Genomic DNA, 48,473 nt, shown 5'->3' on the forward strand with positions numbered 1-48,473 from the left:
CGCATAAGTCACCGCTTCAACCAAGACCCATCCCACGCCGCTTCGCGCCGCGGGATGCTGCCGCGTATCTGGTCACGGTCGATTTTCGAGTTAGCGACCGGCGCCTCGACCTCACGGAGGGGACTGTGCCACGAACGGTGTTTCTGGCCCGATTCGCCGGATTTTGGTTCGGCGGGATGGGCACTGTGAGTAATGACCGCAGAGATCGTGAACCCACCGAAGAAGGTTGCCGCCAAGGGCCGTTCACTGTCGCCTGAACAGGCCGCGGTAGCAGCGATGATGGCGCAGGCCCGAGAGCGTGGCCTGGAGCTGACCGGCCCGAATGGGTTGTTGAAACTCTTCACCAAGAACGTCCTCGAGGCGGCGTTGAACGAGGAGATGACCGAGCACCTGGGTCATGAAAAGAATCAGGCCGAAGAAGGCCGCGGGTCGACGAATGTGCGTAACGGCGCACGATCAAAGACCGTGGTGTCGGACGCAGCCGGCGAAGTGGCGATCGATGTTCCCCGCGATCGTGAGGGAACGTTCGAGCCGAAGATCGTGAAGAAACGGCAGCGCCGGCTCGGCGAGGTCGACGAAATGGTCCTGTCGTTGTACGCGAAGGGATTGACTACCGGGGAGATCTCGGCGCATTTCGCGGAGATCTACGGCGCGTCGATTTCCAAGGAGACGATTTCGCGGATCACCGACAAAGTGGTGGCAGAAATGACCGAATGGTCGTCGCGGCCACTCGATGCCGTGTACGCCGCCGTGTTCATCGACGCCATCGTCGTCAAGGTGCGCGACGGTCAAGTGGCGAACCGGCCCGTCTACGCGGCCATCGGAGTCACCGTGGACGGCTGCAAGGACGTCCTGGGGCTGTGGGCCGGCGTTGGTGGTGAGGGTGCCAAGTTCTGGATGAGCGTCCTGGTCGACCTGAAGAACCGTGGGGTTCGCGACGTGCTGTTCCTCGTCTGCGACGGGCTGAAAGGACTGCCCGGCGTCGGCGAGAGCGTATGGCCGCTGACAATTGTTCAGACCTGCATCATTCATCTGATCCGTAACACGTTCCGGCTGACCTCCCGCGCGGACAGCGACGCGATCAAACGAGACATCAAACTGATTTACACCGCGCCGAACGCTGACGCCGCGTTGGCCGCGCTCGACGAACTGGAGGAAAAATGGGGAAGTAAATACCGGGCGATGATCCGGTTGTGGCGGAACGCGTGGAACGAGTTCATTCCGTTCCTCGACTACGACGTCGAAATCCGCCGGGTCATCTGCTCCACGAACGCCATCGAATCGCTGAACGCCCGATACCGCCGGGCGATCCGGGCCCGCGGACATTTCCCAACCGAACAAGCCGCCATGAAATGCCTGTACCTTGTGACCTGCAGCCTGGACCCGACCGGGACCGGCCGCACCCGATGGACGATGCGCTGGAAGCCCGTGCTGAATGCCTTCGCCATCACGTTCGGTGACCGCTGGCCGGCCGCCGAGAACTACTGACCAATGCCAGAAACACCGTTCGCGTTACGGACCCTCACGGAGCGGTGGAGTCCGGACCTCACGAATAAGGCCAGTCTCTCGTCGTGCGTATTGTCGGGTTCTCATCGGGGGGCCCCGGTGTGAGGGGCGTCTACGGCGAGTGGGTGGGGTTGGCCAGTCAGGGCGGCGAGGGCGGTGGCGACTTCGGTGAGGTCGGCTTTGATGTAGGTGGTGGTGGCGGGGCCGGTGGTGTCGGTGTGTCCGGCGTAGGCGCGGGCGGTGGCGTAGCCGTAGTGGCGTTCGACCCAGGTCAGGGTGGTGTGGCGTAGCCAGTGGGTGGAGATGCACTGAGCGGTGACCCAGGGCAGATGCCGACCGATACGGGCCCAGAGTTGGTCGTAGCGGCGTCCGGTCAGCGGACGCCCGTCGCGGTGGCGTAGCAACTGGTCCTGGGGTTTGGTGGCGCCGCGGGTGCGGGCGTGGTGCAGCAGGTGCGCGGCCAGCTCGAGCGTGACGGGTTGCCATCGCATGGTTCCGCCTTTCTCGTGTAGGAGCACGAGGCCGCGGTCGGGGTCGACGTCGGTGGCGCGGAGGGCGAGGGCGCCGCCGCGGCGGCAGGCGGTTTCGGTGTGCAGTCGTAGCAGCAGGGCGTCGAGTGCGGGGTCGTGGCCGGTGGTGCGGGCGATGGTGTTGATGGCGGCGAGTTCGCCGGGTGTCAGGGCACGCCGGGTGCTGGGGAGTCGTCGGGGTTTGCTGATGCGGTGGGCGGGGCTCGCGTCGGGGGTGATGTATCCGTCGGCGATGGCCCGGGTGAACAGGGCGCGGGCGGCGGTGATCAGGTGGACGCCGGCGTAGCGGCCGCTGCGTCCGTTGCGGCGGGGCACGGCGTTTGCTGCGGCGTGGCGGCGCAGGGCTTCGACGTCGGTGGCGCGGATGTCGTCGAGGCGGCGTTCGCCCCACGCGTGAGCCATGTGTTTCCAGTAGCTGCCGTAGGTGCGGCGGGCGGCGGGCCCGGCGGCGGCTTCGATCTGGGGCAGGTACTGCGCGACGGTGGGCACGCTGCGGGTGGCGCCGGGCTGTAGGTCGGCGAGGGCGGCCTGCAGTTGGTGGACGGCCTGGTCGAGGCGGTCGGGGCCGGCGGTCATCGCCCGCCTCCGGGTGGCCGGTGGTAGTGGGCGGTGAGCAGCCGGGCGAGCAGGGCGACCGGGTGCACGGTCAGGGTGTCCCGGTCGATCGCGGCGACGAGGGCGACGGTCGGGTCGCGGTCGAGACCGGCCATGGTGCGGACGGGGGCGGGTATGGCGATCTCGCCGCGGGAGCCCACGATCACGGTGCCGGACCCGTCGGGGGTCAGCACGACGGCGTCGTCGCCAACGTGCAAGACCAGCGCGTCGGCGGGGGACCAGCCCAGGGCGCGCAGCAGGGGGCGGCTGGTGAACCGGCCGGAGGCGTCGAGGCGGGCGATGTCCAGCTGTAACGGCGGGTGGGGCCGGGGTGGTGGGGTGAGCGCGGCGATGTCCAGCGGTGCGGGCAGTGACCGGGGGAGGGCCGGCGGGATGAGGGCGGCGATCGGCTCGTCGAGCCGGCCGTGGTCATCGGAGGAGGGCGGCGGCCGTCGGGCGCGGCTCATCGCATGCCCCGAAGAGGACGTTGCAGCTCAGGGCTACTGCGCCGACCGTCCAGCCGTCGGCCGGGCGCCAGCCGGGAACCATGAGTGCGCCAGAGGCCGGTCTGGCCCGCCCGAGCAGATCTTGGTGGGACTCCACCGACAGTTGTGTCCGGAGGGGGAGTTGAGCCCCCACCAGCCGCATCCGTGCCACAGGCACGTGCTCATGCGTCCACAATAGCTGGTCAGCGGGCTGGACGTCCAGTTTGTCTTCTGGCACAGGCCTTTTGACCGTGTCTGATCGTACGCCGGACCGAGAAGGTCGTCGGTGCCTGAAGGCAGAATTGATTCGCACCGCGGGGCCGCGAAGCGACCAGGGTGAGTGCCGGCTCAGCCCATGCGGACGATGGGCGGTTCGGGGTAGCGGGTGCAGCAGAGCGGCCAGCCACGCCCGGGCCGCGGGAGCGAACTGGACCCGGTCACCACCGAGCTGCCGTTCGAGGACCATGATCTGGTGGCGCAAGGCCAGGATCTCGGCGTCCTTGTCCCGGTCACTCATCGGCAGCAGCCGCAACAGTGCCAGCGCGTTGGTCACACGGAGATACGCCAGTCGCAGCAACACAACCGATCATGCTCGTGTAGCAGCAAGCATCGAGCATCACCGAGGTCCGGTCACTGAACCAACCCGGGTTCGGGCTGCGCACATCGGCCGCTGAGATGGCTGTGAACAGGGCGGATGAGTTTTCGGCACCCGCAGCGCCGAGATCGGCGAGGCGCTGGCCACCACCGCGCCGAGCTTGTTACCTGAACGTAACTTGACCGCAACTTCTGTCGCGCGTTAGCTTCGACGGCGAAGGCAACTAACGCGCGACAGAAGCAGGTCAGCGATGCCAGATCGCCCCGTTATCATGAGTGATGTCGCGCGAGCGCTCGGCTTGTCCCGAGCGGCTGTGTCCTTCGCGTTCAACAACGAAACCCAGGTGTCGGCGGAGACGCGCAAGCGTGTGTTCGAGAAGGCTGCGGAGCTCGGTTATCGCCCCAATGCCGGCGCGCGTGCCCTTGCCGGCCAGCGGACCGACCTGTTCGGTTTGCTCACGGACATCGTCTCGACCCCCTTCGGCGGGGACCTGATTGCCGGTGCCCAGGATTCGTTCTGGCGCAACGACAAATCCCTGATCATCGCGGGCGCGTCCCGCATCGACCGACCGCACACCCGGTCGATCGAGATGATGTTGGAGCATCGGGTCGGCGGAATCATCGTCGCCACGACCTGGAACCGCGCTATCGAGCTGCCGCCCGCGTTGGACGGCGTACCGGTCGTGCTGGTTCACTGCTTCGATACCCACGGTCGCCACTCCACGGTTCTGCCCGATGAGGAGCAGGGCGGATACGCGGGAACCCGGATGCTGCTGGCGGCCGGCCGCCGGCGCGTCGCGTTCGTCAACCTGCCGAGCGACCTGGTGGCGGCAGGTGGTCGCGAACGGGGCTACCGCCGGGCGCTGGGCGAGGCCGGCATCCCTTTCGATCCTGCACTCGTCGTGTCTTCGGGTCCCGACGCCCAGGATGCGTACGGCGTAGTGCTCGCCCTCCTGGGTGGCAATGCGGTCGACGGTCTGTTCTGCGCCAACGACCGCATCGCCATGGGCGCGTTCGAGGCCGCGCGTGAGCTGAACCTGCGGATTCCGGAAGACCTCTCCGTCGTCGGTTTCGACAACATGGAGATCATCGCCAAGTCGCTCCGGCCCGCACTGTCGACGGTCGCGCTGCCCTTTCGTGAGATGGGGGAGCGCGGCGCAGAACTCCTGATGGACATCGCCGACGGGGCGCCGCCCGCGCATCTGGTGCTGTCCTGTCCTCCGGTCCCCAGGGATTCGGTACTGCCCTCCTGACCGGCATCCCCCTTCTTATTCGGCGAAAGCCTCGAACAGCTTCTATTCAACGATGAGAGGAAATCATGAGTGGTTCTCGTTCACGTCGTTTCTGTCGCGCGTTAGTAAGCCTGACCTCGGTTTTCGTCTCCGCCGCCCTCGTCCTCACGGGCTGCTCCCGCGGGCCGTCGAGCTCATCCTCGGAACATATTCTTCGGATCGCTGCCATCGGCAACGCGTCGTTCGTGCAGAACTTCAACCCGTTCTCGCCGTCCGCGATGAAAATCACCAACCGTGCCGTCTACGAGTCGCTGATCATCACCAATCTCGCCAAGGGTGAGGTCGTGCCATGGTTGGCGAAGGAGTACCACTGGAGCAAGAACGGCAAGTCGCTCACCTTCACGCTGAACGACAACCTCACCTGGTCGGACGGTCAGCCGCTGACCGCCGCCGACGTCGTCTACACCTTCGACCTGGTTCGAAAGGTCCTGGGCGATGCCACGTACGACTACGTCGACTCGGTAACCGCGTCCGGCACGGGCACCGTGACGTTCGCGTTCAACCGTCCGTACACGCCCGGCCTGTACGAGCTCGGTACACAGGTGATCGTCCCGGAGCATGTCTGGAAGGGCGTCACCGACCCGGCGAAGTTCCAGAATCCCAAGCCCGTCGGGTCGGGCCCGTTCACCGAGGTCACCAACTTCTCGGCCCAGTCGTTCGACCTTCGGCGCAACCCCCACTACTGGCAGAAGGACAAGGCGAACTACCCCGCCATCCGCGTCATCGCTTACGGCGCCAACGATGCGGCCAACATCGCGGCCATCAACGGTGACATCGACTTCGGCCTCGGGTTCATCCAGGACGTTCAGAAGACGTACGTCGACGTGGATCCGCAGCACCGCGGCTACTGGTTCCCGACGGTGGGGAACACGATCTCGCTCACGTTGAACACCCAACAGGCGCCGTACAACGACGTGAATCTCCGCAAGGCGATCAGCACGGGCATCGACCGTGAGGCTCTCGTCAAGAAGGGGATGAGCGGATATACGCATCCCGCGGACTGCACCGGCCTGAGCGACGCCTACGACTCCTGGCGGGACAAGGACGTCGTGTCGCAGTGCGATTGGACCACGTTCAACGTCGACGCCGCGAACAAGCTGCTGGACGCGTCCGGGTATGCGCGGGGCGCCGGCGGGATGCGTACTGCTCCGGGCGGGAAGCCATTGACGTTCAGCATCGGTGTGGGGTCGGCGTCCACGGACTGGATCGCCGTGGCCCAGGTGATTTCCGACGACATGAAGGCGCTCGGCATCAACGCGCCCCTGAAAGTGCAGGACTGGTCGCAGATCAATCAGGCGCTCTTCGGCGGTACCTTCCAGGGCAACATCGCCTGGAGCGCCAGCGGGCTCACCCCGTTCGAGTACTACCGCAGCGCCATGTCCTGCCGAACGGTCAAGCCCGTCGGTCAGGAGGCCACCCAGAACTTCCAGCGGTTCTGCAGCAGGGAGGCCGACCAACTCCTGGACCAGTTCGCGGCCACCACCACAGAGGACGAGCAGCACAAGGTCGTCGACCAGCTGCAGGCTCTCTACTCGAAGCTTGCCCCGACCATTCCGCTGTTCCCCGGGCCGGAGTGGGGCGCGTACAACAGCAAGGTGTTCGTGGGTTGGCCGACCAAGGACAACCCCTACGCCACGCTCTCCCCGGAGGCGTCGAGCACGGTCCTGGTCTTGACGACGATCCACCCCCGCTGATCGCTCCGGTGCCGGTGGGGATGCGGACTGATGCCCCCACCGGCGCCTCTCCCGGAGAGGGAATGCCCGTGATGCGCCGCTTCTTCAAACCCGACCACGCGCGGGTGGGTGACACGATCCCGTTCTACTGGGACGGGGTCTACCACATCTTCTACCTGAAACGATTCGCGGACGACACGCACGACCGGATCGAGACCGACTGGTGGCACCTCACGAGTACCGATCTGGTCACCTTCACCGAAGTCGGTGTCGCGGTCGAACGGGGCGGGACGAAGGATCCCGATCATTCGGCGGCGACGGGCAGCATCGTCCGCGTCGGCGAGCAGTTCCACCTCTACTACACCGGCTTCAGCGCCTGGCAGCGGGCGAACGGCGGACGACATCAGACGATCCTCCGCGCACGCAGCACCGACCTGAACTCGTGGACCAAGGACCCGGACTTCTCCCTCGTCGCCGACGAGGAAAACTACGATCGGCACGAATGGCGGGACCCGTTCGTGGTCTGGGACGACGAGGCGGGCGTCTTCCGCATGCTCATCGCCGGCCAGAAGAACGACGGACCCGCCCTGCGGCGCGGCGCCACCATCCAGGCAACCTCCGCGGACGGCGAGGACTGGACCATCCGGGACCCGCTGTGGGCGCCGGGGCTGTTCTCGATGCATGAATGCCCCGACCTGTTCCACATGGGCGACTGGTGGTATCTGGTGTACTCGACACTCACGGATCGCACCGTCACGCGGTATCGCATGGCACGCTCTCTCGACGGCCCCTGGACGGCGCCCGCCGACGACGAGATCGACGGCCTGGGCCTCTACGCCGCGAAGACCATCTACGACGGCGACCGCCGGTACATCGTCGGGTGGTGTCCGAACTACACCGCCGGCCAGGACGGCGCGTCGTGGTTGTGGGGCGGCAATCTCATCGTCCACGAGCTCTTCCAAGCGCCGGACGGGCGCCTGCTGGTGCGTGGCGTAGGGCGAGCTCGCGAGGAGTTCGCACGACTGGCCGTTCCCGTCGCGTTCGGGGCGCGGCGAGTCGAGTCCGCGTCGGGATATGCGACGAGCAGGCTCGGCGTCATGCCGCACGTCGGCTGTATCGACGTGACGCTCGACCCCGAGCCCGGCACGAAGGTCTTCGGCCTCGAGCTGCGGACCGACGACGAACGCCGGCACGGGTATTCACTGTCGGTCGAGCCGGCTCTGCATCGCCTGAGGATCGACCGATTGAACCGGTTCGGGGCGGATGCGCCCTTCGACGTACGCCCGTTCGAGCCGCACGGCGGGACCGTCTCGCTGTCGATCGAGTTCGACGGCGAGGTGGCCGTCATCTACGTCGACGACGAGAAGGCGATCACCTTCCGTGGCTACGACCTCGACGGCGATCAGCTCGCCGTCTTCGTGGAGGAAGGGGCGGTCGAGATCGGCTCCGGCAGCATTTTCTCCCTGCAAACCCGACCCGAGGAGGACCGATGACCGCGTGGCTGGAGCAGGCCCGGTACGCCCTGGAGCGAGGGGACCGGTCACGGTCGTTCACCGCCGAGAATCCGACGGCAGCGCCCGGTGATGGCGGGCGCGCCTCCTCCATCCTCGGCGCAGGCCGTAAGGGCGCGCCGTGTATCACCATTCCCGCGGGCGGGACCGTCACCCTTGCCGAGGCCGCGGGAGCGGGCGAGATCCGGCACATCTGGTGCACTGTCACCCATCACACCGAAGCGGTCGGCTTCGTGCTGCGGGATCTCGTCCTTCGCGCCTACTGGGACGGATCCGACACGCCTTCGGCGGAGGTGCCTCTGGGGGACTTGTTCTGCAACGGCAACGGCCAGCGCAGTCTGGTCACCTCCTCCCAGGTGGTGGTCGCCCCGACCAGCGGGATGAACGCCTACTTCCGGATGCCGTTCCGGGACGGCGCCCGCATCACCATCGAGAATCAGCATCCCGTCGACGTCGAGGGATTCTTCTACCAGATCGACTGGATTGAGATCCCCGACCCCGCGACGGTGTCGCCGTTGCGGTTCCACGCGGAGTTCCGCCGAGAGAATCCGACCCGCCTCGCCCACGACTACGCTCTCGTCGACGACATCGTCGGCCGCGGTGTCTTCCTCGGCTCGTACCTGACCATCGTCGCTCTGGAGCGGTACTGGTGGGGCGAGGGCGAGATGAAGTTCTTCATCGACGGCGACACCGATCATCCGACGATCTGCGGCACCGGCACCGAGGACTACTACGGCGGTGCCTGGGCCTTCCAGGACCGGCTCTCTTCCGAGACCGAGCCGGAGGTGCTCACCTTCAGCGCTCCCTACGTCGGGTATCCGATGTACGTCACCCGCGACCAGTCGCACCAGGCCGTCTACGCGACGGCGATGGCGCCCGCACACGGCATGTACCGGTGGCACGAACCGGATCCGATCTACTTCCACCATGACCTGCGGGTAACTCTGCAGCAGATCGGCCAGGTCGGACCCGATCTGGTGGAGCGCGCCGATGACGTCTCCTCGGTCGCGTACTGGTACCAGGAGTCGGTGGGCAACACCGGTCATCCGTTCCCGAGCCGCGACCAGCGGCGCCCTCGCTAGGAGCAGCGCGATGGCCTACATCCTCCGCCGACTCGGCTACTATCTCGTCGCCTTCTGGGCATCCCTCAGCATCAACTTCATGCTGCCGAGACTCATGCCGGGCGATCCGGTGGGTCGCTTGCTCGGCCAGATGCAGGGAACCCTCACCGACGCGCAGGTAGAGCAGTTCCGGCACCTGTTCGGACTGGACGACAGACCGATCTGGTTGCAATACATCGAGTACATCCACGATGTGTTCACCGGCAGATTGGGCATCTCGACCTCCCAGTTCCCCGTCCCCGTGGTAAATGTCATCGGCGCACAACTCGGGTGGACGATCCTCCTCGGCGGCACCGCACTGATCATCGCAGTGGTACTGGGCAACCTCTTGGGGATAGTGGCGGCCTGGCGCCGCGGCGGAATCCTCGACCGGGTGTTCCCGCCCCTACTGGTGTTCGTCGGCTCGTTCCCGTACTTCTTCATCGCGATGATCGCCCTCTACCTGTTCGGAGTGAACCTGAAGTGGTTCCCGATCGGGCAGGCGTTCACTCTCGGAGCCGCACCCTCGTTCAGCGGGCAGTTCATCGGGGACGTCATCTGGCACCTGGTGGTGCCGGCCGGGACGATTGTCGCTGTCTCGCTCGGCGGCTGGATGCTGGGCATGCGCAATACGATGATCGGTACAGCCGCCGAGGACTACATCACCATGGCCCGCGCGAAGGGACTGCGCGAAGGCCGGATCATGTATCGCTACGCGGCACGCAACGCGATGCTGCCCTCGGTGACCGCGTTCGGGATGTCCATCGGCTTCGTCGTCGGCGGCGCGCTGCTCACCGAAGTGGTCTTCGCCTACCCCGGTATCGGCTACCAGCTGCTGAGGGCCGTGCAGTCACTGGACTACCCCTTGATGCAGGGCATCTTCCTCACCCTGACCGCCGCCGTCCTGGCCGCCAACTTTCTGATCGACATCGTCTATGTGCGGCTCGACCCGCGCGTTCGTGTGAGGTAGCGCATGTCCGTCCAGAACTCCGGCTCCAGCATGCTCACGACCGCAGCCACGTCGCAACCGGCCGCCCCGGCGAAGGCGCCGAGATACCGTGACCACCTGGCCCTGCGCATCCTCCGCGACAAGCGGGCGCTGACCGGGGTGATCATCCTCGTGATCTTCGTGGTGGTCGCCCTCGCGGCTCCGCTTCTCGAACCCGGCGACCCACGCGCATCCGTCGCGACCGGCTCCGAATCCCCGTCGTTCGCTCACCTTCTCGGCACCACGACCAAGGGCGAGGACGTTCTCGCACTTCTCATCTGGGGAGCTCGCAGCTCGCTCGGGATCGGCTTCACCGTCGGAGCGCTCGCCACCCTCGTCGGTCTGCTGATCGGCCTGACATCCGCCTACTTCGGCCGGGTGATCGACGACATCCTGTCCGTCGTCACGAACATCTTCCTGCTGATCCCCGGACTGCCGCTGCTGATCATCCTGGCCGCGTTTCTCCCTCCCGGGCCCGGGACGATCGTCATCGTCCTGGTGATCACGGGTTGGGCGGGCTCGGCCCGCGTCGTGCGAGCTCAAGCTCTCTCCCTGCGCGGGAAGGACTACATCGACGCCGCCGTCGTCACGGGCGAACGTCCCCTGACGATCATGATCCGCGAAATGCTGCCCAACATGGCCTCGATCGTCATGAGCACGTTCCTCGCGTGCGTCATCTTCGGCATCGGGGCACAGGCCGGACTCGAGTTTCTCGGTCTCGGGGACGTGTCCGCCGTCAGCTGGGGAACGAACCTGTTCTGGGCCAGCAACGAAGGGTCCCTCATCCGTGGCACGTGGTGGACGTTCGTGCCGTCCGGCGCGGCGATCGCTCTGATCGCTTTCTCCCTCGCGCTGATCAACTACGCGATCGACGAGGTCACCAACCCCCGACTCGCGGGCCGGACCAAGCGGAAGGACCGCCGGCGATGACAACACTTCCCGCAACCGATCCGGCTACCCGTCCCGGCGATGCCGACGTGGTCCTGGACGTGCGAAACCTCACCATCGAGTACGACGTGAACGGTCGCTCCGTCACCGCCGTCGATGACGTGTCCTTCACCATCCGGCGCGGCGAGACCTTCGGGCTCGCCGGCGAGTCCGGAAGCGGCAAGAGCACGATTGCGAACGCCATCCTCAAGCTTCTCGGCGGGAACGGTCGCGTCGTGTCCGGATCCATCCGGTGCGGCGACGTAGAGATCGGTGCTCTCGACGGCGAGGAACTCCGTGCGTTCCGCTGGAACCGCGTCTCGATGGTGTTCCAGAGCGCGATGAACTCGCTGAACCCGGTGATGACCGTCGGTGACCAGATCATCGACGTCTTCACCACTCACCGCCGGATGAAGCGTGCCGAGGCGGCGCGCCGAGCGCGCATGCTGCTCGAGCTCGTCGGTATCGACCCGAAGCGGACGGCTGCCTACCCACACCAACTCTCGGGCGGGATGCGTCAGCGAGCGGTGATCGCGATCGCGCTGGCCCTCGAACCGGATCTGCTGATCATGGACGAACCGACCACCGCGCTGGACGTAGTGGTGCAGCAGGAGATCATCAACGAGATCAAGGAGCTGCAGGCTCGGCTCGGGTTCGCCATCCTCTTCATCACCCACGACCTCTCGCTGATGGTCGAGATCAGCCAGCGGCTCGGTGTGATGCGCCATGGCGCTCTTCTGGAGATGGGTAGCTCGGCGGAGGTTTATGCGAACCCGAGGCATGCCTACACCCGGCAGCTGATCGAGGCCTTCCCGCCGGTGCGCCCGGACCGCTCGGAGATCGCGCAGCCACAGACCTCCGGCGAGGAGGCAGCCGCTCCGCGCGCAGACGTGGTGGTCTCGCTGCAGGACGTCACCAAGGACTTCGCCTCCGGGTCGATGTTCTCCCGTCGCACTAACCGTGCCGTGAACAGGACGACTTTCGAGATCTACGCCGGCGAGATCATGGCCCTGGTCGGCGAGTCAGGCAGCGGTAAGAGCACGATCGCGCGGATCCTTGCTCGATTGGAGCAGCCGACCTCTGGGCGCATCGTCGTCGGAGGAATCGACGTGCTTCGTGACGAACGCCGCCGCGCGTCCCGCCGGTACCGCAAGTACGTGCAGATGGTGTTCCAAGACCCGTTCGGATCTCTGAACCCGACCAAGCGGGTCCGTCACTTCCTCGAGCGGCCCCTGGCCCTCCACGCGGACCTTGACGCCTCGCAACGCCGCGAGCGAGCCACCGACTTGATGCGGTCGGTCGAGCTGGATCCCGCGCTCCTGGACCGGCACCCGCATGAACTGTCCGGCGGGCAGCGTCAACGAGTGGCGGTAGCGCGGGCCCTCGCGGCCGACCCGACGGTGATCCTTGCCGACGAACCGACCTCGATGCTCGACGTGTCGGTGCGGATGGGAGTGCTGCAGCTGCTGAGGCGGCTGCGCGACGAACGCGGAATCTCGATCCTCTACATCACCCACGACCTGGTTTCCGCACGGTTCGTGGCCGACACGACCATCGTCATGCACCGCGGCGTGCTGGTTGAAGGGGGCACCAGCAGCGAGGTGATGGATACCCCGCAGCATCCGTACACCCGCCTCCTCGTCTCGGCGGCACCCGACCCCTTGCGCCGTACGCCGTTCGACCGAGAAGAACGCGCCCGAACCCGTGCGGAGATCCAGGCGATCGCTGACGGCCGGACAACGGCCGGCGAGAAGCCCCGGCACGTCTTCATCTCACCCACCCACTGGATCCGCGACGACAGCGTGCAATAGCGCGACGCCTGACGCCATCTCGCCGCATATCGCGACCCGACTTCTGAATTGAGCAACATGACGACACCGACGACCTTGTCGCCTGGCCGCCCCCAAGTCCACTTTGCGCCGGCTCGCAACTGGATGAACGACCCGAACGGGCTCATCCGCCACAATGGTGTGTTCCACCTGTACTTCCAGCACAACCCCGAAGGACCGAACTGGGGGAACATGAGCTGGGGCCATGCCACCAGCACGGATCTCCTGACATGGCAGGAGCACGCGGTAGCACTGTGGTTCGACGACGATGAAGAAGTCTTCTCCGGCTCCGTCGTCTTCGACGAGGCCAACTCGTCCGGGCTCGGCACCGCCGGGAACCCGCCACTGATCGCCCTGTACACCTCAGCCTCCGCTCGTGGTCAGGCGCAAGCGCTCGCGTACAGCACCGACGGCGGCTACACCTGGGAGAAGCACGGGATCGTCCTGGACAGAGGAACCACCGACTTTCGCGACCCCCGAGTGTTTCGACACCAGAACCGCTGGATCATGGTTGCCGTGGAGGCCGTCGACCGGCAAGTCCACCTCTTCCACTCCACTGACCTGCGAGAGTGGGCGCCGCTGAGCGTGTTCGGCCCGTACGGAGCGCCCGGGGGAGTGTGGGAATGCCCTGACCTGTTCCCGATCGGCGACCGATGGGTCCTGACGCTCTCCGTCAATCCCGGTCACCCGACCGGCGGCTCCGGCATGCAGTACATCGTCGGCGACTTCGACGGCGTCAGGTTCGTCCCGGCCCGGTGGGGCTGGCTCGACCATGGCCATGACTATTACGCGGGAATCACCTTCAGCGGAATGCCGGAACCCATCATGCTCGCCTGGCTGAGCAATTGGATGTACGCCCGCGACGTCCCCACCCACCCCTGGCGGGGAAGCACTGCACTCCCGCGACGGCTCACCCTTCGTGGTGACACGCTCTTCCAGACGCCCGCCGTACGAGTCGACCGACCCCGGGTTTACGAGGCGTCCGACATCACGCTTCCGCCGGGCGGGTTCGACCTCCCCGCCGAAGCGCACGGAGCGGCCCTGCGTATCCAGGCGCGCGTCCGGCCGGGCTCAGCCGCGCTCGAGCTGCGCGTACGCGGCGCAGCCAACGAGGGATCCGCGGTCTGCATTCGCTACGCGGCCGGCCGGCTGTCGGTCGACCGATCCTCGCTCGCCAGCTCCGACATCTTGCCGTCGGCCGGAGCAGACGCCGCGGCGATCGTCCCGCTGAGGGACGGCGTGCTGGAACTCGACGTCTGGGTTGACACCACCTCCGTCGAGGTCTTCGCCGACGGCGGTGCCGTCACGGTCAGCGAGGCCGTCTTCACCTCCGAGGACCACGTCGGCGTCGGCATGAGCAGCGACCAGCCGGGCGTCGTCGTCGAGCACATGACGGTGACCGCCCTGAGCCGGACGGACCAGGCTTCGCGATGACCTCCCGAACTATGCCGCCCACCGATGTCCTGGTCATCGGGGAGGCGCTGGGCGACATCGTCGACGACGGATCGGTCACCGAACACGTCGGGGGCAGCCCCGCCAACGTCGCACTCGGTCTCGGCCGCCGCGGGTTGGACGTCGCTCTCCTCACACAGATCGGCCGCGACACGCGCGGCAGCCGGATCGCTCGCCACCTCGAACGCTCCGGCGTCCGACTGCTGGACGAGTCCTTCTCCGATCACGCGACCTCCACCGCTACGGCTACGGTGGCTGCCGACGGCTCCGCGGACTACCGGTTCGACGTGCAATGGCGACTCTCACCCGCGCCCCTCCCGGTGTCCCCGACGGTCGTGCACACCGGGTCGATCGCCGCGTTCCTCGAACCCGGTCGCCACTCCGTACTCGCCCACATCGATCGGCTCCGCCCACCGGTCGTCACGTTCGACCCGAACATCCGAGCCGATCTGCTCGGCAGCCATCCGGAAGCCCTGAACTGCTTCCGGGAAAGCGCTGCCCGCGCCGACCTCGTCAAGATGAGCGACGAGGACGCGGCCTGGATCTACCCGAGCATGGCACCCGATGAGGTGGCGCGCGCAGTCGGGAATCTCGGCCCCCGGCTGGTCGTCATCACGCGGGGCGCGCGTGGCGCAACCCTCACGACTGCGACGTCGGAGGTACATCTCCCCTCGGTGAAGACGCCGGTCGCTGACACGATCGGTGCGGGCGACACGTACATGGCTTCGTTGATCCTCGACTTGCTCACCCTGCGCGGTCACCCCTTGGATGTCGACACCGTCGCTCGGATGGGCGAGCGAGCCGCCCAGGCGGCCGCCATCACGGTGTCCCGCCCCGGCGCCGATCTGCCCTGGGCCCACGAACTCGCCGGGCCCGAAGTGTCGCCACCATCCCCCGAGGATCTCGACCTCGGCCTGCGATACCTGCCAGGGCAGCGCCGGTAGCTCAGATGCGCGAAGGCATCTCGATTCGTCAACCGGCAGCGTCGAAGCTGTCCGACAAGGAAGGCGACTCATGGAGAACTCACCTGCGGTCTCTCGCCGCGCACTGCTCAGCGCTGCGGGCGCGGTGGGCATCGGCGGATCTCTCGCCCCGTCGTGGACCACGGCCGGACTCGCGGCCCCGGCCCCGGCCGGCGGGCCACACCGACGGGGTGACTCACCCTCGAAAGGACTGTCGCGTATGCGGCCCAGCTATCACTTCAGCGTTCCCGACAACTGGAAGAACGACCCGCAACGCCCGATATATCTCGATGGTGAGTACCACTACTACTACCTGTACAACGCCGACTACCTCCAGGGCGGCGGCGGCACCGCGTGGAGACGCGCAACGACCCGAGACCACGTGTCGTTCAACGACTGCGGTGTGGCCATTCCCAAGTTCAGCAACGGCAACGGTAGCTGCTGGTCGGGATCCCTCGTCGTCGACGAGCACAACACCGCCGGGTACGGCGACAACGCGGTGATCGCCATTGTCACGCAGGCCCCGAACGGCGTTCAGGCGCAGTACCTCTGGTACTCCACCGATCGAGGAAGCTCGTTCCGGCCCGTCGGGCAGGCTCCGGTACTGCCGAATCCCGGTGTGCCTGACTTTCGCGACCCGAAAGTCGTGTGGGACGGCGACCGCGGCCGCTGGTTCATGGCCAACGCCGAAGGACAGAGGCTCGGTTTCTACACCTCATCGGATCTGAGGTCATGGCAGCACGTCGGCCAGTTCGAGCGCACCGACCTCGGCCTTCTGGAGTGCCCTGACATCTTCCGCATGACCGCCGACGACGGCACCCGGCACTGGGTCCTGGCTACGAGCGCCAACGGCAAGAGCCGAGGGTTGCCCGCGACCTACGCGTACTGGACCGGGGCCTTCGACGGCAGCTCCTTCACTCCCGACCACCCGGAACCGGAATGGCTCGACTACGGTTTCGACTTCTACGGCGCAGTCACGTACCCCGATCACACCGCATCCGGAGCGGAGAACGATGCCCTCCGCCACGCGATCGGCTGGGCCAACTTCTGGGACTACCCCCACAACACCCCGACCCTTGCCACCGACCAGTACAACGGCGACGACATGATCGTGCGCGACATCCGGCTCAAGCACGTCGGCGGAACCTACTACCTCGCTTCCGCCCCGACCGCTGCCCTCGAAAAGTACGCCCAGCACTCCCATCAGCTCGGCGACGTGCAGGTCACGGACGTCCTCGACCTGGACATCGCCGCGCCGGCGTACGACCTGACGTGCGAGCTCGTGTGGGACCCCGCCACCCTCCCGTCCAATGTGGGGTTCGAGATCTGCCGGGCGCTCGGCGGTGGCCGTCACGTGGCCGCCGGTCTCTACATGAAGGGGCCCTTCGCCTACGTCAACCGACGCCCCACGATCAACCCGACCGGAGGCGAGAGCCAAACGCCGATCGACCCCTCGGTCGGCAGGCTCTCCATCCGGATCCTGGTGGACCGCACCAGCGTGGAGATGTTTCTGGGAGACGGACGTGTCGTGCACTCGCACCGGGTCTTCCCTCTGGAAGGCGACAACCACATCCGCCTGTACGCTCACGAGGGCGCTGCCACCTTCGGAAACCTGACCATCCGCGAAATCGTGTAGCACACGTTCGAGCCGCGATCGAGGGCGGAACCTCTGAGTCAGGCCGCCAGGCGTGGCTGTCATCGGCTGCGCCTGACGCCTCGGTCTGTCAGCTGGTTCGGATGCCGGCGAGGATGGTGGCCACGAGTCGTTGCAGCTCGGTGAGGCGCACCAATCGGGCGACCGCCACGTAGACGGCGGTGCCAACGACGCCTGCCGCGGCGGGCTCGATCGCAAGACCGGCTGGACGCTTGCCGAGCAGGCCAGAGACCTGTCCCCGGACGGGATGCAATGTCTGCTGCGGTGGGCCGATTGGGACATCGACGCCGTGCGGGACGAGGTCCGCGACTATGTGATCGAGCATCTCGGTGACCCGCAGGGCGTATTGATCATAGACGACAACGGTTTCCTGAAGAAGGGCGTGAAGCCCGCGGGCGTGGCCCGGCAGTACTCCGGGACAGCCGGCCGGGTCGGAGGCTGCCAGATCGGTGTGTTCCTGGCCTACCGCTCGAGCCGTGGTCACGCGCTGATCGACCGACAGTTGTATTGGCCTGCGGCTTGGACCGACGATCGTGATCGCTGCCGGGCCGCGGGTGTCCCGGACGAGGTCGGTTTCGCGACGAAGGTCGAGACGGCCCGGCAGATGCTGGCCCGGGCGTTCGTGGCTGGGTGCCTGGCGGCGTGGGTGGCGATGGATGAGGCCTTTGGGCAGTCGAAATCGTTGCGGGTCTGGCTGGAGGGAACACGACCAGCCGCAGGTGGTGGCGACCCGCTGCCGCGAACTGGACGACGTCGGACTCGGGCGGCGTGGTGGCGGGCACGCGGCTAACCGCGTGCTTCGACCGGCCGACGGCGTGATCGCGATGGCGAGCAGGCGAGGTGTCGTCGGCCTCGACAGTCGGTTACGCCGGACGGTCCGGAAGATCTTACGAACCTATTGCGCCTTCATCCCCGGCTGTGTGTGCCGCGTACCCCTGGGTGGCAAGACGTGACGATGGTCCATTCGGGCTCGTTGCGGCGACACGCGGGATGTCTTGGAGGCTGGCATGCGGGGAATCGGTTCGATCGGGTGGCGCCGGCTGTGCGGCATCGCGGTCTGCTCAGTCAGCCTGCTCCTGGCCAGTCCGGTGCCTGCGCGCGCCGAGCCCAACGTCCCGGTGCCTCCCAACGAGCTGATCTCCGACGACGGCGAAGGTCGCCTCTCGGCCGCCGACAGGGATCTCGTCGTCAAGGTGCGTCTCGCTGGGCTGTGGGAGATCCCCGCTGGTCAGATGGCGCAACAGAAGTCGCAGGATCCGCGGATCCGGGAGATTGGCCGGGAGATCGCGGCGCAGCATCAGGTGCTTGACGCACTCGATCGCGCTGCCGCGAAGAAGCTGCGGATCGTTGTGCCGAAGACGCCGAACAGCAATCAGCAGGGCTGGCTTGCCGAGATGCGCGACGCCGAAGGTGCCGAGTTCGACGAGATCTACATCGACCGGCTTCGCGCGGCGCACGGAAAGATCTTTCCGGCGATCGGGACCGTACGGGCGACCACCCGCAACGACACCGTCCGCAAATTGGCGCAGCAGGCGAACCAGTTCGTGGTGACGCACATGACGCTGCTGGAGAGCAGCGGCATCGTCGACTTCGCCGCGCTGCCGACCGCGCCGAACCCCGCGGCGGCCCCCTCGAGCGCGGCGGCGACTGCCGCACGGCAGTTAGCTGGGGCCAACCAGACCGCGACGTCGACGACGAACCTGCCCGTCGTGCTGCTCGCGCTCGCCACCGGCCTGGGTATGGGCGTGTTCGCGACGCTGCGCATGGCCGGCAAACGCCGTCGGCCGCATTACGGACGCCGGTGAGTTCGCCGATCGGCGGCCGGGCGCAGCGGGGTGGCGAGCAGGCTACCGGCGGCCAAGATCCCTGCGGCGTACGAGCGGCCAGCTAAGGGAAACGTGCTGGTGGATACCGCGAGGACGGTGGAAGCCTTCTTGCAGGGTGCGCACGCCGACTCCCTGCTGCGTGGGCGAGGTCGCGGGCAGTCAGGGCCCGGGCGGGGTTGGCCTGCATGAGGTCGATTGCTCGCTTGATGTGGCGCGGGTGGCTCGGCGGGGCCTTGCCGGCGAGTTCGGCGCGGTACTGGTGCCCGGTCGAGAAGAGCACAGCGGCCCGCCTTGGTCCTGTTCCAGGCGAGGGCTTATCCCGGCCCGGTGACCGGCCATCAGGTCCATGCGCCAACAGTCTTGTGCGGACAGTAGTTGTGCGGTCTGCAGTGCGGTGACCTCGAGCCGGTCCAGGGCACGTTGAGGGTGCGGCGGCAGTTGGTGGTGAGGATCCGGGTAGCTGGGTTCGGCTGAAGCCGCCGAAGTCGCAAAACGGGGAGCGCACGCTGGTGCTCGACCCCGCGAGCAGCACGATGTCGTGTGCGGCGCCGCGGGCCACGGTGGCGGCCGGTTGATCGTCCAGGACGAGACCGCTCCCGGGACCGGCGCCGCCGCCAATCGCGGCGGACTGACCGGCTGGGCGATACCACGGCCCAGCCCTTTGGCTCCTTCGACGGCGAAACGGTGCTGCGGCCAGTGGCTCGCCCACTTGGTCAGCTGCGCGAGGGTTCCGGCGTTGACGACGTGTCGTCTCGTGGCGAGCTTTTGGCCGGTCGGGTCGACCGCGACGGCGGTCAAGGAGGACTTATGCGGGCTTACTCCCTGATTCTTACGGCCCCGCTACGGGATGGGGACAGGGTCATTGGGTTGTCGGGTAACTGCTGGTCACGCCGGTGATCAGGTCGTGTGAGCGGCGGTTCTCTTGGCGGTAGCGCGGGCGATATCAGTCGGCCTGTGGTGTGGTGCCAACCGATCGCGGTGTTACGCAGCGTCGCGATGGCGGCGGGCCCGTTGCCGGGTCAGGCTTGGTGCAGGTCTTCACGGAAAGTGACGTCGCGGACGTGGTGGAGACGGCTTTCGATGTGCCAGTGTCGGCGGATCCAGGTCTGCAGCTCGGCCGGCAGCGCCTGGCCGCGACATGGTTAGGTAGGCGGTCTCACGGCTGGTTTACCAGCGATGATGCGTGTGCGTGTGATCCGGACGGCCTGCTGCGCGTGGGAAAGGCGATGCCGCCCGGGGTGGCGACGGTGACGGATTTGACAGTGCGGGTCTCACGACGGCCGTGACCACGCTCGCGAGTCCGGTTACCGACCGGGATCTGGCGCCAGGGAAGCCGTTTCAGCTGCTTGAACAGGGTGGGCTGGTTGCCTCTCGCCTGTACGAGCAGGTGCGCTTGGCGGGCGGTGACCTTTGTCGGCGCGCACGGTCTGGGCGTGCAGGGCGTCGGCGGTGAACAGCACCCCGTCGAGGGTGCCGAGCGCGGCTTCGACGGCGTCGAGTAACGAGGCGAACGAGGTGATCTCGTTCGACCTCGTGTCGACGGTGACCTGGGCGATCACGATCCCGGTGATGGTATCCAAGGCGGACAGCAGATGGACCTGACGGCCGTCACCCGGGCGGGCGCCGCGCAGGGTCTTTGCCGTCTACCGCGATCACCCTGCGATAACTGCGCGGCAACGGGGCCGGCCGGGTTCGGGTGTGAAGCCAGCCGGCAAGAACAGTGGCCAGCACGGTCGGATCGAGACGGACCAGCAGCCGCCACATCGTCGTGCCGGTGGGTGGCGTTAGTCGTAGGATCGGGCCCCGGATGGGCGCCTTTTTTGGACCCAAGGACTGAGCGTTCACCATGATCAATGCGCGTGAGTTTGGGCCCCACCCGGTCTTCATGACATGTGAGTGATCTGAGCTCTCGATCATGCGAGCGTAGGCTTTCAGGGATGCGGATCGGCGAGTTGTCCAAGCGCACGGGCGTGAGTCCGCGTTCCCTGCGGTACTACGAGGATCAGGGCTTGCTGGCCAGTGCGCGCTCCGATGCCGGGCAGCGGCACTATTCCGATGCCGACGTCGAGCGCGTGGCGCTGATCCGGCAGCTGTTCGACGCGGGCATGTCCAGCCGGGTGATCGCGTCGGTGTTGCCATGTGTGGATACTCCGACTGACCCGGCGATCACCGAGTCGGCGTTCGTCACGATGACGCGCGAGCGCGAGCGGATCGACGCCGACATCGCGCACCTGTTCCAGACCCGGGATGCGCTCGACGTCCTGATCGGGATCAACCGCAAGTACTGGGTGGAGCTGACCTCGGCCCCGGTCCCGGGGTGACACCGCAGGCCCGACGTTGTGACTCGCGCCTCAGCCGGTTGCCCTTCACACCGATGTAAGCGGTGAGCATGGCTGTGGAGCCCGGAACGACCGGGCCGGTCATGCAGAAGGCGGCAGAACATGGGGCGGGCGTGGGGTTTCGGCAGGTTTGGCGGGCCTGAGGTGCAGGAGTTCTTTGATCGTCCCGACCCGGTCCCCGGTCACGGCGAGGTGCTGATCCGGGTCGACGTCGCCGGCGTGAATCCGATGGACCACGTTCTGCGCTCGGCTCTGATTCCCGGGCTCGACAGCGGGCGTCCGTTTCCCCGGGTGCTGGGAATGGAGGCAGCCGGAACCGTTCTCGCCCTCGGCGAGGGCGTCGACGGGCTCGCGGTGGGTGACCCGGTCTTCGGCTTCGCGCTCACCGGTGGCGGCACCTACGCCGAGACGACGGTGCTGTCTGCACTGAACACCGCTCGCATCCCGGTGGGCCTATCCGCGATGGTGGCGGCAACGTTGCCGGTGGCTGGGACGACCGCGGTGGACGCGCTCGACCAGCTCGGCCTCCCGGCCGGCGCCACTGTCATGGTCAACGGGGTCGGTGGTGGGGTGGGGCTCTTGGTCGCCCGGCTGGCCGTCCAGCGTGAGCTGCGTGTGATCGGCACCGGGAGTAGCACCAAGCGCGAGTCCGCCGAGGCCATCGGGGTGCGGTTCATCGACTACACCACCGGGGACGTGGCCGCCGCGGCCCGCGAGCTGGTTCCGGAGGGCTTCGACGGGATCGTCGACCTGGTCGGAGGCTCCTCGCTGCGGACGATCGCCCCACTGGCCAAGAAACCCCGCAACGTCATCGCCGTGAGTGATATGTCGGTGTCCGACATCGGTGGGCGTTTCGTCGAACGTCGCCTCGACCGCGAGAGTCTGGAACGGTCTGCCCGGCTGGCCCTCGACGGAGTCCTCACACCCACGATCACTGCTATTTATTCACTCGCCGACGCCTCGGCCGCCGTCGCCGCCATTGAGAACGGTCACATTTCAGGCAAGGCTGTCATCAAGGTGGCATGAGCCGCGTTCGTCCGCCGACGCCGAAACCATAGGTAGCGGACAGGCGAGAGTCCGTGGTCCTATCCACCCGCGGGCAGGGCGGGGCCCAAGTCCACGCCCAGCGAAATCCGCGAGCAGACACTGGGACCCAAACTCCCGCCCGAACGGGACCCCTACTCACGCTCAAAACCAGGTGGGCACGCCATCACCGAAGCAGAGCCAGATCCGGGCGTGTTCATCGAGGTCATGCGGCCAGGCCGGTGATCGCCGCGAACGATGATGCACCCGCCATGACCGCGCAGACCGCGACGGTCAGCACCGCGGACAACGGGTAACGGATCCCGCGTGGGCCACGCGGATCGGGGACCCGTCGCCCACGTCGAGGCCGGTACGGCGCAGCGCGGCGACGCCGAACCTTGATGGCCTTCAGCCTCTGTGGTGGGCTCTCGCCAAGATGCTGCTACCGGCCGCGAGCACTGCTTCTTCCTTGGGTCTCGGCGTCCAGCCAAGCAGTTGCATCGCTTTGGCGCTGGTGGCCCGATGGGGGTGACCGATCAGGGGTAAGGCCTGCCGGGCGTTGTTATCGAACTTTGCCGCCAATCGGACGATCCTGGCGGCGACGGTATCGAGCGGCCAGTCGCCCCAGACGGCGGCCATCCGGGTCCAGTAGGTGCCGTAGGTGCGGCACGACGACGGCGTCGCCGCCGCCATCACGCGGGGCAGATATTCGGCGACCGTCGGCATCCGCCGGGTGTGGTCCGGTGTGGCTTGCAGGTCGGCGACGGTCACCCCGAGCTGGGCGAGCAGGGTGTGGGCCGCGGCGACCCGGCTCGGATCAGCGGTCACGGTGCTGCTCCTGCGTCAGGTCGGCGTAGTGCTCGAGCAGCAGCCGCGTCACCACGGCAGGCGCGTGCACCACCAGCACGCCGTGGTCGGGCGCGGCGGCCAGCACGACGTGGCCGTCATCGGCGATGCCGGCCAGGGCCCGGGCCGCAGCGGGCACCGCGAGCTCGCCGCGGCTGCCCACACTTTGCAGGCCAGTCGGTGAGCTTCGGATGAGCACCGCGTCATCCACCACGACGGCGTCGACGCGGTGCCCGGATGGCCAGTCGAGCGCTCGCAGTAGCCGGCGGGCGGAGAACCGGCCGGACGCGTCGAGGCGGCCCATGTCCAGCAGCATGGACTCGGCGTCGGCGCCGGTCGGTAACCGAAGACGGGGCGGCAGGGTGAGAACCAGCGGCGCTGCCGGGGGAGGGCGCTGGATGACGGGTGGGATCAGCGCCCCGATCAGCTGCTCGGGACGATCTCCGGGTGGCCCGGCCGGCGAACCCACGCCATCCATCGTCAGCACATCTCAGCGCGCGATGGTCGGGAAACGCGAAAGGTCAGGCCGTGAGCCACGGCCTGACCTTTGACAATTCGGCGCACCGTATGCGGCGAGGTTCCAGTCGGTGAAAACTCACCGTTGCGGTGAAATCCCACCGATACTGGTGTCCGGAGAGGGATGAACCCCCACGATCCGCACCGGTGCGCAATCTGAGTGCGCATACGGCGATCTTAGACAGCGGATCGGCCAACGCCGAACTGATCGTCTGCGGTGTTGCTCGTCCCTGTGGAGCCGAGCAACCGGCCGACTCGCCCGCCGGAGCTGCCGTCAAGACAACGTTGCCGCATCCTCGATGCCAGCACCGCTCCGGACAGGAGCACGCCCAAGCAGAACGAGCGCCGGGACCTGCGCGGCCACGGCATTGCTGACGTTCGGCCGACCGCGTCCGTGTCCAGTGCCGACCGGGGTGGTGATCCGCCAAGCCGCGACGCGTCCGCAGGGTGTGGCGGTGATGTCCGGCTTCAGGCGTCCGTACGCTCGCGAGGCGGATCAGGATCGGGTGACGGCCGTGGTTGAAGAACGATGGAACCATCGACGACCAGCGCTGGACGTGCTCGCTTCTTGCGGGCGCCGGCTGGAGCGGGCGGTGCCCGAGATCGCCGGATACGAGGCGAGCTACTGCCGGAGGCTGCTGGACCTGACGATGCTCATCCTGCAGGCATAGCTGCGCCGGTCAGACGGCCGGTGGTCGTGCGGTGTCGTACATGTCCCAGTCGGACTTCCAGAAGGCTTCGAGTCCGTGCTTGGAGATGAACTGCTGCTCGGTGGCGTGGATCGGGTACATGCCGATGAGGTGGATGATGTCGTTTCCGTCGTGGCCCGGAGCGCTGACGTCAACCTGGGAGTCGTCGGGTTCCAGGATTGAGGGGGCGAAGGCCATGAAGGTGGTCATGGTCGATTCCGGTGTCACCGGTTGCCCGAAGCCGATGGTGTTGCCGTAGGAGAAGGGGCAGGAGCCGCGGAGTCGCTCGGCCAGGAGCCCCACCGCGAGTCCCCAGCGGTCGTCGTCGGATTGGACGCTGATGCACAACTCTGGCCGGCCGTAAATCCAGTTCGGGTGCTCGGCCAGCGAGAGGCCGTAGGTGAACGCTGTGCTGAGCCCGTCGGAGAGGTTCTCGTAGGAGATCACGGTGACTCCTTTGAGCCCGTCGTGCGTCGAGTCCACTGGGAGGAACCGTGGCTCCACCCCGTCGTTGAGCTGATCCAGGTAGTCCAGATACCTTTCGAACCGCGAACCCATCCCTGCATTGTCATCAAGGAGCCGACCACATCTCGAGCCCTGCGGCAGCTTGGGCATCATGCGTCGAAGGCACGCCCCGACGGATGTCGCTGATTGACCCAGGCGCGGGACCGATAGCGGCGAGCCGCCGTCGCTGCGCCCGGCGAATCGCACGACAGTAAAGACTACTTATTGACTTACATCGATGGATAGGCTGAAGTGGGCCCATGCGCGTGCTCCCGCCGCTAACCGCGGCCGTCCTCGTCGCGACGCTGGCGCCCACCCCGCCCGCGTCCGCGGCGCCCGCACGGGCCGTCGAGGCGATCACGCTGATCACCGGCGACCGGGTCACGGTCGCCCCCGACCGGCCGGTCCGGCTGGATCCGGGGCCGGGCCGCCGGAACGTCGCCTACCGGACCACTGTGGAGGACGGGCACACGTTCGTCGTCCCGGCCGACCAGGAGCCCACCATCGCGTCGGGGCGGGTCGACCGGCGGCTGTTCGACGTCACCGCGCTCGAGGAGTTCGGGTACCGCGGGAACACCCCGGTCCTGGTCCAGAACGGACGGTCGGTCTCGCCGGTCGGGAACGGCGCTGCGGCGCTCGCGGCGGCGAAGGCGGGCACGAGGATCTGGCTCGACGGCAAGCGGGCCGTGAGCCTCGACCGTAGCGTGCCGCAGATCGGCGCGCCGGTCGCGTGGGCCGCCGGCTACACCGGCGCCGGGGTGAAGGTCGCGGTCCTGGACAGCGGCGTCGACGCCACCCACCCGGACCTGGCCGGCCGGATCGCCGAGTCGGCCGACCTCACCGGCGGGTCGGACGCCGACGACAAGGTCGGGCACGGCACCCACGTCGCGTCCACGATCGCGAGCGACGGCGCCACCTACCGGGGTGTCGCTCCGGACGCGCGGCTTCTGATCGGCAAGGTCTGCCCGGACCGGTACTGCCCGGACTCGGCGATCCTGGCGGGCGTCGACTGGGCCGCCACCCGTGGCGCGAAGATCGTCAACCTGAGCCTGGGTGGTGCCGACTCTCCCGGCCTCGACCCGCTGGAGCAGGCCGTTGAGCGCTACTCGGCGGAGAAGGGGATGCTGTTCGTCGTCGCGGCGGGCAACGACGGACCGTACGAGTCGACGGTGTCCAGCCCGGCCTCCGCCGACGCGGCCCTGGCCGTCGCGGCCGTCGACCGCGACGGCCAGCCGGCCGCGTTCTCCAGCCGTGGCCCCCGCGCCGACGGTGGCGCGATCAAACCGGAGATCTCCGCGCCGGGTGTGGGCATCGCCGCCGCGAAGGCCGCGCACGGCACCCTCGGCACGCCCGTCGACGACACCCACGTCGCGATGTCCGGCACCTCGATGGCCACCCCGCACGCCGCGGGCGCGGCCGCGCTCCTCGCGCAGCAGCATCCGGACTGGACCGGCGAGCGCATCAAGGCGGCGCTGATGGCCTCGGCCGAGCCCACGGCCGGCGTGCCGGTCCTGACCCAGGGCGCTGGCCGGGTCGATCTCGCCCGGGCGATCCACACGCGGGTCGTGGCCTCGCCGGTCGGCCTCTCCTTCGGGACGCAGCGCTGGCCGCACACCGACGACAAGCCGATCGAGCGTACGGTGACCTATGCCAACGCCGGCCCGGACGCGGTCACCCTCGACCTGACGATCGACAGCCCCGCCCCGGCCGGCGCCTTCACCGTCACACCGTCGCGGGTCACGATCGAGCCCGGCGCCACGGCCGGGGTCCGGGTCGAGGCTGACACGGGCGCTCTCGGCGCGACGTACGGTCGGGTCGACGGGGCCGTGGTCGCCGCCTCCGGTGACACCCGGGTGCGGACACCCTTCGAGATTCTCAACGAGGCCGAGGCGTACGACCTGAGCGTGCAGATCCTGGACACCGACGGCGCGCCCGCGCGGTCGCTGTTCACGAGCTTCGCCCGCAAGGACGCGTACCAGTACCAGACACACCCCCGCCCCGACGAGAACGGCGTCGTCCAGCTGCGCCTGCCGCGGGGCCGGTACGCGATGGTCGCCTCCGTCTTCGGCGCGGACAGCAGCGCGGACCTGTGGCTTCCCGAGATCAACGCCGACCACGACCAGGAGCTCACGCTGGACGCCCGCGAGGCGAGCCCGATCGACGTGCGCCCGGTCGGCGACGACGGCGTGACCGAGGCGCTGGGCGGCTACTCAGTGGAGAACCGCAGCGCGCAGGGCTGGGGCATGAGCTACTCGTTCAGCGCCTGCTGCGGCGGGTTCACCACGTTCGCGCACCGGGTGGGCGTGGCCGGGCCGCCGCCGGCCAAGGGTGAGCTGTGGGGCTACCTGATGAGCACCTGGACCACCGCCCCCGGCGCGGCCGACGCCCGCGTCTACCCACTGGGCTCGTACTTCACGGATCGGCTGCCGACCGGCTGGACCCGCCACGTCGACGTGACGACGCTGGCCGAGTCCGAGGTCACGCCGCCCGCGGTCGAGCCCGGCAACGCGTACCTCCAATGGGCGTTCGTGTACTCGGCCCGTCGCCGGGAGCAGGGCGCCGGCCAGGGGGTCGAGCTCACCGGCGCCACACGGGTCCGGACGTTCTTCCCGGCCCGGGCCGACGGTCTCCTCGGGGCCTACCGGTTCGACGAGCGCACGCCCACCTACGCGAACAGGTGGACCGCGGCCTCCCCGCCGATCGGCCGTCGCCTCGGGACCGTCGAGCGGCTCGCGCCGTGGCGGCCGGTGTACGGCCCGGCTCTCACCGCGGTCGGGGAGGGTGCCGACCTGGCTCGGTACGCCGACGACACGGTGGCCGCGCCGGCCCGGTACGCGCTGTTCGGCGACAGCGCGGGCAACGTCGGCTGGATCCCGGCCGGTTCGTACGCAACGACGATGAGCCGCCTCGACGTTCCCGGCGAGATCGCCGCCGACGCGAACGGCCGCTTCCCGCTGCCGCCCGAGCCGGGGCGCTACCGCCTCGCGATGACCGGCACGGCCCCGGCCGGCTTCACCTCGAGCACCCGTGTCGAGGCGACCTGGGAGTTCACCTCCGCGCACAGCGACGCGGCCCGCACGCTGCTGCCGCTCTCGGCGCCGCACTTCGAGCCCCGGCTGGACGCGGGTGGCGGCGCGCCGGGCGGGCAGCGGTTCACCGTGCCGGTGAGCGTCCGCTCCTACCCGGGCGCCGGGGAGACACGCCGCATCGCCGCGGAGATCTCCTACGACGACGGCGCCACCTGGACCGCCGCGCCGGTCAAGGGCCGTCGCATCACGCTGCGGCACCCGGCCGGCCCGGGGCACGTCTCCCTGCGCGCGACCGTGACCGACTCGCACGGCAACACCGGAACGGTGACCATCCTCCGCGCCTACGACCTGAACGGGTGAGCCGCATGCGCGTCCTTCCCTCGATCGCCGTCCTCCTCACCGCCGCCGCGCTGGTCCCGGCGCTGCCGGCGTCCGCCTCGGCGTCCACGCCCGCGACCGGGATGCCGGTGAAGGACGAGGTCACGCTGATCACCGGCGACCGCGTCACGCTCTTCGACGGCGGCGCCGTCACCGTGGCCGAGGGGCCCGGCCGCAGCCGCGTGACCTTCCAGCTGACCCGCGAGGACGGCCACCTGTACGTCGTGCCCAGTGACCAGCGCGGCGGCATCACCAGCGGGCGGCTGGACAAGCGGCTGTTCGACGTCACCTCGCTGACGGAGTTCGGCTACCGGAGCCGTACCCCGGTCCTGGTCCAGAACGGACGGTCGACCACCGGCGCGGCCGACGGTGCCGTGGCGCTCAGGAGCGCCGCCCCGAGGGCGAAGATCTGGCTCGACGGCAAGCGGAGGATCAGCCTCGACCGGAGCGTGGCGCAGATCGGCGCGCCGGCCGCCTGGGCCGCCGGGTACACCGGAGCCGGCGTGACCGTCGCGGTGCTCGACACCGGCGTCGACGACACCCACGCCGACCTGCGGGGCCGGATCGCCGGGACGCGCAACTTCACCGCGGACCCGAGCACCGACGACACGGTCGGCCACGGCACCCACGTCGCCGCCACGATCGCGAGCCACGATCTGAGGTACCGCGGCGTGGCACCGGACGCGCGGCTGCTCATCGGCAAGGTCTGCGAGGGCCGGTACTGCACCGACTCGGCGATCCTGGCCGGCATCGAGTGGGCCGGCGACAGCGGCGCCCGGATCGTCAACATGAGCCTCGGCGGCGGTCCCACCCCCGGCATCGATCCGCTGGAGGAGGCGATCAACCGGATCTCCGCCGAGAAGGGGACGTTGTTCGTCACGGCGGCCGGCAACGAGGGCCCGGGGGAGTCGACGCTGGGCAGCCCGGGCACCGCGGAGGCCGCGCTCTCGGTGGCCGCGGTGGACCGCGAGGACCGGACCGCGCCGTTCTCCAGCCGCGGCCCCGACCCGACCGGCGCCGTGCTGAAGCCCGAGATCTCCGCCCCCGGCGTCGAGATCGCTGCGGCCAAGGCCGCCCACGGCTACCTCGGCACGCCGGTCGACGACACGCACGTCGCGATGAGCGGCACCTCGATGGCCACCCCGCACGTGGCCGGGGCCGCCGCGCTGCTCGCCCAGCAGCACCCCGGCCTCTCCGGCGGCAAGCTCAAGGCGCTGCTGATGGGCTCGGCCGCGGCGCCGGTCGGCGGGAGCGTCCTCGAGCAGGGCGCCGGCCGGGTCGACCTCACCCGGGCGATCGGCCAGACCGTCACCGCCTCGCCCGCCGGCGTCTCCTTCGGCACCCAGAGCTGGCCGCACGACGACGACAAGCCGATCGAGCGTACGGTCACCTACGCGAACCCCGGCGCCGAGGCGGTCACTCTCGACCTGTCCTTCGACGTCAACGCCCCGGGCGTCTTCCGCGCCACCCCGTCGCAGGTGACGGTCGCGGCCGGCGCCACGACCACGGTCGGCGTCGCGGCCGACACCTCGGGCCAGGGCGACGCGTACGGGCGGGTCCAGGGCGCCCTGGTCGCGACGGCCGGGTCCACCGTGGTCCGCACCCCGCTCGACGTGCTCTACGAGGACGCCAAGTTCGACCTGGGCGGCACCGTGCGCGACTCGGCCGGGAACCCGATCGGCGGCTACCTCGGCCTGTACCGGACCGACGCCCCGGGGAGCCAGGACTGGATCAGGATCAACGACGACGGGACGTTCAGGACCAGGATCGACGGCGGGCAGTACGGCGCCGTCGCGCAGGTCGACAACGAGGCCGAGGCCGCCTACCTGGCGTACCCCGAGCTGACCCTCGACCGGGACAGGACGATCGAGATCGACGGCCGCCGCTCCTCCGTGGTGGACCTCCGGCCGGCCGGTGCGGCCGGTCTGACCGAGCAGTTCGGCACGGCGCGGATGGTGCACAAGGGCCCGCAGGGTCACGGGCTCGACCTGGTCATCGGGGCGTCCGGCGGATTCGGCGGACTGGGCGTTCCGCTGCGCCTCGGCGGCGAGGGTCCCAGCCTGGACATCATGAGTGTCTGGGCCACCCCGGTCAGCACCGCCGACACTCAGGTCTACAGCCTCGGCTGGAGCTTCCCGATCATCCCGGCCCGGCTCACCAGGCGCGTGGACCCGAGCAGGATGGCGCTGATCGACGAGCGGCTGCCCGCGACCCCGGCCGGCGACCACGTCATCGTCCTGAGCACCATGGGGTCGACGAGGAGCGTGACGGACGCCGGGTTCGGCGTCCAGATCGACGTGCCGGGCGCCACCCGGATCCGGCGTTGGGTGACGACCACGCGGGAGAGCGTGCGCTGGCGGAGCCAGTTCATCCACACCGGCCCGGATTTCCTGGGCAAGCAGTTCGCGTACGCCCCGCCGGTCGGCTACCGGCCCGGCACGGTGCAGGTGTCGACGCCGCTGGCCCCGGTCTTCGGGCCGTCGCTGACCTGGATCGGCGACGGCAACGACCTGTCCCGCACGGGCGACGTGGTGCGGGTCCCGGCGCAGACTGGGCTGCTCGGCGACTCGGCCGGCAACCGGGTCTGGAGCCCGGCCTCGGCGGTCACCACCGGGATGAGCCGACTGGACGTGCCGGGCGAGATCAGCCCCGGCCCCGACGGCGCCTTCACCTTGCCGGCAGAGCGGGGCCGATACCGCCTGGAGCGGCAGGCCGACGGCGTCGACGCGAGCTGGGACTTCCGGTCGGCGCGCACCGGCGCCACCACGCCGCTGCCGCTGTCGGTGCCGCGCTTCACGCCGGAGCTGGACGCCGCGGGCGCCGCGCCCGGGGGGCAGGCGTACGCCGTGCCGGTGACGGTCCAGTCGTACCCGAGAAGCGGAGCCGGCAAGCCGAGCGCCCTCACCGCCCAGGTCTCGTTCGACGACGGCGCCACCTGGGCTTCCGTGCCGGTCAGGGACGGCCGGATCCTGGTCGATCACCCGGCCGGACCCGGTCACGTGTCCCTGCGAGGAACGGTCACCGACAGCCGCGGCAACACGGGCTCGGTCACGATCATCAGGGCCTATGCGCTGCAGGATCCCGCGTCCGCCGGGCCTGCGCACCACCAGCCCGCCGGCGCCGGCTGACGTGCGCGTCTCCGGAGCGCACCAACACGGTCACGTCACCGACTGATGGCGTCCGGCGGGGGCACCTCGGTGGCGTCGGTCAGCTCGGCTTGCGGACCCAGGCGCCGTACTGGGCGGGTCCATGACCTGGCTTGCCCGCTCACCGAGGGCGGCCCGGAGCTGGTCGCCCAGCGTGTCGTCGAAGGACAACCCGGCGGGCAGGGCCCGGCCGGCCGCGGTGAGCGCCGGTCGCAAGCTCAGCAGCGACATGGCCAGCCAGTCGATCACCATCGAGCCGGGGGCCGACCCGACCGGGGTGACCGACTCGAGGTGCGGCGCCGGGAGGCCGGCGGCGAGGAACGCCGGGTGCAGCCGCCGGCCGAAATCGGTCTGGGCGCCGGCCGCCCGGAAGACCGTGGTCAGCAGGCGGTAGCTGTCGTCCCAGGCCGCGCACGCGGGCCAGGGGGTGGGCCTCGGTCAGGTCGATCTCGTGGAAGACGAGGACGCCGCCCGGACGCAGCGACCGGGCCAGCCGGCGCAACGTCCGCGCCGGGTCGGGCAGGTAGAGCAGGACGTAGCGGCCGACGATCGCGTCGAGCCCGGCGTCGGGGGCCCGCGTCGCGGCGTGCGTGGACAGCGGGCCGCGCAGTGACGGCGGGACGCGTCCCTTGCGGTCGGGGCCACGGTGACGCGTACACACAAGAAGCGCGACCCGGCGCTCGCGGCCGCGCCTTATCAACGACGTGATGCGAGACGGCGCGCATAGCCGTCCGCGGACCCGCCAACTACCGGCAAAGATCCAGCGCCATAGATCTTTGAAGGTCACAGACGAACCGGACCGATTCGCCGGGTATTCGTCGATCTTGTCCGGGAATCAATCGTTTCCTGGACACCACGCTCGGCTGGGCACCGATGACCGCTGTGGTATCACGGGTGTCGTCTTTCGAAGTCGTCTGCAAGGGGATGTCTGCACCTCTCTGCGCGTGTGGTACGCGGCGTGGGGCGGGATCCTTGCGGTACGGCGCGGGATCCCACCCCGAAGGTCGCGGTTAGTTGTCGGTCAGGTGGTCGAGGAGCCAGTTGGTCAAGGCGCGGGTGGCGCCGGCGACGATGCCGGTGATCACGGCGAGGGTGATGCGGCGCGGCTTGGGGTCGCTGGGGTGCTGCGGGGATCGGGTCATCGGATGCTCCCTGGGTGTCTGAGACGAAAGCGGAGCCGGCGCCGGCTTGCGCTCCCAGATTCAGGCCCCCGCGAAGGTGTCGACCTGAGTGCCGACGGGTGTCGAGCAGTTCACGACCGGCAGCGGTGAGGCATCATCGGTCGGCGATGGATGCCGACGAGTTCCGACCAGTGCGCCGCCCGGCCGCGGGGGCCGCCAAGCGGGCCCCTGTGCGCCGCCCGCGGAAGCTGGCCCGGCCAGACCTCGGCGCCGGCGCACAGCAGAAGGTCCGCGATTTGCTCTACGACCTGCACGAGAGGGCCGGTAGGCCCGCGCTGGAGGACCTAGAGAAGCGGATCGCCGCCGACGACCGCCTCGACGCTTCCCCGAAGAAGGATGTGCTCCACCGAATTATCTCCCGGGGTGGACCGGCGGCCCTGGATGATGTCCGCGCGGTCGCTCGGACGCTGGCGCGGGCCTTTGGCCTGGATGAGTACACGATCGCTGCGCAGGTCACCGAGCTGATGCGCTTGCCGGAGCGGCCGTCGGCGCCAGGGTCGTTGCTGGTGCCGTGCTCTGCGTACCTGGCGCAGGTCCGTCAGATCGCCCCGCCCGAGCTTGTGGGCCGTGAGGCGGAGCTGCAGGAGCTGTCCCGGTTCTGCCTGGATGAGCAGGCCGGTGCGTATACGTGGTGGCAGGCGGGGCCGTGGGCGGGTAAGTCGGCATTGTTGTCGACGTTCGTGCTCAACCCGGCAGAGCAGGTACAGGCGCGGGTGCAGGTGGTGGCGTTCTTCATCACCGCCCGGCTCGCGGCGCAGGACACCCGGCAGGCATTCACCGCCGTGGTCGGCGAGCAGCTGGCCGCGTTGACCGGTCAGCAGGTCCCGGCGGTGATCGACGAGTCGTTGCGAGAGGCGTGGCTGCTGGACCTACTCGACCAGGCCGCGCAGAGCTGTCAGCAGCGGGGGATGCGGCTAGTGCTGCTTGTCGACGGCCTGGACGAGGACCGCGGGGCCACCACCGGCCCGTACGCGCGCAGTATCGCCGGGCTGCTGCCTGGAGTCGTGCCGCCCGGGATGCGGGTCATCGTGGCGGGCCGGCCCAACCCGCCGGTTCCTGACGACGTGCCCGACTGGCATCCGCTGCGCGATCCGGGCATCATCCGCCCGCTCACCGACTCCCCTCACGCCCGTGACCTGCAACGGCTCGGACGGTCTGAGCTGAATCGGCTACTCAAAGGCAGCCCGGTCGAGCAGGACCTGCTCGGTCTGCTGACCGCGGCCCGTGGCGGCCTGTCCGGCGAGGATCTGAACGAGCTGACAGGGGCCGGGCTGATCGAGATCGAAGAGGTGCTGCACACCGTGGCCGGGCGTACCTTCACCCGCCGCACCCAGCGCTGGGCTGCGGTGGACGGCCCGTTGGTGTATCTGCTTGGTCATGAGGAACTCGCCGCCGCCGCCCGCCGGTACCTCGGCGAAACCCGGCTGGCCGGCTACCGCGACCGGTTGCATGACTGGGCCGACCGCTACCGCCGTCCCAGTCACGCCGGTTCGCAGTGGCCGCCCGGCACCCCTGAGTATCTGCTGCTCGGCTATCCTCGGATGCTGGGCGCTGCCGGCTACGTGACCCGATTGATCGACCTGGTCACCGATCCGGACCGCCACGACCGGATGCTCGATCTGTCCGGCGGCGACGCCGCCGCCCTTGGTGAGATCACCGCCTGCCAGGACCTCGTCCTTGCCGAACCGAGACTGGACCTGGAGGCGGTGCTGCGGTTGTGCATTCGCCGTACCAACCTCGCTGACCGCAACAGTCATATCCCCACCGACCTGCCCGCCGTCTGGGTCGCCCTTGGACAACCCGCCCGTGCCGAAGCCCTCGCCGGTTCGATCGCTGACCCGTACAAGCAGGCGCAGGCGCTCACTGAGGTGGCCCGGGGGCTCGCCGCCACCGACCCCGACCGGGCCGAGACGGTGGCTCGCTCAATCAGCGGCCCCTGCGAGCAGGCCCGGGCGCTGGCCGCAGTAGCGGAGAGGGTCGCCATCGGTGGCGACCTCGAGCGGGTTCGGCAGCTCACCGAGCAGGCCGAGACCGTGGCCCGCTCAATCACCTACCCGTTCGAACGGGCGCAGGCGCTGGTCCCAGTAGCCGAGATGATCGCCATCGCAGGCGACTCCGAACGGGCCGAGACCGTGGCCCGCTCGATCGTCGACCCGTACGAGCAGGCGCAAGCGCTGATCGCAGTAGCTAAGAGCGTCGCCATCGGTGGCGACCTCGAGCGGGTTCGGCAGCTCACTGAACAAGCTGAAACCGCAGCCCGGTCAATCATTTACCCGGAGGAACAGGCGCTGGCGCTGACTGCGGTGGCCGAGGTGCTCGCCGCCGCTAGCGACCTCGATGGGGCCGAGGCGGTGGTCTGCTCGATCAGTGACTCCCACGAGCAGGCGCGAGCCGTGTTGACCGAAGTGATCACCGCCATAGGTGGCCCCGATAAGTTCTGGAAGCTCGTTGAGCAGGCGCGACAGTTGGCCGATCAGCCGCCGGATGCCGAACCCCACCCCACTACCTACACGCCCCTGCAGGCACGAACGCTGACTTCGATGGCCGAATTGATGGTCATCGTCGATCCCGGTCGGGCCCGGCGCTTAGCCGACCGGGCCGAGGCGGTGGCCCGCTCGATAGCCGACCCCTACGAGCACGTGCAGGCGCTGGTCGCAGTAGCTAACAGGATCGCCATCGCTGGCGACTCCGAACGGGCCCGGCAGCTCATCGAGCAAGCCGCGGCCGTCGCCCGCTCGGTTGCCGAGGCCTACGAGCAGGGGCCGGCGCTGGTTGAAGTAGCTAAGAGCATCGCCATCGCTGGCGACTCCGAGCGGGCCCGGCAGTTCATCGAAGAAGCCGAGGCCGTGGCCCGCGCAATCACATACCCGCCGGGACAGGCGGCGGCCATGGCCGCTGTGGCCGAGTCGCTCGCCGTTGTGGGCGATCTCGAGCGGGCCGAGGGCGTGGCCTTCGCGATCACTGACGCCCGGGAGCAGGCGCCGGCGCTGGTCGCAGTAGCTGAGAGGTTCGTCATCGCTGGCGATCCGGAGCGAGCTTTGCAGCTCACCGACCTGGCCGAGGCCGTGGCCCGCTCAATCACCTGCCCGGACGAGCAGGCGCCGGCGCTGGTCCCGGTATGCATGATGTTGGCCGCCGACGACCCCGACCGGGCCGAGCGCTTGGCCCGCTCGATCACCCACCCGTACTGGCTGGCGTGGGCCCTCGTCAAGGTGGCCGGAGCAATGGCTACCACCGACCTCAGCCGGGCCCGGCAGCTCACCGAACAAGCCGAGGCCGTTGCCCGCCGTATCACCGGACCTGTCGAGCGTGCGCGTGCGCTGGCCTTGGTAGCCGAGACGATCGTCGCCACCGACCCCGACCCCGACCCCGACCGGGCTGCGGCGGCGGCCCGATCGATCACTGATCCGTACCAGCAGGCGCGGGCGCTGGTCGCGAGGGCCGGCGTGACCGCTGCCGTCGGTGATCTTGAGCAAGCTGGTCGTCTTCTAGGCAAAGGGTTGGCGGTGGCGTCGTGGCAAATAGGGTTGCTGGTGTTGTCGGAGTATTGGCCGCAGGTGATGTTGCGGTGTGTGGATGAGTTGGCCGGTAACAACCGTAGTGATACACCTAAAGAACTGATCACCGAACGCACAGGAGCCAGTGGAGCGGGGCCAATAACCCGGCGGAGTAAGTGAGTCGGCTGCTGATGAGCGGACTGCGGGTTCAAGGACGAGTTTGGACACGCAGGTGCAGCATGGATGCTGCGTCCCTGACAGGATTGGACCTGGGCGAGGGCCTCACGGAATGTTCTCGGGCCGATGCGCAGCGCCGGCCAGCGGGGGACTGCTTAAGCGCGGCGCGAGTGCACTCACATGCCGAGATGAGTACGCCACGTCTGACGAAGTCAGATCCGCAGGAGTGCGTGGAGGAACAAGCTAGACACCTTTCGGGGTGGAGGTCTCTTTCGGGTCTACTGTGACGCTTTTGGGGAATCGACCGTTGCTGGTGGATCAGGTGTGCTTGGTGGCATGCGGTACGGCGATGGTGGAGGCGTTGACCAGGTAGAACGGGTCAAGCGTGAGCAGGTGCGGCAGCGGGCGGCGGAGTTGTTCGCCGCTGGTGTGCCGGCGATCGAAGTCGCCGCGCGGCTGGAGGTGTCGACGAAGTCGGCGTATCAGTGGCGGCGGGCATGGGTTGCCGGCGGCGCGCCGGCGTTGGCGTCGAAGGGTGCCTGCGGCCCGGATCCGAAGCTGTCGGACGAGCAGCTGGCCCGGTTGAAGACGCGGCTGGACCTGGGTCCGGTCGCGGCTGGCTACGGCGAGGACCAACGCTGGACTTTGGTCCGGGTGATCGCGTTGATCGCCACGCTGTTTCATGTGCGGGTGGGTCTGGCCACGGCGTGGCAGGCGATGCGCCGTCTCGGCTACACCGCTCAGCTGCCGATCCATCGTGCTGCCGAGCGGGATGAGCAGGCGATCGCCGCGTGGCGCCGGTATCAGTGGCCGTCGCTAAAAGAGTCGCCGCCCGGCGCGGGGCGTGGATCGTCTTTGCCGACGAGTGCGGGCAGACGTTAAGGGCGCACAAGGCCACCACCTGGGCGCCCAAAGGGGTCACCCCGGTGGTGAAGGTGACCGCCAAAGCACCGTGCGGGTATCGGTGGTCGGGCTGTGCTGTTACCGGCCCGGCGAACGCAGCCGGTTGATCTACCGCACGCTTCTCTACCGGGGACGTAAGAACGAGCCGAAAGGGTTCCGCGAACCCGACTTCATCCAGCTGCTCGACGCTGCCCACCAGCAGCTGGACGGACCGATCGTGCTGGTCTGGGACGGGTTGTCGGCGCATAAATCACCACCGATCCGGGCGGCGATCGCCGCCCGGCCGTGGCTACGCGTCTACCAGCTACCCGCCTACGCCCCGGAGCTGAACCCGGTCGAGAAGGTCTGGTCGACGATGAAACGGGGTCTGGCCAACCACTGCACCGCACCGCGACCGACCTCGCCGCCATCGTGAAGAACCGACTCAGCCGCATGCAGTACCGCACCGGCTTGATCGACGGGTTCTTCATCGGAACAGGTCTATCCCCACCGACACCACCCAGACCCTGACCCCGAAAGGTGTCTAGTCGGGCCTTCACGTCCCGGAGGCCGGCTGGGGAACGCTACGGAGGAAGGTGAGGGCGGTCAGCACGCGGATGTTGACCTGCCGGCGCCGGCTGTCCTCGGCGGTCGGCAGCCCGAGTTTGTCGGCGAGCGTGGACAGGTGCTTCTCGACCGTGCCGACCTGGCAGTTGAGGATTTGGGCGATGCCGAGGTTGGAGCGGCCCTCGGCGACCAGCGCCAGGATGCGGCGCTCGTGCGGGGTCAGCCTCTCCAGCGGGTCGTGGGTCCGCCGCCGGGTCATCAGACGGTTGATCAGGTACGAGTCGACGACGACCTCCCCGGACGCGACCCGATGCAGCGCACTCACCAGTTCGACCAGGTCACCCACGCGTTCCTTCAGGAGGTATCCGACCGCGCGCGGTTCCGCGTCCATGGACAGCAGCCGTTCCGCGTAGGCGACCTCGGCGTAGGAGGAGAGGACGAGCAGGCCGACCTCGGGCAGCGCGGCCCGGACCCGTTCGGCGATGCCGAGTCCTTCGTCGGTGAAGGTGGGCGGGCGCCGGATATCCAGCATCGCCACGTCGGGGGCCAGGTCCTTGATCGTGCTGAGGGCCTGCTCGGCGTCGCGAGCCTTGCCGGCCACTTCGACGGACCGGGTGGTGAGCCCGTCGGCCAGGGCGTCGAGCAGCAGGCCCTCGTCCTCGACGATGACGACGCGCATCGCTCACTCCTTCTCTGCGTGGACGGGGTCTGCGGGAATGGGGATCGTGGCGCGGACCCGGGTGCCGGAACCGGACGCCCGGTCGACGGTGAGGAAGCCACCGGCGGCGGCGACGCGGTCGGTGAGGCCACGCCAGCCCTCGCCCGACGGGCCGCATCCGTTGTCGCAGACGGTCACGACCAAGTTGTCGCGGGTGGCCGAGATCTCGACGGCGGTCTCGGCGGCGCCGGCGTGCTTGTAGACGTTCGCGAGGGCCTCGGCGACCACGAAGTAGGCGGTGATCTCCACATGCTGCGGCCAGCGGCCGGGCGCCACCGCCACGGTCACCGGGATCGGCGATATGTCGGTGAGGTTGTGCACGGCGTCGCCCAGCCCGTGCTCGACGAGCACCACCGGGTAGATGCCCTCGGTCAGTTCGCGCAGGCTGCGGATCGCGTCGCGCAGGCCGGGCTGCGCCCGGACGAGGGTGGCCCGGGCCGGCGTGTCGCCGATATCGCCGACGGCCATGTCGAGCAGGACCAGCACGGCGAACAGCCGCTGCTGGGCGCCATCATGCAGGTCGCGCTGGATACGTCGGCGCTCGGCGAACGCGGCGGTCGCCAGCCGTTGCCGGGAGGCACCCAGCTCGGCGATGTGCTGCTGCAGGGCGGAGTAGAGGCCGGCGTTCTCGATGGCCACGCCGGCCACCGCGCCGGCCGCGCGCGACAGCCCAGGGTCGTCGCCGACCGCGGGATCGTGGCTGATCAGGGCGAACGCCTCGCCGTCCCGCTGCACCTCAGTGATTGCCAGGGTGGTCGTCGGTCGTGGGGTGGGAACCCGGTTGCCGCTGGCGTCGACGTGGCCCCCATCGGCGAGCCGATAGTAGAGCCGCAGCCCTGGATCGCGGACCGTGCGGGCGAGGCGGGTCTCCAGGTCGGCGAGGTTGCGGTCCAGGCCGAATACCACCGTCGCCAGGCGCCAGCGGGTGGTCCAGGACAGCAGGATCCGTGCGGCGTACACGGCGGGCACCAGCAGCAGCCCGACGGTGAGTGAGGCGATCTGCAGCGGCACCTCCGGCGCGGAGGCGGGCGAACCCAGCCGCGCGACGCTGACCGCGACACCGAACCCCGCCGCGACCAGGACCGCTGCCCAGACCGGAGCGGCGGGCCGGCGCCGGGCCCGGCTGGCGGTGACCCAGTACCGGATCGTCACCGCGATCACCACGACAGCACAGAGGATGAACGTCACGCTCGCCGCGTCGGAGGCGGCCGTCCGCGGGTCCGCCACCCCGAACCGCAGCGGGGCCACCGGGCGGTCCACCGCGTACCGGACCACCTGGGTGCCGGTCGCGGCGAGGTAGCAGACCACCACGAGCACGGTCTGCACCCGTCGGGTGATCCGGCCGGTGGGCCAGGTCAGCACGAGATGAGCGACCACCGCCGTCCAAAGGTACGCGAGGCAGAAGCCCGCCGCGAACAGCAGCGGCTGGTCCACCGCCCGCAGGAATTGCAGTGGTACGTGAGGGCGACGGCCACGATCAGCCGGCCGAGCCGTCGCGACGACGGCCACCACAGGCACAGCAGTCCGGGCACCGCGGCGACCGGTCCCCAGGCGCGGAGCGACGCGTCGACCCACCACACGCCGGACGAGCGGGGCCAGGACGCCACGACGGCCGCTGTCGCGAGGGCCGCGACCAGGCCGCCCGCGGCGACGACCGGCCACCTCACCCTGATGCCTCCGTTCATAGCTCCAGCCTGGGCCCGGGGGCCGGCCAGGCCACCCAGGTTTCCCTACCAGCGTCATCCAGTTTCCTGCGATCCGCGGCATTAGCCCGGAAAGACATCCTTGCGGGTATCCAACCCGAAAGGAGTTCCGATGTTCACTCGAATGCTCGCCGCACTCGCCCTGCTGGTGGTCCTGGGGTGCGGAGCCGCGCCCGGCGGCACTCCGGTCCCGCCTCCACCGCCCCCGCAGCCTCAGCTGAAATTCACCCTCGACCCCAGCGGCACCACCATCGACTACAACAAGACCGTCCTGCACCTGCAGACCCCAACCGGGCCCAGCACAGTGCCGCTGACCGGCGGCGCCTACACGAAGACCGGCGGCCCGTACGGCTCATACACCGCCTGGCTCGACATCTACTGGGTCGAGCGTTTCACCGGCATGGTCAACAACTTCAATGGCCAATCCGTCCCGGGCCTGCTGGACTGGCAACCGGGCAAGTCGACCCAGGGCCTGTTCACCCTGGAGATCGAACAGCCCAACAACTCGAACGGCGTGCCGAGCCGGCCGCTGCTGACGTTCAAGCGGACCGTCGGGTAGGCGCACCGTGCGACGTCGAATGGTCACCATCGCGATATTGCTGGCATCCGTGGCCCCCACTGCGGCATGCATCGATCTGAAGCCCGTCGCCCACAGCGTCGACAACACCGTAGCGGTGCTGGAGGACAGCCTCACCAGGCTGGGCCAGGAGTCCGAGGACTGGCGCAGCGTCCTGACCGATACGGCCGCCAAGCTGACCGAGGACACGCAGACGACCGTGCGCACCGAGGTCACCCAACTGCTGCAGCGAGGCGCGCAGGCGGCCGGCGTGCAGGCGCGCTGCGGCATCGACTTCCTCGCCGCCCGGATGGGCGACGGCCTGCGACGGATCCTCGACCGGGTGCTCGGGCGGGACCAGACTCCCCGGCAGCCGAAGCTGTGCGACGCCAGCCCCGCGCTGATCGAACTGGCCCTACCCGCCGACCGCCGCACCTCGGTCCAGTACAGCGGCTGGGACCTGGACACCGACCCGGTGATCGAGGCCCAGCTGACCGGCCCGGCCGGCAGCACACCCGTTCCGGCGAGCGCGCTCGCCCGGGTCAGCGCCTACCTGCTCGTGCTGAACACCGGCCAGAACGGCATCGGACCGATGCTCGGCAGCGGCGCCGCCAAGGTCGAGCTCCGCTGGCAGGGAATGACCCTGTCCGAGGTGCCCATCGTGCAACCGCCGCCCCCGGAATGCCCGCCGCCGAAGCTGGAGCGCCTGCTCACCCAGACCACGGAGCTGGCCCCGAGCAATGAGCTCTCGCCGAACAGCGACGAGGACTTCTTCGGCAACGGACCCACCATGGACCTGCACATCACCGTACGCACCGTAGAGAGCAGACGGGTCGAGGCGGACGTCCGCGTGACCGCGCGGGAGACCCATCCGGACGGCAGGCCCGAAGGGGACGGCACCGCATTCGACGGCGAGGTCAAGAAGGTCCTGCTGTACGAGGCGCCGCCGAACCACGAGATTCTCGACCCACTGACAGCCGAGATGAAAGTGCCGTATTACTACGCCGAGCCCGACTATCGTCCCTACACCAAGCCGGTCGGCGGCGCCGCGCCGGTCAGGACGATCACCTACCACGGCGACACCTTCGGACCCGGCCTCAACCGTACGAAGGTCGTTCTGGAATGGAACACCGACGTCAAGGTCCGTATCCAGCAGACAAGCAGATGCCACCGCACAACAAGGTCGTGAGGGCGCCTCCGTCAACGCGGACGGCCGAGCCGTTGATCGCGGACGCGGCAGGACCGGCCAGGAAGGTCACTGCGTTCGCGATCTCGGCTGACTCGATCAAGCGGCCCAGCAGGACGTCCGGCTGGCGCCGATGATCACGGCCCGCGTCGCCTCCACGACGATGGACTGTGCCTGAGCCAGGGCCCGGACCGTGTCAGCGGCGCCCACCCACCCACGACAAGACGCCCCGGCAGGTAACGCACAGTGCATGCAGCCCAATGACTACAGTCCTCATCGGACGAGCCGCCACCGTCCCGGATGGCGATGGGATCGATGCCTTGTCACAGGATAAGAGGGCGTTGCCAGGTCGCGCGTTATCGCTTAATCCCATGATCGACTCACTCAAATGCCGATGACAGTGCGCCAATCCGCACCGAGCAAATTGGCGGTGCTCAGTTGATAAAGGCCTCTTGTCAGCCATTGTGGCTGCCGGGGGCGGTGCTGATCGTCGACGGGCTCTTTCTTCGCAGGATGAAATCGTGGTGGCTTGGGCCTATCTGTGTTCCTGGACGTCCCGTTCAGCGTGAAAGCGAAACGAATGGCGCTTCGCGACGGTACGAACCCCAACCCCGAGAACCCCAGCATGCGACGCTACGTTGAGGCGCAACGCATGTATTTGGACACCTGTTACCGCGTCGGCGCACCGACATCCTGATCGAATTGTTGGATCGGGCTATTCCTGTGTGGGGCTGGCCGGGATGTGCGCGTCCGGGGTCGGGATCCCGTATGCCGGTTGTGGGACGCCGATGGCGGCCAGTTCGGTGCGGCCCTCGTGCGCGCGGTCCGGGATGAGCAGGAGGGTGCAGGCGCGTTCGAATCGCGCGCCGATCAGTTCCCAGCCTTTGACGGATGCGGTCAGTGCGGCTTGGTCGTGGTACAGGCGGCCGCGGGCGCGGGCGAGGCCGGCGGCGGCCCAGTCGTTCTGCTCTGCTGCCGATGCGGCCACGGACAGGCGTTCGGCAGCGTCGGGCAGTCCGGCGACGACCGCCAGTTCGGCTTTGACGGCACGGGCATATGGCTCGTAGCGGTTGGCGACAAAGCCGGTGAACTGCTGGCCCGTTGTCGCGGTCGCGGCACCGACCCGCCCGGTGTGAAGGGCGACCCGTGCGTCAACGAATGCGGCGAACGACGCGTGGTTGCTCGACTGGGTGATGTCGGTGACGTTGGCAGCCTGCGCCGCCCGGGTCCGCCAGAGCCGGAACTGCTCGCTGTCTCCGCGCAGCCCGTAGGCGAGGGCGGTGGCCATCAGAGTCTCTGTCTTCAGCAAGGTGTAGCGCCGTCCGGCACCATGCCAGTCCTCCCACGCGGCACCGGCGAGGCGCAGCGCCTCGTCCAGGTCGCCCATGAGCACCAGCGGCGCGACCAACGTCGTCAAGGCCTTGTGGTGTGCCAGGTCGTCAGCCAGATGTTGTCGAGCGGTCGCTGCCGCGGTGGGTAGGTCACCGACCAGGAGGGCGTACATGACGACAATGCCGTACGCGTCGGATATCTCTACCGCGAAGCGCGGGTCGTCCACGGCGTGCGGGGCGAGCAGGGCGAGCCGTTCGGTGACGATGCTGAGCGCGTCCCGTAGCCGGCCGGCCCTGGCGGCCGCCAGGCCGACCGCGTCGAGGGCGGCGCTGATCAGTATCGGATCGGCGGTGGCGCGCGCGGCATCGGCTGCGGCGGCGGACAGAGCCGGATCGGGTGAGAGCTTTTCGCCGCTGGCGGTCCAGGCCCGGGCGGCGGCAAGGTGCGCTGCGACGACCATGTCGTGGGGGTCGGCTGTGGTCGACGCTTCGGCGAGGACTTCGCGCAGTCGCTGGTGAGGGATTTGACTGCGGTCACCGGGATGCCGGTGACCGGTGATCACGGCAGAAGCCAATGCGATGGCCTGAGTGTTGCCGTCACCGGCAACGCGTGCCTGCTCGGCTGAGCCGAGCAGAAGCCCGTAGGCCTCCTTGAAGTCCCCGAGCGCCAGCGCGCAGTCGGCCGCGGCGCGCAGGTCCTCGGCGGCATCCGTCGGGAGTCGAGCGTGCTGGGCGGCCTGCCGGTGGCGGGTGACTGCTTCGGTCAGGAAGCGCCGTGCGTAGGTCAGACGTCCCAGCGCTCGGGCAAGGCGATGCGGCAGATCGCCCGGGCCGGGGGGCGCCGCGGCCAGGGCTGCGCGTAGATCATCGGCGACGAGATCGAAAATGTCCCGCCATCGCCCGGACCGCGCCGCCAACTGCGCCGCGGTCCGGGCGGCCCAGCGCAGATGCCGCTCCTGGACATCGGCCTGCTCGCCGCTGGTCCGAAGCTGGTCACCGGCGTAGGCGCGGATCGTGGTGGGTAGCCGCCACCAACCTGGGGCGGGCTGTTGATGGGCGACCAGATGCTTGTCGGTCAGCCGGCCGAGCAGGTCGGCGATGGATGCCGGGTCGTGCCCGGGGGTCACCGCCACCGCCGCGGCCAGATCGAAGCTGCCGACGAACACCGCAAGGCGCCGTAACAGGGCACGCTCCTGGTCGTCGAGCAGGTCGTGACTCCAGTCGATCACCGCGCGCATCGAGCGGTGCCGTGCGTCGGTTCCCCGTCCGCCGGCCAGCACCCGCAGCCGATCCTCGAGCGCGACCAGCAAGCCCGCGGTGCCTAACGACGGTGTGCGGGCTGCGGCCAACTCGATCGCCAGCGGAACGCCGTCGAGCTTGGCGCAGATGCCCGCGACCAGGGTCGCGTCCGCGCTGAATGAGGGATCTGACGCCCTCGTACGGTCGACATAGAGTGTCTCGGCGTCGGAGTTCAGCGGCAGTGGTGCGAGGGGCATGACTCGCTCACCGGGTATCCCGAGGCGCTCGCGACTGGTCGCCAGCACCCGCACACCGGCGGTGATGGCGAGGATCCGTTCGGCGAATCCAGCTACCGCGTCGAGCAGGTGCTCGCAGTTGTCCAAAACGAGAAGCGAACGGTGTTGCCCCAACCGTTCAGCGATAGCCTCCTCCAGCGGAACCTTCGGCCGCTCGGCCACGCCAAGTGCGGCCGCGACCGCCTGCGCGACGAATCCGTCGCGTACCGGCACCAGATCCACGAATGCCCCGCCGGCGGGAAAGGACACCGCCGCCGCTTCGGCGATGACCGCTGCGAGTCGGGTCTTGCCGACGCCACCCGAGCCCACCAGGGTGACCAATCGGGAGCATTCCAAGGCGGCCAGGGCCGCGTCACGCTCGGTGCCTCGCCCGACGAAGGACGTCCAGGCGGACGGCACGCCGAGCACCTGTGACCGGCCCGGCCCGACCCGGCCGGCCAGCGCCGCAAGAGCCAGCCTGTCGGAGACTCCATGTTTGCGCAGCAGCGAGGAGACGTGGCTCTCCACGGTCCGGACCGAGATGTGCAAGCTGGCGGCGATTTCCGCGTTTGACAGCCGCGACCCGATGGCGGCCAGCACCTGAGCCTCCCGCTTGGAAACCTTGGGGGGATGCGGAGCAGTCATCGCACCGGCGGGGGCCTCAGCCTCAGGCCCGGACGCCTCGGCGCGAGAAAGCTTGATCATTGCCACATCATGACCGACCATCGCCCGGTCCGTGGCCCCGTTTTGCGTGGTGAAAATCCGTGGTCAGCACGGATGCCCTCCCCCTGGGGTGTAGCGCACGCTTTGACGTACAACACCGACGCCGTCCGGTCAAGCGTTGCGGGGCAGCGTCAAGCCCGGCTTGCCCCGGCCAGGTCTGGCCCCGCCGTCGCGATCTTGCTGGATCACATGATGCATGCGGTGCGCGCCGGCGCTCTGACGCGATTGATATCTCATCCATGTCTGTAAATGAACTCACGAGAGAGACGCGCATATATGGCACATATAGTCTCCCCCGGCGGGATCACCGCCGCCGAGCATCGCGAACCTTCGACCAGGGTGACCAGATTGTTGCTTGGCTGCGGTGTCGTGGCCGGGCCGTTCTACGTCATCGTCGCCTTGGCGCAGGCGTTGACCCGCGAGCGGTTCGACCTGACCAAACACAGCTGGAGCTTGTTGGCCAACGGCGATCTCGGCTGGATCCAGATCACCAACTTCATCGCCACCGGCATGATGGTCATCGCGGCAGCGGTGGGACTCCACATGACGCTGCGCCCGAAACGCGGCAGCATCTGGGGTGCCCTGCTCCTGGGCGGCTACGGCCTCGGCATGATCGGGGCTGGCATCTTCCGGGCGGACCCGGCACAGGGCTTCCCGGTCGGCACACCCGAAGTCACCGCCGTGAGCACACACGGCCTGCTGCATTTCGTGTTCGGCGGCGTCGGATTCTTGTGCGTGATCGCGGCCTGCTTCGTGTTGGCCGACCGGTTCGTCCGCGACGGGCGGCGCGACCTGGCCTGGTTCTCGCGGATCACAGGGATCGTCTTCCTCGCGGGATTCGTCGGCATCGCCAGCGGCTCACACGGTCCCACGACCGTAACGTTCGTCGCCGCGATCCTGATCGTCTGGAGCTGGCTGTCCACGGTGTCCCTCCACCTATACCGCCATGTCGCTATCAAGGACCGTCAGAAGTGCACCGACATGTCCCAACGACCACGCAACTCATGACACGGGGTGACGGCGGAGCCATCGAGACACGGCGACCAGGCTGACCGCCGACGCGGGAATTGGCGCTCCAGGACCGATGAGTTTCGCGGCCGAGCGTTGTCTGACCCTTTGACGGCTGCACCAGCGCGGCAAACAGCGTCACAGCCCGTGCCCGACTTGTTCGTCCGAAAGGAAGGTCCGCCATGAGATTCCAGACCACCGTCCTGACCGCCGGCAAGACCACCACCGGTGTCGCCGTGCCGGCTGCGATCGTCGACGCGCTCGGCAGCGGAAAGCGACCGAAAGTCCGGGTGACCATCGGCCAGCACACCTTCCGTAGCTCGGTGGCGCCGATGAACGGCACCTACATGCTCGGCCTGAATGCCGACGTCCGGCAGCAGACCGGCATCGCCGGCGGAGACGTCATCGAGCTTGAGATCCGGCTGGACACCGAGCCCCGCGAGGTCGCCGTCCCGGCCGACTTCTCCGCTGCCCTCGACCAAGAACCGCAGGCCCGGAACTTCTTCGACCAGCTGTCTTACAGCAACCGCAGAGCACACGTCCTCTCGATCGAAGGCGCCAAGACCGACGCCACCCGACGCCGGCGCATCGAGAAGTCCGTCGCCACGCTCGCCGCCGGCAACGCCCGCTGACCAACCCACCCTGCCCGTGGCGCCCCGCGCACCGACGTTCGCGTCCCACCGCACGTCCATCGACCAGCTCTGCCAACCGATCGAAGGAACATCATGAACTTCGTCACCTCCCCGGACGGCACCCGCATCGGCTACGACCGCATCGGCTCAGGTCCGACGATCATCCTGATCGGCGGTGGTCCGGTCGACCGGAGCGCCGAGTCGCCGCTGGCCGCGCTGCTGGCAGAGCAATTCACCGTCTACAGCTACGACCGCCGCGGGCGAGGTGACACCGTCGACACCGCCCCGTACTCGGTCGACCGCGAATTCGACGACCTCCAGGCACTCATTACCGAAGCGGGCGGATCCGCGATGATGTACGGCACCTCCGGCGGCGGGATGATCGCGATCCAGGCCGCCGCCCGCGGTCTGGCCATCACCAAGCTGGCGCTGTGGGAGGTCCCTTACATCCTTCCCGGCACCCGCGAGCCCATCCCGGCCGACTACCGTGACCAGCAATACGCCCTGCGAGCGGACGGCCGGTTCAGCGACATGATGGAACTGTTCATGCTCAAGGCGGCGCTCATGCCCGCCGAATTCGTCGCCGGCATGAAGAACGCCCCGTTCTGGGACGCGATGGCCGCCAGCGCGAGCTGCCTGACCTACGAAGCCGACGTCGCCGCCGACTTCGCCCTGCCGTCCGACGCGCTGAAGTCCATCACCATCCCCACCCTCGTCATCGACGGTGCGACTATTCCCTGGATCACCGCGGCGGCCGAGGCGATCGCCAACGCTCTCCCACACGCCCACCGCACCACGCTGCCAGGCCAGCCGCACAACGTCGACGCGGCCGCCATCGCCCCCATCGTCACCGCATTCTTCGCCAGCAAGTCATGAGGAAGGTCATCGCCCAGCACACCGTGTCCGCCAACGGTGTCATGGAGGCGTCTGGGGGAGTGTCGGGGATAGCAAATTGGCCATTGACGGGGGATCGGTGCCGTCGTCAGGCTGCTGGTGGGGAGTACAACGCTGTGCTGTTCCGGATTTTGCGGTCATAACTGCTCGCTACGAAGGAGCAACCAGCGAGTTCAATACCGTTGCGGCCTTCAGCTGTTATGGAGGAGTAATTTTGGCGGTACTCGGGCTGCTGGTATGGCTACTCCTCAGCCGTTCTGCTGAACGTGATCGGCAGCATGAAAGTGACTGAAAGAATAGGCCTGGATCTGACAGATGCGATGCGCTCATTTGCCGCCGTGCGTGCGCGTTGGCCGATGGGATGCAGTCACGCGTTGCGAGGACGGCCAGGCCGATCCTCGGCGCACGCTCGTTGTGACGTGAGCGCTCTGACGGGGCCGTGGCCGGGTGGCGGCCCTCGGCCCGAACAGCTCCGACGGAGCGCCGACGAATCGGACGCCGGTAGGCTGCG

The 48,473-nt window shown here is 68.6% G+C and carries 37 protein-coding genes and 3 pseudogenes; 27 read left to right on the top strand and 13 right to left on the bottom strand.

What is annotated here, in order from left to right; translation table 11 throughout:
- Positions 1–207: 207 nt before the first annotated feature.
- Positions 208–1,488, top strand: a complete 1,281-nt coding sequence (locus AB0O15_RS45315; RefSeq protein WP_364333594.1) for an IS256 family transposase — start codon at positions 208–210, stop codon at positions 1,486–1,488.
- A 101-nt stretch (positions 1,489–1,589) separates the two neighbouring features.
- Here AB0O15_RS45315 and AB0O15_RS45320 read toward each other — a convergent pair whose 3' ends face one another.
- Complete coding sequence (locus AB0O15_RS45320; protein ID WP_364333501.1) at positions 1,590–2,612, bottom strand: site-specific integrase; 1,023 nt, start codon at positions 2,610–2,612, stop codon at positions 1,590–1,592.
- Positions 2,609–3,097: a hypothetical protein gene (locus AB0O15_RS45325; RefSeq protein ID WP_364333504.1), complete on the bottom strand. Its 489-nt coding sequence runs from the start codon at positions 3,095–3,097 to the stop codon at positions 2,609–2,611. Before AB0O15_RS45325 ends, AB0O15_RS45320 begins: the two co-directional genes overlap by 4 nt.
- An 884-nt stretch (positions 3,098–3,981) precedes the next feature.
- On the opposite strand from AB0O15_RS45325, the gene AB0O15_RS45330 reads away from it, so the two are divergent.
- From AB0O15_RS45330 to AB0O15_RS45385, 12 genes and pseudogenes are all read left to right on the top strand, one after another.
- The gene (locus tag AB0O15_RS45330) at positions 3,982–4,962 is read left to right on the top strand and encodes a LacI family DNA-binding transcriptional regulator (protein WP_364333507.1); all 981 of its coding nucleotides are present in this window, start codon (positions 3,982–3,984) and stop codon (positions 4,960–4,962) included.
- A 65-nt stretch (positions 4,963–5,027) separates the two neighbouring features.
- The gene (locus AB0O15_RS45335) at positions 5,028–6,695 is read left to right on the top strand and encodes an ABC transporter substrate-binding protein (protein ID WP_364333510.1); all 1,668 of its coding nucleotides are present in this window, start codon (positions 5,028–5,030) and stop codon (positions 6,693–6,695) included.
- 62 nt (positions 6,696–6,757) lie between these two features.
- Positions 6,758–8,167, top strand: a complete 1,410-nt coding sequence (locus AB0O15_RS45340; RefSeq protein WP_364333513.1) for a family 43 glycosylhydrolase — start codon at positions 6,758–6,760, stop codon at positions 8,165–8,167.
- Positions 8,164–9,267 (top strand): glycoside hydrolase family 172 protein, encoded by a 1,104-nt coding sequence (locus AB0O15_RS45345; protein WP_364333516.1) that lies wholly within the window; start codon positions 8,164–8,166, stop codon positions 9,265–9,267. The genes AB0O15_RS45340 and AB0O15_RS45345 overlap by 4 nt, the downstream gene beginning before the upstream one ends.
- A 10-nt stretch (positions 9,268–9,277) precedes the next feature.
- Positions 9,278–10,255: an ABC transporter permease gene (locus AB0O15_RS45350; protein ID WP_364333519.1), complete on the top strand. Its 978-nt coding sequence runs from the start codon at positions 9,278–9,280 to the stop codon at positions 10,253–10,255.
- Between the two features lie 3 nt (positions 10,256–10,258).
- Positions 10,259–11,203, top strand: coding sequence for an ABC transporter permease (locus AB0O15_RS45355; RefSeq protein ID WP_364333522.1), 945 nt, complete (start codon positions 10,259–10,261; stop codon positions 11,201–11,203).
- Positions 11,200–13,011: an ABC transporter ATP-binding protein gene (locus AB0O15_RS45360; RefSeq protein ID WP_364333597.1), complete on the top strand. Its 1,812-nt coding sequence runs from the start codon at positions 11,200–11,202 to the stop codon at positions 13,009–13,011. The genes AB0O15_RS45355 and AB0O15_RS45360 overlap by 4 nt, the downstream gene beginning before the upstream one ends.
- A gap of 57 nt (positions 13,012–13,068) precedes the next feature.
- Complete coding sequence (locus AB0O15_RS45365; RefSeq protein WP_364333525.1) at positions 13,069–14,463, top strand: glycoside hydrolase family 32 protein; 1,395 nt, start codon at positions 13,069–13,071, stop codon at positions 14,461–14,463.
- Positions 14,460–15,425 (top strand): carbohydrate kinase, encoded by a 966-nt coding sequence (locus AB0O15_RS45370; protein WP_364333528.1) that lies wholly within the window; start codon positions 14,460–14,462, stop codon positions 15,423–15,425. Before AB0O15_RS45365 ends, AB0O15_RS45370 begins: the two co-directional genes overlap by 4 nt.
- A 238-nt stretch (positions 15,426–15,663) precedes the next feature.
- Positions 15,664–17,079: a glycoside hydrolase family 32 protein gene (locus AB0O15_RS45375; protein ID WP_364333530.1), complete on the top strand. Its 1,416-nt coding sequence runs from the start codon at positions 15,664–15,666 to the stop codon at positions 17,077–17,079.
- 202 nt (positions 17,080–17,281) lie between these two features.
- A pseudogene (locus AB0O15_RS45380) lies at positions 17,282–17,852 on the top strand (IS701 family transposase); the annotation flags it as partial.
- A 252-nt stretch (positions 17,853–18,104) separates the two neighbouring features.
- Positions 18,105–18,902 carry a DUF4142 domain-containing protein gene (locus tag AB0O15_RS45385; RefSeq protein WP_364333533.1) on the top strand — a complete coding sequence of 266 codons (798 nt, stop codon included), beginning with the start codon at positions 18,105–18,107 and terminating at the stop codon, positions 18,900–18,902.
- Between the two features lie 1,325 nt (positions 18,903–20,227).
- Here AB0O15_RS45385 and AB0O15_RS45390 read toward each other — a convergent pair.
- Complete coding sequence (locus AB0O15_RS45390) at positions 20,228–20,503, bottom strand: hypothetical protein (protein WP_364333536.1); 276 nt, start codon at positions 20,501–20,503, stop codon at positions 20,228–20,230.
- A 357-nt stretch (positions 20,504–20,860) separates the two neighbouring features.
- On the opposite strand from AB0O15_RS45390, the gene AB0O15_RS45395 reads away from it, so the two are divergent.
- Entirely contained in the window at positions 20,861–21,244 is a 384-nt protein-coding gene (locus tag AB0O15_RS45395; protein WP_364333539.1) for a MerR family transcriptional regulator, read from the top strand.
- A 162-nt stretch (positions 21,245–21,406) separates the two neighbouring features.
- On the top strand, positions 21,407–22,288 hold the full coding sequence (locus tag AB0O15_RS45400) for an NADP-dependent oxidoreductase (protein ID WP_364333542.1): 882 nt from the start codon (positions 21,407–21,409) through the stop codon (positions 22,286–22,288).
- A 250-nt stretch (positions 22,289–22,538) separates the two neighbouring features.
- Here AB0O15_RS45400 and AB0O15_RS45405 read toward each other — a convergent pair.
- The 3 genes and pseudogenes from AB0O15_RS45405 to AB0O15_RS45415 all read right to left on the bottom strand — a co-directional run.
- Positions 22,539–22,688 (bottom strand): annotated as a pseudogene (locus AB0O15_RS45405) (transposase family protein); the annotation flags it as partial.
- A gap of 5 nt (positions 22,689–22,693) precedes the next feature.
- Positions 22,694–23,113 carry a hypothetical protein gene (locus AB0O15_RS45410; protein ID WP_364333545.1) on the bottom strand — a complete coding sequence of 140 codons (420 nt, stop codon included), beginning with the start codon at positions 23,111–23,113 and terminating at the stop codon, positions 22,694–22,696.
- A complete protein-coding gene (locus AB0O15_RS45415; protein WP_364333548.1) occupies positions 23,103–23,609 on the bottom strand; it encodes a hypothetical protein in 507 nt (168 codons plus the stop codon). Before AB0O15_RS45415 ends, AB0O15_RS45410 begins: the two co-directional genes overlap by 11 nt.
- A 439-nt stretch (positions 23,610–24,048) precedes the next feature.
- Here AB0O15_RS45415 and AB0O15_RS45420 point away from each other — a divergent pair, with 439 nt between their 5' ends.
- On the top strand, positions 24,049–24,318 hold the full coding sequence (locus AB0O15_RS45420) for a hypothetical protein (protein ID WP_364333551.1): 270 nt from the start codon (positions 24,049–24,051) through the stop codon (positions 24,316–24,318).
- 9 nt (positions 24,319–24,327) lie between these two features.
- On the opposite strand, the gene AB0O15_RS45425 is transcribed toward AB0O15_RS45420, so the two are convergent.
- Entirely contained in the window at positions 24,328–24,894 is a 567-nt protein-coding gene (locus AB0O15_RS45425) for a suppressor of fused domain protein (protein WP_364333554.1), read from the bottom strand.
- Positions 24,895–25,100: 206 nt separating this feature from the next.
- On the opposite strand from AB0O15_RS45425, the gene AB0O15_RS45430 reads away from it, so the two are divergent.
- From AB0O15_RS45430 to AB0O15_RS45440, 3 genes are all read left to right on the top strand, one after another.
- Complete coding sequence (locus tag AB0O15_RS45430; protein ID WP_364333557.1) at positions 25,101–28,229, top strand: S8 family serine peptidase; 3,129 nt, start codon at positions 25,101–25,103, stop codon at positions 28,227–28,229.
- A gap of 5 nt (positions 28,230–28,234) precedes the next feature.
- On the top strand, positions 28,235–31,375 hold the full coding sequence (locus tag AB0O15_RS45435) for a S8 family serine peptidase (RefSeq protein ID WP_364333560.1): 3,141 nt from the start codon (positions 28,235–28,237) through the stop codon (positions 31,373–31,375).
- Between the two features lie 121 nt (positions 31,376–31,496).
- Positions 31,497–31,787 (top strand): hypothetical protein, encoded by a 291-nt coding sequence (locus AB0O15_RS45440; protein ID WP_364333603.1) that lies wholly within the window; start codon positions 31,497–31,499, stop codon positions 31,785–31,787.
- Positions 31,788–31,838: 51 nt separating this feature from the next.
- On the opposite strand, the pseudogene AB0O15_RS45445 reads toward AB0O15_RS45440, so the two are convergent.
- Both AB0O15_RS45445 and AB0O15_RS45450 read right to left on the bottom strand, forming a co-directional pair.
- Positions 31,839–32,180 (bottom strand): annotated as a pseudogene (locus AB0O15_RS45445) (methyltransferase domain-containing protein); the annotation flags it as partial.
- Between the two features lie 223 nt (positions 32,181–32,403).
- Positions 32,404–32,535: a hypothetical protein gene (locus tag AB0O15_RS45450; RefSeq protein WP_364333563.1), complete on the bottom strand. Its 132-nt coding sequence runs from the start codon at positions 32,533–32,535 to the stop codon at positions 32,404–32,406.
- A gap of 146 nt (positions 32,536–32,681) precedes the next feature.
- On the opposite strand from AB0O15_RS45450, the gene AB0O15_RS45455 reads away from it, so the two are divergent.
- The 3 genes from AB0O15_RS45455 to AB0O15_RS45465 all read left to right on the top strand — a co-directional run bounded on the left by AB0O15_RS45455 (position 32,682) and on the right by AB0O15_RS45465 (position 37,566).
- Positions 32,682–36,251, top strand: a complete 3,570-nt coding sequence (locus AB0O15_RS45455) for a hypothetical protein (protein WP_364333566.1) — start codon at positions 32,682–32,684, stop codon at positions 36,249–36,251.
- 333 nt (positions 36,252–36,584) lie between these two features.
- Positions 36,585–37,130 (top strand): winged helix-turn-helix domain-containing protein, encoded by a 546-nt coding sequence (locus AB0O15_RS45460; protein WP_364333568.1) that lies wholly within the window; start codon positions 36,585–36,587, stop codon positions 37,128–37,130.
- Between the two features lie 70 nt (positions 37,131–37,200).
- Positions 37,201–37,566, top strand: coding sequence for a transposase (locus AB0O15_RS45465; protein ID WP_364333571.1), 366 nt, complete (start codon positions 37,201–37,203; stop codon positions 37,564–37,566).
- Positions 37,567–37,686: 120 nt separating this feature from the next.
- Here the strand turns inward: AB0O15_RS45465 and AB0O15_RS45470 are convergent, their stop codons facing one another.
- Together AB0O15_RS45470 and AB0O15_RS45475 are read right to left on the bottom strand one after the other, a co-directional pair.
- Entirely contained in the window at positions 37,687–38,376 is a 690-nt protein-coding gene (locus tag AB0O15_RS45470; protein WP_364333574.1) for a response regulator transcription factor, read from the bottom strand.
- A gap of 3 nt (positions 38,377–38,379) precedes the next feature.
- Positions 38,380–39,849 (bottom strand): histidine kinase, encoded by a 1,470-nt coding sequence (locus AB0O15_RS45475; protein ID WP_364333577.1) that lies wholly within the window; start codon positions 39,847–39,849, stop codon positions 38,380–38,382.
- Between the two features lie 381 nt (positions 39,850–40,230).
- Between AB0O15_RS45475 and AB0O15_RS45480 the strand changes: the two genes are divergently transcribed.
- On the top strand, positions 40,231–40,677 hold the full coding sequence (locus AB0O15_RS45480) for a hypothetical protein (RefSeq protein WP_364333579.1): 447 nt from the start codon (positions 40,231–40,233) through the stop codon (positions 40,675–40,677).
- 37 nt (positions 40,678–40,714) lie between these two features.
- Positions 40,715–41,863, top strand: coding sequence for a hypothetical protein (locus AB0O15_RS45485; RefSeq protein WP_364333581.1), 1,149 nt, complete (start codon positions 40,715–40,717; stop codon positions 41,861–41,863).
- Here AB0O15_RS45485 and AB0O15_RS45490 read toward each other — a convergent pair.
- Complete coding sequence (locus AB0O15_RS45490) at positions 41,811–41,933, bottom strand: hypothetical protein (RefSeq protein ID WP_364333600.1); 123 nt, start codon at positions 41,931–41,933, stop codon at positions 41,811–41,813. The two genes, AB0O15_RS45485 and AB0O15_RS45490, sit on opposite strands and share 53 nt — an antisense overlap.
- Before the next feature lie 642 nt (positions 41,934–42,575).
- Positions 42,576–45,410: a LuxR C-terminal-related transcriptional regulator gene (locus AB0O15_RS45495; protein WP_364333583.1), complete on the bottom strand. Its 2,835-nt coding sequence runs from the start codon at positions 45,408–45,410 to the stop codon at positions 42,576–42,578.
- A 357-nt stretch (positions 45,411–45,767) separates the two neighbouring features.
- Here AB0O15_RS45495 and AB0O15_RS45500 point away from each other — a divergent pair, with 357 nt between their 5' ends.
- From AB0O15_RS45500 to AB0O15_RS45510, 3 genes are all read left to right on the top strand, one after another.
- Positions 45,768–46,436 carry a DUF998 domain-containing protein gene (locus tag AB0O15_RS45500; RefSeq protein WP_364333586.1) on the top strand — a complete coding sequence of 223 codons (669 nt, stop codon included), beginning with the start codon at positions 45,768–45,770 and terminating at the stop codon, positions 46,434–46,436.
- Positions 46,437–46,618: 182 nt separating this feature from the next.
- Positions 46,619–47,068 carry a YdeI/OmpD-associated family protein gene (locus AB0O15_RS45505; protein WP_364333589.1) on the top strand — a complete coding sequence of 150 codons (450 nt, stop codon included), beginning with the start codon at positions 46,619–46,621 and terminating at the stop codon, positions 47,066–47,068.
- A gap of 93 nt (positions 47,069–47,161) precedes the next feature.
- The gene (locus AB0O15_RS45510) at positions 47,162–47,944 is read left to right on the top strand and encodes an alpha/beta hydrolase (RefSeq protein ID WP_364333591.1); all 783 of its coding nucleotides are present in this window, start codon (positions 47,162–47,164) and stop codon (positions 47,942–47,944) included.
- Positions 47,945–48,473 lie beyond the last annotated feature (529 nt).

It is taken from the genome of Actinoplanes sp. NPDC089786 (assembly GCF_040684855.1).
Taxonomy (GTDB): domain Bacteria; phylum Actinomycetota; class Actinomycetes; order Mycobacteriales; family Micromonosporaceae; genus Actinoplanes.

Coding starts and splice junctions, on each gene's coding strand:
- AB0O15_RS45350 (WP_364333519.1), top strand. CDS start 9,278: ATGGCCTACATCCTCCGCCGACTCGGCTACTATCTCGTCGCCTTCTGG.
- AB0O15_RS45385 (WP_364333533.1), top strand. CDS start 18,105: ATGCGGGGAATCGGTTCGATCGGGTGGCGCCGGCTGTGCGGCATCGCG.
- AB0O15_RS45430 (WP_364333557.1), top strand. CDS start 25,101: ATGCGCGTGCTCCCGCCGCTAACCGCGGCCGTCCTCGTCGCGACGCTG.
- AB0O15_RS45340 (WP_364333513.1), top strand. CDS start 6,758: ATGCCCGTGATGCGCCGCTTCTTCAAACCCGACCACGCGCGGGTGGGT.
- AB0O15_RS45335 (WP_364333510.1), top strand. CDS start 5,028: ATGAGTGGTTCTCGTTCACGTCGTTTCTGTCGCGCGTTAGTAAGCCTG.
- AB0O15_RS45440 (WP_364333603.1), top strand. CDS start 31,497: ATGACCTGGCTTGCCCGCTCACCGAGGGCGGCCCGGAGCTGGTCGCCC.
- AB0O15_RS45325 (WP_364333504.1), bottom strand. CDS start 3,097: ATGAGCCGCGCCCGACGGCCGCCGCCCTCCTCCGATGACCACGGCCGG.
- AB0O15_RS45470 (WP_364333574.1), bottom strand. CDS start 38,376: ATGCGCGTCGTCATCGTCGAGGACGAGGGCCTGCTGCTCGACGCCCTG.
- AB0O15_RS45435 (WP_364333560.1), top strand. CDS start 28,235: ATGCGCGTCCTTCCCTCGATCGCCGTCCTCCTCACCGCCGCCGCGCTG.
- AB0O15_RS45320 (WP_364333501.1), bottom strand. CDS start 2,612: ATGACCGCCGGCCCCGACCGCCTCGACCAGGCCGTCCACCAACTGCAG.
- AB0O15_RS45355 (WP_364333522.1), top strand. CDS start 10,259: ATGTCCGTCCAGAACTCCGGCTCCAGCATGCTCACGACCGCAGCCACG.
- AB0O15_RS45480 (WP_364333579.1), top strand. CDS start 40,231: ATGTTCACTCGAATGCTCGCCGCACTCGCCCTGCTGGTGGTCCTGGGG.
- AB0O15_RS45345 (WP_364333516.1), top strand. CDS start 8,164: ATGACCGCGTGGCTGGAGCAGGCCCGGTACGCCCTGGAGCGAGGGGAC.
- AB0O15_RS45360 (WP_364333597.1), top strand. CDS start 11,200: ATGACAACACTTCCCGCAACCGATCCGGCTACCCGTCCCGGCGATGCC.
- AB0O15_RS45510 (WP_364333591.1), top strand. CDS start 47,162: ATGAACTTCGTCACCTCCCCGGACGGCACCCGCATCGGCTACGACCGC.
- AB0O15_RS45455 (WP_364333566.1), top strand. CDS start 32,682: ATGGATGCCGACGAGTTCCGACCAGTGCGCCGCCCGGCCGCGGGGGCC.
- AB0O15_RS45495 (WP_364333583.1), bottom strand. CDS start 45,410: ATGATCAAGCTTTCTCGCGCCGAGGCGTCCGGGCCTGAGGCTGAGGCC.
- AB0O15_RS45450 (WP_364333563.1), bottom strand. CDS start 32,535: ATGACCCGATCCCCGCAGCACCCCAGCGACCCCAAGCCGCGCCGCATC.
- AB0O15_RS45425 (WP_364333554.1), bottom strand. CDS start 24,894: ATGGGTTCGCGGTTCGAAAGGTATCTGGACTACCTGGATCAGCTCAAC.
- AB0O15_RS45415 (WP_364333548.1), bottom strand. CDS start 23,609: ATGGATGGCGTGGGTTCGCCGGCCGGGCCACCCGGAGATCGTCCCGAG.
- AB0O15_RS45375 (WP_364333530.1), top strand. CDS start 15,664: ATGCGGCCCAGCTATCACTTCAGCGTTCCCGACAACTGGAAGAACGAC.
- AB0O15_RS45365 (WP_364333525.1), top strand. CDS start 13,069: ATGACGACACCGACGACCTTGTCGCCTGGCCGCCCCCAAGTCCACTTT.
- AB0O15_RS45460 (WP_364333568.1), top strand. CDS start 36,585: ATGCGGTACGGCGATGGTGGAGGCGTTGACCAGGTAGAACGGGTCAAG.
- AB0O15_RS45330 (WP_364333507.1), top strand. CDS start 3,982: ATGAGTGATGTCGCGCGAGCGCTCGGCTTGTCCCGAGCGGCTGTGTCC.
- AB0O15_RS45370 (WP_364333528.1), top strand. CDS start 14,460: ATGACCTCCCGAACTATGCCGCCCACCGATGTCCTGGTCATCGGGGAG.
- AB0O15_RS45395 (WP_364333539.1), top strand. CDS start 20,861: ATGCGGATCGGCGAGTTGTCCAAGCGCACGGGCGTGAGTCCGCGTTCC.
- AB0O15_RS45505 (WP_364333589.1), top strand. CDS start 46,619: ATGAGATTCCAGACCACCGTCCTGACCGCCGGCAAGACCACCACCGGT.